This window comes from Streptomyces sp. NBC_00704 (assembly GCF_036226605.1).
GTDB lineage: Bacteria > Actinomycetota > Actinomycetes > Streptomycetales > Streptomycetaceae > Streptomyces.
This window is the reverse complement of the sequence record NZ_CP109000.1, coordinates 6,270,881-6,328,551: the sequence shown is the minus strand read 5'-3', so window position 1 is coordinate 6,328,551 and position 57,671 is coordinate 6,270,881. Positions and strand designations below refer to the sequence as shown.

Below are 57,671 nucleotides of genomic sequence, written 5' to 3'. Positions count from 1 at the left end.
CACTACGCGGCCGTGCCCCGCGAGTTGATGCATCATCAGCTCCCGCAGCTGGTGCCGACCGGGGAGGTGCGCGGCGCCGGCTGCCAACTGGCCCCGCCGGACTACGTCAAGACGCCCGCGCTGAGCGTGTTCACCGCGATGTTCCTGCACGGGGGCTGGCTGCACCTGCTGGGCAACATGCTGTTCCTGCTGATCTTCGGCAACAACATCGAGGACCGCATGGGGCATGTGCGCTTCGCGCTGTTCTACGTGGTCTGCGGCTACGCGGCCTCGTACGGTTTCGCGGTGTTCAACGCCGAGTCCACCGATCCGCTGATCGGCGCGTCCGGCGCGATCGCGGGGGTGCTGGGGGCCTATCTGGTGCTGTATCCGAAGGCCAGGGTGTGGGTGCTGGTCCCGTTCCTGGTGTTCCTGCCGCTGCGGCTGCCGGCGTGGCTGGTGCTGGGCTTCTGGTTCGCGCTCCAGGCGGTGTACTCCTCCGGCGAGGGCGTCTCGGGCGCGGGCACCGTGGCGTACGCCGCGCACGTGGTCGGCTTCCTCGCGGGCATGCTGCTCGCCTGGCCGCTCAAGGCGGGCACGCCCCCGCCGCCGGAGCCGCGCGGCCTGCTGTTCGGCAGGCGGGCGCGCCCCCGTCAGACCTGGTGACGGCGGCGCGCCCGGCGGATCAGCGGGCCGTCCGGGTGTGGACGTAGTCCACCAGGCGGGTCAGCGCGTCGGGGTCGGTGGACGGCATGACGCCGTGGCCGAGGTTGAAGACATGGCCCTCCAGCCCGGCCGCCGCGTCGAGGACCTCGCGGGCCTTGGCCTCGACGGCCTCCGTGCCGGCGAACAGCACGGTCGGGTCGAGGTTGCCCTGGAGCGTCTTGCCGGGGCCGATCCGGCGCACGGCCTCGTCGAGCGGGACGCGCCAGTCGACGCCGACGACGTCCGCGCCGGCCTCGCCCATGAGCTTCAGCAGCTCACCGGTGCCGACGCCGAAGTGGATGCGCGGGACGCCGTAGCCCTCGACCGCGCGGAAGACCTTCGCGGAGGCGGGCAGCACCGAGCGGCGGTAGTCGGCCGGTGCGAGGGCGCCGGCCCAGGAGTCGAAGAGCTGGACGGCGCTCGCGCCCGCCTCGATCTGCACCTTCAGGAAGGCGGCCGTGATCTCCGCGAGGCGGTCGAGCAGGTCGGCCCACAGCTCGGGGTCGCCGTACATCATCGCCTTGGCGTTCTCGTACGTGCGCGACGGGCCGCCCTCGACGAGGTAGCTCGCGAGGGTGAACGGGGCGCCCGCGAAGCCGATGAGGGGGGTGGCGCCCAGCTCGGCCGTCAGCAGGCCGATGGCCTCGGTGACGTAGGAGACGTCCTCGGGGGTGAGGTCGCGCAGCTGGGCGAGGTCGGCGCGGCTGCGGATCGGGCGTTCGACGACGGGGCCGACGCCCGGCTTGATGTCGAGGTCGACGCCGATGGCCTTGAGCGGGACGACGATGTCGCTGAAGTAGATCGCCGCGTCCACGTCGTGCCGGCGCACCGGTTGCAGGGTGATCTCGGTGACCAGGTCGGGCCGCATGCAGGACTCGAGCATCCCGACGCCCTCGCGGACCTTGCGGTACTCCGGCAGCGAGCGACCCGCCTGCCGCATGAACCACACGGGCGTGTGCGGCACGGGCTCGCGCCTGCACGCCTTCAGGAAGGCACTGTCGTACGTCGCTGTCGGCTGCCGGCCCGCGGGGCTCTCGTTCGCGCTCACGACGGCAAGTCTCGCACGGCGCCGCGGACGGCCGGGCCGCCCCCCGCACCGCCGCGACCCGGCCCCCGCACCGGCCCCCGCCTCCCCGGCACCACCCCGGTCCCCCACCGGACGCCCCTCTCCGCTCCCTCCTCCCACGCCCCTTCCCCCGCACCTTCTCCGCCCCGTCCGCGCCGCTCCCGCGCATGTCCCGCGCCTGCTCGGTGCCGCTACCGAGCCGCCCCCGTGCTTCTTCCGAGCTTCATCAGTGCCTCTTCAGTGCCTCTTCAGTGCCTCTTCCGGGCTCTTCTCGCGGTCCCGCGCGTCCCCCCGCGGTCCCCCTCGCCCCGGACCGTGGTGGGCCGTACGGGTCCTCGCGGGGCCCGCGCGTCCCTCTTCCGTGGCGTCGCGGACGCGTCGGTCCGTGCGCCTGTTCGCCCAGCGCGCACCCGTCCGTGAGCCGTGCGCGGGTGTCTTGCCCCGCGTGGAGGCCCGGTTCCCCTTAATCTTCCCCGCATGGCTGCGGCTCAGGGACGACTGTCGGACGACGCTGGCGGGATGGATGACGCGAACGAGGGGGACCGGGACGGGAGCGCATCGACTCCGCTGCCCTTCCGGGCCGCCGTCGACGCGCTGAGAGCGGCCCGGCTGCGGCCGCAGATCGAGGTCGAGCAGACGCCGGCCCCGAAGCGGCTCGCCCCCTACGCCCACGCGCTGGAGGCGACGGTCGTGGACGGCGACCAGGACCTGGCCGACGGCCGGCTGGTGCTGCTGCACGACCCGGCCGGGCACGACGCCTGGCGCGGAACGTTCCGGCTGGTCACGCTCGTGCGTGCCGAGCTGGAGCCGGAGATGGCCGCGGACCCGCTGCTGCCGGAGGTGTGCTGGTCGTGGCTGACCGGCGCGCTCCAGGCGCGCGGACTGACGTACGGGGAGCCGAGCGGGACCGTCACGCGCGCCAGTTCGCACTACTTCGGCGGGCTGGCGGAGCGCCCCGCGGCCTCGCAGATCGAGATCCGGGCCTCCTGGACGCCGCGCGAGGGGCTCGGCGGGGTTCCGGACACCGGGGCGCACCTGGCGTCGTGGTGCGATCTGCTGGCGCAGGTGGCGGGGCTGCCGCCGGCCGGGCCGGGCGACGCGTCGGTGGTGACGCTCCCGCAGCGCAGGGGGCCCCAGTCACGTTGACCATCTCTTTGTCGATACGACCATTTTCGGTCCCGTAAGACACCCACTTAAACCGACTCGATCTTCGGATGATCGATCGCGTGTCCGAATTGCACGTATTGTTACTCACTAGATCGTGATCATTCTCTAAAGGACCCCGGGTTCGCTGCCGAAGACGACTGTGACCTTGAAAGCACGGTTCGTCCCGGCTTCCTCCCCACAAGCCCCCACGAGCCGGCCCCCCGTCCCCCATCCAGGAGGCCTGGTGTCCGTTCTCCTCGAGCAGCCCGCAAGCCTGGTCGCCTACCGCCCGAACAAGCCCACCGCCATGGTGGTCGTGGCCGACCCGCGCGTCCGCTCCACCGTCACCCGCCATCTCTGGGCGCTCGGTGTGCGCGACGTCATCGAGGCCTCGTCCATCGCGGAGGCTCGTCCCCGCATCGGCAACCCCCGCGACATCTGCGTCGCCGACGTCCACCTGCCCGACGGCTCCGGCCTCACCCTCCTGTCGGAGACCCGCGCCGCCGGCTGGCCCAACGGGCTCGCCCTGTCCGCCGCGGACGACATCGGCGCCGTGCGCAACGCCCTCGCGGGCGGCGTCAAGGGCTACGTCGTCACCGGCACCCGCACCAACCTCGGCCTCCCCAGCCGGCCCGGTGCGGCCCCCCTCGGCGCCGCCGCCCGCATGCACCGCCGCCCCCCGGGCGCCCCGAGCCACCCGGGCGGCTACCGCGAGCTCTCCGGCCGCGAGGTCGAGGTCCTGCGGCTGGTCGCCGAGGGCCAGTCGAACAAGGCCATCGGCGTCTCGATGGGCCTGTCCGCGCTGACCGTCAAGAGCCACCTCGCCCGCATCGCCCGCAAGCTGGGCACCGGCGACCGCGCCGGGATGGTCGCGGTGGCCCTGCGGACCGGCATCATCCACTGACCACGCCCCCCGTCGCCCCTCGCCCCTCTCCCCCGCCCTTCCCCTCCCCTCGTCCCCCTCGTCCCCCTCGTCCGTCTCTCCCCCTCTCCCCCCTGCTCCCTCTCCCCGTGAGCTGCGCCGCCGGCCGTCGCCGGCCGGCCCCCGGCTCCGGACCCGCGGCACGGCCCCCCGACCCCCTGCCGGTCGGCCGTCCGCCCCGGTCATTCACCGGCCTGACCGGTTTACGACCCCCCGGCACCCGCCGACGGAACGTTCCGTCGGCGGGTGCCGTCGATACACGGATACCCTTGACAGGTGACCGACGCCCAAGAAACCGCAGCAGCCAGTTCACTGCGAACCACCGGAGGCGCCCCTCCGGACGACGGCGGATCTACTGCTTCCGGGGCGCCGACACCTCTGCTGGAACCGCGCGAGGGCATTCCGCCCGTGATCGCCGACGAGGAAGCCCTCGCCGAGGTGATCGCCGCCTTCGCCGCCGGTTCCGGCCCCGTCGCCGTCGACGCCGAGCGCGCCTCCGGCTACCGCTACGGCCAGCGCGCCTATCTCGTGCAGCTGCGCCGCGAGGGCGCGGGGAGCGCGCTGATCGACCCGGCGGCCTGCCCCGACCTGTCCGCGCTCGGCGACGCGCTGTCCGACGCGGAGTGGGTGCTGCACGCGGCCACCCAGGACCTGCCCTGTCTGCGCGAGATAGGCATGACGCCGACGCGGCTGTTCGACACCGAGCTGGCCGGACGGCTGGCCGGTTTCCCGCGGGTCGGCCTCGGCGCGATGGTCGAGGGCGTGCTGGGCTTCGTGCTGGAGAAGGGCCATTCCGCGGTGGACTGGTCGACCCGCCCGCTGCCCGATCCCTGGCTGCGCTACGCGGCCCTGGACGTCGAGCTGCTGGTCGACCTGCGCGACGCCCTGGAGAAGGAGCTGGACCGGCAGGGCAAGCTGGAGTGGGCCCGCCAGGAGTTCGACGCGATCGCCTCCGCCCCGCCGGCCGAGCCCCGCAAGGACCCCTGGCGGCGCACCTCCGGCATGCACAAGGTGCGCCGCAGGCGGCAGCTGGGCGTGGTGCGGGAGCTGTGGCAGACACGGGACCAGATCGCCCGGCGACGGGACGTCTCCCCCGGCAAGGTCCTGTCGGACGCGGCCATCGTGGAGGCGGCCCTCGCCCTCCCGGTGAACGTGCAGGCGCTGGCCGCGCTGAACGGGTACGGGCACCGGATGGGCCGGCGGCAGCTGGAGCAGTGGCAGGCCGCCGTCGACCGGGCCAGGGCGATGAGCGAGTCGCAGCTGCCCCAGCCGGGGCAGCCGGTCGCCGGGCCTCCGCCGCCCCGCGCCTGGGCCGACAAGGACCCGGCGGCGGCGGCCCGGCTGTCCGCGGCGCGCTCCGCGGTGTCCGCGCTGGCCGAGGAGCTGAACATGCCGCAGGAGAACCTGGTCGCCCCGGACGCGGTGCGGCGCGTGTGCTGGGAGCCGCCGGCCGCCGACCGGGACGCGGTCGCCTCCGCGCTGACCGGGTACGGGGCCCGGCCCTGGCAGGTCGAGCAGGTCGCGCCGGTCCTCGCCGCCGCCCTGGCCGAGCCGGCCGCCTAGGCGTTCCGTCCCGGGCGGCCGGGCCGTCCCGGCGTCCGGCACACGGGCCGCTCGGCCTCCCCGGCGGGCTCCGGCGTGAGCCGGTCGCCCGGGGGGCGTCGCCTGCCGGCGGTCACCTCGTCGCTCCTCTCATGAAGCCGTTGTAGATGTACTTCTGGAGGGCGAGGAAGACGATCAGCGTCGGCAGGATGACCAGGACGGCTCCTGCCGAGATCGTCTCCCAGTGGGCGGAGTAGGGCCCCTTGAAGCGGAACAGCGACGTCGAGATCACGCCAAGATCCTGAGAGGGCATGTAGAGGAACGGGATGTAGAAGTCGTTGTAGACGGCTATGCCCTTCACGATCACGACCGTCGCGATCGCCGGTTTCAGCAGCGGGAAGATGATCTTCCGGTAGATCGTGAAGGCGTTGGCGCCGTCGAGCCGGGCGGCCTCGTCCAGGGAGAGCGGTATCGATCGCACGAACTGCAGGAAGATGTAGATCGAGACGATGTCCGTGCCCGTGTACAGGGCGATCGGGGCCCAGCGGGTGTCGAACATGCCGAGGCTGTGGACGATCTGGAAGGTGGCCACCTGGGTGGTCACCCCGGGGACCAGCGCGGCGACCAGGAACAGGGCCACCACCAGCCTGCGGAACCGGAAGGTGAACCGGTCGATCGCGTAGGCCGTCATCGAGCCGATGAGAACGGTCCCGCCGACGGAGACGACCAGGATGACGGCGGTGTTGCCGAACGCCGTGAGCATCCCGCCGTCCCGGAACGCCGTCACGTAGTTGTGGAAGTTGAACGGATGGCGCGGCAGCGTCAGCGCTCCGCTGCCGTCGGCCGTCTCCCGTTCGGTCTTCAGGGACGTCAGCAGGACGACGCCCAGCGGGAGGAGGACGACCAGCGTCGCGCCGATCAGCGACAGGTACACGAGGGCGCGGGCAACGGCTCGGCGTGTCATACGAGGTCCACCCTGTCGTCGGGGACGAGGCGTCGCTGCACCCAGGTGACCAGCAGGATGATCAGCAGCAGCACGACGGCCGCCGCGGAGGCGAGCCCCGTCTTGTTGAACTGGAAGGCCAGCTTCACGGTCTGGATCACGAAGGTCTCGGTGCCGGTGGCGCCGCCGGTCATGATGTACGGGATCTCGAAGGCCGACAGGGAGCCGGACACGGACAGGATCACCGTCAGCGTCAGCACCGGTCTGATGCCGGGCAGGATGATGTGGCGGAACTGGTGCCACCGTGCGGCGCCGTCCAGCTCGGCCGCCTCGTACAGCTCCGCCGGGACGGACTGGATCGCGCCGAGGAACAGCACGAAGTTCATGCCGAGGTAGCGCCAGACGGAGACGCCGGCGAGCGAGACGTTCGCCGAGACCGGGGTGCCGAGCCAGGCGTGGTCCGTGTGGTGGCCGAACAGGCCGAGGACCGTGTCCAGGGTGCCGCCGTCCTGGAAGAAGTAGAGGAAGACGAAGCCGATCGCCACGCCGTTCACCAGGGACGGGAAGAACAGCACGCCTTTGAAGAAGTTCCGGAACCGGACGCTGAAGCTCAGGATCGTCGCGAAGTAGAGCGCGGCGACGATCTGGATCACGGAGGCGGCCAGGTAGTAGCCGCTCACCCAGAACACCTGGAAGAGGTCCTCCCGGGTGAAGATCTCCGCGTAGTTCTCCGCGCCCGTGTAGTGCAGCTCGGGGCTCACGCCGTCCCAGTCGGTGAAGCTGTAGGCGACCATGTTCGCGATCGGCGCGTACGTGAAGGTGATCAGCAGGGCCAGCGGCGCGAGCAGGAACAGCCAGGGCGTCAGCAGCCGCCAGGCGCGCGTCCGCCGGGGTGCCGGTTCGGGCCCCGCGCGCCGGGAGGCGTGCTGCACGGCCCGTTCCCGGACGGCCGCGTTCCCGGCTTCCTGTCCGGGGGTGCGCGGGTGGGCGTGCGCCATCAGCGACCCACGTTCTTCCGCGCCTCGGTCCACTTCTCGCCGAGCCCGCCGAGGAAGTCGTCCAGGCTGCCCTTCCTGGCGCCGCGGGCCAGGTCGACCAGGTCCTGGCGGTAGTCCGGCTTGTAGATGCCGACCTCGGAGCGGTCGTCGATCGACTTGACCTTCGCGCCCGCGGAGTCGTCCAGCTCGACGAGCCTGACGCCGGCCTCCTCGTACGGCTTGAGCACCTCGGGCATGGGAGCGCTCTTGAGCGGCGAGATGGCCAGATTGTCCTTGTCGTAGCCCGACTTGTCGGTGAACCAGTCGATCCAGGCGCGCGCCGCCTCCTTGTGCGGGGAGTGGACGTTCACGGCCTGGTGGTAGTCGGGGCCGACGGTGGCGCAGAACGCGCCGTCGGTCTTGGCGGGGAACGGCATGAATCCGATGTCGTCGGGGTTCACACCGGCCTTCCTCGCCGCGTCCTGGAACTGGATGATCGCCCAGGTGCCGAGCCACTGCGTGGCGATCTCGCCCTTGGCCGTGCGGGGCTTGGACTGCTCCCAGTTGCTGGTGGTGGGGTCCTTCTCGGCGAGCCCCTGTTCGACGATGTCGTACAGCAGCGTGTCCCCGACGCGCAGGTCGGCGCCCTTCGCCCAGGGGTCGCCCTCGGCGAGTCGTGTCGTCGCCTTCGGATCGCAGTGGACGGAGCCGTCGACGTACGTCCACGAGGTGAGCGGCCACTGGGCGGCGAAGTTGGTGTAGTAGGGGATCGCGTCGGTCTTCGCCTTGATCGCCTTCAGGCCGGCGAGGAACTCGGCCGGGGTGGCGGGCCAGGCGGTGACGCCGGCCTCCTTCCAGACCCGCTTGTTGTAGACGAAGCCGGGCATCACGCCGACCGGGCTCTGGCCGTAGACCTTGCCGCCGACGGTCGTGAAGTCGGTGAACCGGTATTTCCGGCTGCGTTCGGCCCGGGTGCCGAGGGACGCGAAGAACTTCGGGTAGTCGTCCTTCTTGATGACCGCCGGGATCAGCAGGACGTCGCCGTAGTCGTCCGTGTTCATGCGGATCTTGATCTCGGCCTCGTAGTTGGTGAGGGCCTGGAACTCCACCTTGACCTTGGGATAGGTCTTGTTGAACTCGGCGGCGTACTTCTTCATCGTGCCGTCCTGCACGAGGTCGGTCCGCACGGTGAGGACCGTGATGGTTCCGCTGACCTTCGCGGGGTCGTCGGGCGCCTTGGCGTCCGCTCCCTCGCTGCTGCCTCCGGTGCCGGTGCAGCCGGGGAGCAGCAGGGCGGCTCCCGCGACCGTGGCGAGGAGCTGGGCTGTTCGACGGTTCATGTGCGTCACTTCCGTTCTCGGGGAGTTCTCGGGACGGACGAGCACGTACGGGGTGGTCGGGCGCCGGTGGGCCGGCCGGGCACAAGCGGGCCGGTCGGGCGTGATGAGCGGGGCGGTCCGGCGTCAGCGGTTCGGTCGGGCAGGGAGGGGATGGCTGATTCGGCACTCTGACAGCGCTTTCTCAACCGGTAAAGTCAGATTCCCGCCAACGATGCGGTATTGGCGTTCAGTTGTGGGCTTGACCGGTTTAGGGAGTGCGCATGCTGGAGGCCTCACCGCTCGACGACGGATGGACGCTGCGGCACGAGGGGAAGGCGCTCCCCGCGGTGGTGCCGGGCTGTGTGCACACCGATCTGCTCGCCGCGGGGGTGATCCCGGACCCGTTCGTCGGCCTGGGCGAGAACGAGGTCGCGTGGGTGGGGCGGCGCGAGTGGACGTACGAGACGCGGCTGCCGGCCGTGCCGTCCGGGCACGAGCAGACCGACCTGGTCTTCGACGGCCTCGACACGGTCGCGGAGATCTCGCTGGACGGGCGGCTCCTGGGCGGGGTGCGGAACATGCACCGCTCGTACCGTTTCGACGTGACGGGGCTCGACGGGCCGCTGTCGGTGCGGTTCGTCCCGGCCCACGCGGAGGCGGAGGCGGTGCGCGGGAGGACCGGGGACCGGCCGGGGGCCTACACCGAGCCGTACCAGTACCTGCGCAAGATGGCCTGCTCCTTCGGCTGGGACTGGGGGCCGACGCTGGTGACGGCCGGGATCTGGCGTCCGGTGCGGATCGAGCGCTGGTCGACGGCCCGGCTGGCCCGGGTGCGCCCGCTGGTGACGGTCGAACAGGGCGTGGGCGTGGTCGAGTTGCACGTCGACGTGGAGCGGACGCGGGTGGAGGCGGGTCTCACGCTGGAGGTCCGGGTGGGTGACCGGCGCACGCGCGCCGACGTCGTGGGCACGGCCGGCGTCGTACGCGTGGAGGTGCCGGACCCGGAGCTGTGGTGGCCGCAAGGGTACGGCGGACAGGCCTTGTACGACGTGGAGTTGACGCTGAGTCACGACACTGTTCCGCTCGACGTCTGGCGGCGGCGGGTCGGCTTCCGCCGGGTCGAGCTGGACGACTCCGCCGACGGGCGGGGAGCCGGGTTCACGCTCGTCGTCAACGGTGAGCGGCTCTTCGCCCGCGGCGTGAACTGGATCCCGGACGACGTCTTCCCGTCCCGGGTGACCCGGGAGCGCTACCGTACGCGGCTGCGCCAGGCGGCCGACGCGGGCGTCGACCTGGTCCGGGTGTGGGGCGGCGGGCTCTACGAGAGCGAGGACTTCTACGACGCCTGCGACGAACTGGGCCTGCTGGTGTGGCAGGACTTCCCGTTCGCCTGCGCCGCCTATCCCGAGGAGCAGCCGCTGCGGGGCGAGGTGGAGGCGGAGGCACGGGAGAACGTCGTACGGCTGATGCCGCATCCGTCGCTCGTGCTGTGGAACGGCAACAACGAGAACCTGTGGGGCTTCCGGGACTGGGGGTGGGAGAAGCGGCTCGGCGGGGACTCCTGGGGCGAGGGATACTACCTGGGCCTCCTGCCCCGTGTCGTCGCCGAGCTGGATCCGACGCGTCCGTACACGCCGGGCAGCCCCTGGTCGGGCTCCTGGCTGCGGCACCCCAACGACCCGGCGCACGGGACGCACCACTCGTGGGAGGTGTGGAACCGGCTGGACTACGGCGCCTACTGCGACGAAGTCCCGCGGTTCGTCGCCGAGTTCGGCTGGCAGGCGCCGCCCGCCCACGCGACCCTGCGGCGGGCCCTGCCGGGCGAGGACCTCGCGCCGGACTCCCCCGGCATGCTGCACCACCAGAAGGCGGAGGACGGCAACGGCAAGCTGGAGCGCGGGCTCGCCCGCCACTTCGCCGTGCCGGACGCGGACTTCGACCGCTGGCACTACCTCACCCAGGTCAACCAGGCGCGCGCCGTGGCCACCGGGATCGAGCACTGGCGGTCCCACTGGCCGGAGTGCGCGGGGACGGTCGTCTGGCAGCTCAACGACTGCTGGCCGGTGACGTCGTGGTCGGCGATCGACGGCGACGGCCGGGAGAAGCCGCTCTACCACGAGCTGCGCCGCCTGTACGCGGACCGGCTGCTCACCGTGCAGCGGCGGGACGGGGGGCTGGTGGTGGCCGCCGTCAACCAGTGCGCCGAGCGGTGGGCGGGCACGCTGACCCTGCGCCGGATGTCCGTCGACGGGTACGTGACCGGCTCCACCGAGACGCGTCTCGCGGTCCGCGCGCGCGAGGTGGGTCTGGTGCGGGTGCCGGCCGGGCTGGAGCCGGACGGGGCGAAGGAGTTCCTGGTGGCCGACGCGTCCGTGCCGCTGCGCACGGGCGGGGGCCCGAGGAGCCGCGAGGGCAGGGGCGGACTGCGGGCCCTGCACTTCCCCGCGCCGGACCGGGAGATCCCCTACCCGCGGCCCGAGTTCGAGGTCGAGGCGACCCCGGGGGCCGTCACCGTCACCGCGCGCACCCTGGTCCGGGACCTGCTGTTGCAGGCCGACCGGCTGGACCCGGCCGCCCGGGCCGACCGGGGCCTGGTGACGCTGCTGCCCGGCGAACGGGTGACCATCGGCGTCGAGGGCTGGGAGAATCCCGACGCCGCCGCCGCCCGGGCCGCGCTCTACTGCCAGGAGCCACCGCGATGACCGCCTCCCCGACGTCCCGGGTCACCATCAAGGACGTCGCCGCGCGCGCCGGGGTGTCCAAGGGAGCCGTGTCCCTCGCCTTCAACCGCAAGCCGGGGCTGTCGGAGGCGACGCGGGACCGGATCTTCGCCGCCGCGCGCGAGCTGGGCTGGGAGCCCAACCTGACGGCCCGTTCACTGTCGAGTTCACGGGTGGACGTGGTGGGGCTCGCGATCTGCCGTCCGGCGCGGATGCTGGGTCTGGAGCCCTTCTACATGGAGTTCGTCTCCGGGGTGGAGAGCGTGCTGACCGAGCACTCGTGCTCGCTGCTGCTGCGGCTGGTGCGGCATGTGGAGGAGGAGGCCGCGCTTCAGGAGTCGTGGTGGCGGGGCCGGCAGGTCGGCGGGTCGATCCTGGTGGACTTCCGGGCCGACGATCCCCGGGTGGCGGCGGCCGAGCGGCTGGGGATGCCGGTGGTGGCGGTGGGGCACCCCTCGCTCACCGGGAGCCTGACGTCGGTGTGGACCGACGACGCGACGGCGGTCACGGAGGCCGTGCGCTATCTCGCCGCGCTCGGGCACCGGCGCGTCGCCCGCGTGGGGGGGGCGGCCGCGCTCGGCCACACGGTGATACGGACGGCCGCCTTCGACGCGGCGGCGCGCACTCTCGGGCTGGCCGGCGCGTGGCAGGTGGCCACGGACTACTCCGGGGAGGCGGGCGCCCGTGCCACCCGGTCGATGCTGACGGCCGGCCCGGCGGACCGGCCCACCGCCATCGTGTACGACAACGACATCATGGCGGTGGCCGGGCTGGCGGTGGCGGCCGAGATGGGGCTCGCCGTCCCAGGCGACGTGTCCCTGCTCGCGTGGGACGACTCCCAGCTGTGCCGGCTCACCCACCCGACGCTCTCCGCGATGAGCCACGACGTGCACGGCTTCGGGGCGGAGGCCGCCCGCACGCTGTTCGGGGTGATCACCGGCGCGGGCCCGGGGTCGCATCCGGTGCCGACGCCGGTGCTCACGCCGAGGGGATCCACCGCGCCGCCGCGGTCCTGAGCCAGGATGGTCGTCGAGCGCCGCCGGTGTGACGTTCGCCGCTCCTTCCGACAGGGGTGTGCAGCTACGTTACCCACAAGTAGCATGGGTTCTGAGCGCGCGCTCAGCGCTTGCGTGCCGCAGCAGTGCCACCCCGCACCCTGGAGGAGAGCCATCGTGCCTCGTACCGTCAGGGACGTCGTCTTCGTAGACGGCGTCCGTACCCCGTTCGGCAAGGCGGGCCCGAAGGGCATCTACCACGAGACCCGGGCCGACGACCTCGTCGTGAAGGCGATCCGGGAGCTGCTGCGCCGCAACCCCGGTCTCGACCCGAAGAAGATCGACGAGGTCGCCATCGCCGCGACCACGCAGATCGGCGACCAGGGCCTGACCCTCGGCCGCACCGCCGGCATCCTGGCCGGCCTGCCGACCTCCGTGCCCGGCTACTCCATCGACCGCATGTGCGCGGGCGCCCTGACGGCGGTCACCGCCGTCGCCGGCTCCGTCGCCTTCGGCGCGTACGACGTCGCCGTCGCGGGCGGTGTCGAGCACATGGGCCGCCACCCGATGGGCGAGGGCGTGGACCCCAACCCGCGGTTCGTCAGCGAGAAGCTGGTCGACGAGTCCGCCCTGTTCATGGGCATGACGGCGGAGAACCTGCACGACCGCTACCCGCAGATCACCAAGCAGCGCGCCGACGAGTACGCCGTGCGCTCCCAGGAGAAGGCCGCCAAGGCGTACGCCAACGGCAAGATCCAGGCCGACCTGGTCCCGATCTCGGTGCGCCGCACCAACGCCGAGGCCGGTGAGACGGGCTGGGGCCTGGTCACCGCCGACGAGCCGATGCGCCCGGGGACCACGCTGGAGAACCTCTCCGGCCTCAAGACCCCGTTCCGCGTCCACGGCCGGGTCACCGCCGGAAACGCGGCCGGTCTGAACGACGGCGCGACCGCCTCCCTCATCGCGTCCGAGGACTTCGCGCGCGAGAACGACCTGCCGGTCAAGATGCGCCTGGTGTCGTACGCCTTCGCGGGCGTCGAGCCGGAGGTCATGGGCTACGGCCCGATCCCGGCGACGGAGAAGGCCCTGGCCCAGGCGGGGCTGTCCATCTCCGACATCGGCCTGTTCGAGATCAACGAGGCCTTCGCCGTCCAGGTCCTGGCCTTCCTCGACCACTACGGCATCGCCGACGACGACGAGCGCGTCAACCAGTACGGCGGCGCGATCGCCTTCGGCCACCCGCTCGCCTCCTCCGGCGTCCGTCTCATGACGCAGCTGGCCCGCCAGTTCGAGGAGCAGCCGGAGGTCCGCTACGGCCTGACCACGATGTGCGTCGGCTTCGGCATGGGCGCGACGGTCGTCTGGGAGAACCCCCACTTCGAGTCCGCCGGAGGCGACAAGTGAGCACCACCACCGCTGAGCTTCTGAAGGGCGCGGCCGAGCTGTTCCCGGACGAGGTCGTCACCCAGGCGCACGTACGCCACCTGGACCTGCCGTTCGGCGCGGGGCGTTTCGCCCTGATCACGCTGGACAACGGGTTCGACCACACCAAGCCGACCACCTTCGGCCCGCAGTCGCTGGCCAACCTCGACCTGGCGATCGACCAAGTCGAGAAGGAGGCCGCGGCGGGCGAGATCGTCGGCGTCGGCGTCACCGGCAAGCCGTTCATCTTCGCCGTCGGCGCGGACCTCAAGGGCGTCGAGCTGCTCAAGGACCACAAGGACGCGCTCGCCATCGGCAAGGGCGGCCACGAGGTCTTCAAGCGCCTCGCGGGCCTCGCGGTCCCGACGTTCGCCTACTACAACGGCGCCGCCATGGGCGGCGGCGTCGAGGTCGGTCTGCACTGCCGGTACCGCACGGTGTCCGCGGCGCTGCCCGCGTTCTCGCTGCCCGAGGTCTTCCTCGGCCTGGTTCCCGGCTGGGGCGGCTGCACCCTGCTGCCGAACCTGATCGGCGCGGACAAGGCCGTCTCGGTCATCATCGAGAACTCGCTCAACCAGAACAAGCAGCTCAAGGGCGTGCAGGTCTACGAACTGGGCATCGCCGACGCCCTGTTCGAGGGCGCCGACTTCCTGGAGCAGTCGCTGATCTGGACGGCGTCCGTCCTCAAGGGCGAGATCGTCGTCGACCGTCCGGTGATCGACCGCGGCGAGGCCTGGGACCAGGCCGTCGCCCGCGGCCGGTTCATCGCCGACAGCAAGGTGCACGGCGCGGCCCCGGCCGCCTACCGCGCCCTCGACATCATCGCCGCCGCCAAGAACGGCGACCTCCAGCAGGGCTACGACGCCGAGGACGTGGCGCTCGCCGACCTGATCATGGGCGGTGAACTGCGCTCCGGCATCTACGCGTTCAACCTGGTGCAGAAGCGCGCCAAGCGCCCGGCCGGCGCCCCGGACAAGTCCCTGGCCCGTCCGGTCACCAAGGTCGGCGTGGTGGGCGCGGGCCTGATGGCCTCGCAGCTCGCCCTGCTGTTCCTGCGCCGCCTGGAGGTGCCGGTCGTGCTGACCGACATCGACCAGGAGCGCGTCGACAAGGGCGTGGGCTACGTCCACGCCGAGATCGACAAGCTGCTCGGCAAGGGCCGTGTCAACCAGGACAAGGCCAACCGTCTCAAGGCGCTGGTCTCCGGCGTCCTGGACAAGGCCGAGGGCTTCTCCGACGCGGACTTCGTCATCGAGGCCGTGTTCGAGGAGATCGGCGTCAAGCAGCAGGTGTTCGCGGAGGTCGAGGCGGTCGCCCCGGCGCACGCCGTCTTCGCCACCAACACCTCCTCGCTGTCGGTCTCCGAGATGGCGTCGAAGCTGAAGCACCCCGAGCGGGTCGTGGGCTTCCACTTCTTCAACCCGGTCGCGATCCTGCCGCTGCTGGAGATCGTGCGCGGCGAGCAGACCGACGACGCCTCGCTGGCCACGGCCTTCGCCGTCGCCAAGAAGCTGAAGAAGACGGCGGTCCTGGTCAAGGACGCCCCGGCGTTCGTCGTGAACCGCATCCTGACCCGTTTCATGGGCGAGGTGCAGAACGTCATCGACGAGGGCACCCCGGTCGCGGTGGCGGAGAAGGCGGTGGAGCCGCTCGGCCTGCCGATGTCGCCGCTGGTGCTGCTGGAGCTGGTCGGCCCGGCGATCGGCCTGCACGTCTCGGAGACGCTGAACCGCGCGTTCCCGGACCGCTTCACGGTCTCCCCGAACCTCGCGGCCGTCGTCAAGGCGGGCAAGCGCGGCTTCTACGTCTACGACAGCGGCAAGCCCGAGCTGGACCCCGAGGTCTCGGCGCTCCTGAACCAGGGCGACACCGTCCTGACCGAGGAGCAGGTGCGGGCGCGCGTGCTGGACGCGGTGGCGCAGGAGATCGGGCTCATGCTCGACGAGGGCGTCGTCGCCGAGGCGCAGGACATCGACCTGTGCCTGATCACGGGCGCGGGCTGGCCCTTCCACCTGGGCGGCATCACGCCGTACCTGGACCGCGAGGGCGTCTCCGAGCGCGTCAACGGCAAGAAGTTCCTGGCGCCGGGCGTGGCGTCGGTGCCGGCGTAACGCCGGTGACCGGGTGCACGTCGTGCACCTGAAGAGGGCCTCCGCCTACGGGCGGAGGCCCTCTGTGCATGACCGGGCGGGCGGGGTGCACGGCCGTCCGCCCACCGCCCGGAACGGCACGCCACGCCACGCCACGCCACGCCACGGCACGGCACGGCACGCCACGGCACGGGTGACGCGCCCGCACGGCGTCCTGCCTCGGACGGCCGTGCGGGTCGGACGCGTCAGACGGGCTGCCAGGCCGTCAGGGCGAGGCCCGGTTCGTCCTTGCGGCGGGTGAGCAGCAAGTCCCCGGTGGACGGGGACAGGGCCGCCGCGACCACCCGGTCCTGGTGGTCCTTGGCCAGCGCGACCACGGCGTCGGCGGGCAGCTGCGGCCCGGACTCGGTCCACCAGGCGCCCGCCGACTCGCGCTCGGTGGGGTACGCGGTGAAGGCGACCCGGCCGCTCGCGGAGCGCTGGGCGAGCAGCGTGCAGTCGTGGCCGTCGAGTTCGGTGCGGACGGCGGCGACCGGTCCGGGGCCCGCGGCCGCCAGCAGTCGGACGGCCTTCGCGCCGGAGCGCCAGGCCCACAGGTCGCCCGACTCGTCGGTGTAGAAGACGGTGGTGTGCTCCGCGGAGGTGGCCAGCGCCCGCAGGGTCCCGGCCCGCACCGGCGCGTCGAGGGACCCGGTCAGCTCGGGCTCGGCGTCCTGCGCCGGACGGCTCCAGTGCAGGATCCCGCCGGGCACGGCCGCGTACGCCTCGACGCGGCCCGTGGCGGCCGCGACCGCCACGGGCGGCTCCTCGACGCCCTGTCCCTCCAGGTCCCGCCAGGGCTCCCAGCCGCCCTTCTCCTTCTGGACGATCAGGCCCACCCCGCCCCCGCCCTTGCGGACGAAGACGTGCGCGCGTCCCTCGGCGTCGACGGCGACGGCGGGCGTGCCGGTGCGGCCGCCCTTCCGGTCGGGGTGTCCGAGGGGCGCCCAGTCCAGGGCGGCGAGCAGCGGCCGGAAGTGCGTGGAGTGCACCAGGCCGGTCACGCCCTTGCGCGTGGTCCACCAGGTGGCCAGGTGCGCGTACTCGTCCGCGCCCTGGCCGAGGCCCAGGACGGGATGGACCTGCTGGTCGCCGCCGATCCTGCGCGGGGCCTCCCAGGGCCCTCCCGGGAAGCGCTCCGCCCGGCACAGGACGGCGTCGTCCGACATGAGATAGACAGCGAGCCGCCCGTCGCGGCCGCGTATGAGCCAGTCGCCGTTCACCCGGTCACCTTATGACGCGGGCGGCGGGACGCCCGCGCGCGGGTCACGCTCGGGGGCCGTCCGTGCGACCGTGGGCCGCATGGACGACGACGACGGCACCGACGGCACCGACAAGGGCGACGGCGGCCCCGGTCACGGCGACGGCGGCAGGGCGCTGCTGGTGATCGTGGACGGCGCGAACGTCGTCGGGTCGGTGCCCGACGGCTGGTGGCGGGACCGGCGCGGGGCCGCGGAGCGGCTGCGCGACCGGCTGGCCGCGGACGGGCTGCCGGGGAGCACCGGGCCCGTGGAGATCGTCCTCGTGGTCGAGGGCGCGGCACGCGGGGTGGAGCCGGTGCCGGGGGTGCGGGTGGAGGCGGCGTCCGGCAGCGGTGACGACCGCATCGTGGAACTGGTCGCCGAGGCCGGAGCGCGTGGCCGTCTGGTCGTGACGGCCGACCGCGAGCTGCGCCGCCGGGTCGCCGAGCTGGGCGCGGACGTCACCGGGCCGCGCGCGGTGCGGGGCTGAGCCGCGGCGGGGCGGACCCGCGCGGGGCGTCCGGGCACGACAGGCGGCCGGCCCCGCACGCCGTGTGCGGGGCCGGCCGGGAGATGCGCGCGGGAAGCTCCCCGCGGGCCGCCCGCGGGAGCCCGTGGGGCAGGCCCGGGAGCGGCCGCAGGAGCGGCTGTGAGGCCGTCAGACGGTGTCGTCGCGGGAAGGCCCGGCGGAGGCCGCGGAAGCCTCCTGAGGGGCCGCGAGACGGCTGTGGGAGCGGCCGTAGAGGAAGTACACGGCGAAGCCGATGACCATCCAGATGCCGAACCGCAGCCAGGTCTCGGCGGGCAGGTTCAGCATCAGCCACAGCGAGGCGCACACCGACACGATCGGCAGGGCCGGCACCCAGGGGGTGCGGAAGGACCGCGGCAGGTCGGGGCGGGACCGGCGCAGGATGATCACGCCGATGGCGACGACGATGAACGCGAACAGGGTGCCGATGTTCACCAGCTCGGCGAGTTCGCTCAGGCTGGTGAAGCCGGCCAGGATCGCGATGAGCACGCCGAGCAGCATGGTCGGCCGGTGCGGGGTCCTGAACCGCGGGTGGACGTGGGAGAAGAAGCGCGGCAGCAGGCCGTCGCGGCTCATGGCGAAGAAGACGCGGGTCTGTCCCAGGAGCAGGATCATGCAGACCGTGGTCAGGCCGACGGCGGCGCCGAAGCTGATGAAGCCCGCGAACCAGGGGTGCCCGGTGGCCTTGAAGGCGTCGGCGAGCGGGGCGCTCACGGAGAGCTTGGTGTAGTGCTCCATCCCGGTGACGACGATCGAGACGGCGACGTAGAGGACCGTGCAGATGATCAGCGAGCCGATGATGCCCCGGGGCATGTCGCGCTGCGGGTTCCTGGTCTCCTCGGCGGCGGTGGCGACGACGTCGAAGCCGATGAAGGCGAAGAAGACCACGGAGGCGGCGGTGAAGATGCCCATGACGCCGAAGTTGGACGGCGCCCAGCCGAACATCAGCTGGATCAGCGGGGCCTTGAGGCCGCCGCCCGCGTCCACGGGCTGCGCCTTGGGGATGAACGGGTCGTAGTTCTCGCCGTGGATCAGGAAGGCGCCGGCGACGATCACGGTCAGGACGACGGTGACCTTGATGGCGACCACGACGGAGGTGACGCGCGCGGAGAGCTTCGTGCCGACCACGAGGATGGCGGTCAGCACCAGGACGAGCGCGGCGGCCAGGACGTCGAAGCCGAAGCCGTCGGCGCCCTCCCGGCCGCTGAGCGCCGCCGGCAGGTGCCAGCCCGCGTTGTCCAGCAGCGAGGCGATGTACCCGGACCAGCCGACGGCCACCACCGCCGTGCCGAGCGCGAACTCCAGGACCAGGTCCCAGCCGATGATCCAGGCGGGCAGTTCCCCGAGGGAGGCGTAGCTGAAGGTGTACGCGGAGCCGGCCACCGGGACGGTGGAGGCGAACTCGGCGTAGCAGAGCGCGGCGAGCGCGCAGACGACCCCGGCCACCACGAAGGCGAGGGCGACGGCGGGGCCGGCGTTGTTCTTGGCGACCGTGCCGGTGAGGACGAAGATGCCGGTGCCGATGATGACGCCGACGCCGAAGACGGTCAGATCGAGCGCGGACAAGGACTTCTTGAGCGCGTGCTCTGGCTCCTCGGTATCGAGGATGGACTGCTCGACCTTCTTCGTCCGGAAGAGGGTGCTGCTCACGGGGTACCTCCCACGCTGTGTCGTCCTCGACATGATCGAGAGGGGGCGTAGACCGTATGCCCCGGCGCGGGCCGGTTAACGCGAACGGACCGCTTCCACCACTCTTCACAGTGGCGGAACCGGTCCGTTCGGACGTGTAGGCGCTCTGCGGCGGCGTCAGTCGCGGGCGCTCTCCACGGAGTCGACGTCGGAGGCCGCGGCGCCGTAGCGGCCGTAGCGGCCGTCGAGCTTCGAGACGAGGCCGGTGACCTGGCGGGCGATGTCGGGCGCGGTGAGCCCGATCTCCGCCATGACCTCCGCGCGCGAGGCGTGGTCGAGGAAGCGCGGCGGGATGCCGAAGTCGCGCAGCGGGACGTCGACGCCGGCGTCGCGCAGGGCCTGGGCGATCGTCGAGCCGACGCCGCCCACGCGCGAGTTGTCCTCGACGGTGACGACCACCCGGTGCCGCTCGGCGAGCGGCGCCATGGCCTCGTCGACGGGCTTGACCCAGCGCGGGTCGACGACGGTGGTGGTGATGCCCTGGCGGTCGAGGAGCGTCGCGATCTCCAGGCACATCGGGGCCAGGGCGCCCACCGAGACCAGCAGGACGTCGGGGGTGTCGGTGCCGCTCTCGCGCAGCACGTCCATGCCGCCGACGCGTCCCACGGCGGCCACGGCGGGGCCGACGGCGCCCTTGGAGAAGCGGACGACGGTCGGGGCGTCCTCGACCTGGACGGCCTCGCGCAGCTGGGCGCGGACCTGGTCGGCGTCGCGCGGGGCGGCGAGCCGCAGGCCGGGCACGACCTGGAGGATCGACATGTCCCACATGCCGTTGTGGGAGGCGCCGTCGGTGCCGGTGACGCCCGCCCGGTCCAGGACGAAGGTCACCCCGCACTTGTGCAGGGCGACGTCCATCAGGACCTGGTCGAAGGCCCGGTTGAGGAAGGTGGCGTACACCGCGAAGACCGGGTGCACCCCGCCCGCGGCCAGGCCGGCGGCGGAGACGGCGGCGTGCTGCTCGGCGATGCCGACGTCGTAGATGCGCTCGGGGAAGGCGTCCGCGAACTTCTTCAGCCCGACCGGCTGGAGCATGGCCGCCGTGATCGCGACGATGTCCTCGCGCTCCTTGCCGAGCCGCACCATCTCGTCGCCGAAGACGGAGGTCCAGTCGGCGCCCGAGGCCTTGATCGGCAGACCGGTGTCGGGGTGGATGGGGCCGATGCCGTGGAAGCGGTCGGCCTCGTCCTGGAGGGCGGGCTGGTAGCCGCGGCCCTTCTCGGTGAGGCAGTGCACGATGACCGGGCCGCCGAACCGCTTGGCGCGGGCCAGCGCGGACTCCAGGGCCTCGATGTCGTGGCCGTCGATCGGGCCGACGTACTTCAGGCCCAGGTCCTCGAACATGCCCTGGGGGGCGATGAAGTCCTTCAGGCCCTTCTTGGCGCCGTGCAGGGTCTCGTAGAGGGGCTTGCCGACGACCGGCGTGCGCTCCAGGAGGTCCTTGCCGCGGGCCAGGAAGCGCTCGTAGCCGTCGGTGGTGCGCAGGGTGGCGAGGTGGTTGGCGAGGCCGCCGATGGTCGGCGCGTAGGAGCGCTCGTTGTCGTTGACGACGATGACCAGCGGGCGGTCGCCGTCGGCGATGTTGTTCAGCGCCTCCCAGGCCATGCCGCCGGTGAGCGCCCCGTCTCCGATGACGGCGACGACGTGGTCGTCGCGGTCCAGGATCTGGTTGGCCTTGGCGAGGCCGTCGGCCCAGCCGAGCACCGTGGAGGCGTGGCTGTTCTCGATGACGTCGTGCTCGGACTCCGCCTGCGAGGGGTAGCCGGACAGGCCGCCCTTCATCTTCAGCCGGGAGAAGTCCTGCCGGCCCGTGAGCAGCTTGTGGACGTAGGACTGGTGGCCGGTGTCCCACAGCACCTTGTCCTTGGGCGACTCGAACACCCGGTGCAGGGCGATGGTGAGCTCGACCACGCCGAGGTTGGGGCCGAGGTGGCCGCCGGTCTTGGAGACGGCGTCGACGAGGAAGGTCCGGATCTCCCCTGCCAGCTGGTCCAGCTCCTCCAGGCTGAGCCGGTCCAGATCGCGCGGTCCCCTGATGCGGGTCAGCAGCGGCACCCGTGCCTCCTTGCACTAAAAGCTGATCGAGCTGTTGCCGGGCTTGTCGAGTCTAATGTTCCGTCCGGGCGGCCGGTGTCCGGCCCGTGCGTCATACGTCACGCGAACGGGCGTACCCGGGATCGGCCCCTCCCATGACACGACCGTGCCCGGCATCCACCGGGATGCCGGGCACGGGGTGCTGCGAGAAGAAGACCTGGGTCGCGGACCGGACTAGCCGCGGCCGGCGGCCTTCTGGCTCTTGCGGGACACCGAGTCGATGACGACGGCGCCGAGCAGAACACCACCGGTGATCATGTACTGGATCGAGGTGTTCATGTTCAGCAGGTCCAGACCGGTCTGGATGGACTGGATGACCAGCATGCCCAGGAGCGCGGACCACACGGTGCCGCGGCCGCCGAAGAGGCTGGTGCCGCCGATGACGGCCGCCGCGATGGCGAGCATCAGGGTGTTGCCGCCGCCGGCGCTCAGCGAGGCGCCCGCGGTCTGACCGGCGAAGAACATGCCGCCGACCGCCGCGAAGCCGCCGGAGATGGCGAACACGGTGATGCGGATCATCGGCACGTTGATGCCGGCGCGGCGGGCGGCCTCGATGCCGCCGCCGACCGCGAAGACCTTGCGGCCGTACGTCGTGCGGCGCAGCACGAAGTCCACGATCACCAGCGCCGCCAGGAAGATCACCAGCGCGTTGGAGACACCCGAGGCGTTGTTCAGCACGGCGGCGGAGACGAACGCGGCGAGCGCGAGCAGACCCACGCGCAGCAGGATCTCGCCGGTCGGGCGGAACGGCACCCCGGCGGCCCGGCGGCGGCGCTGCTCACCGAAGTTGCCGACCAGGGACAGCACGACGGCGAGACCGGCCAGGATGTAGGCGCCGATGATCGCCTGGTCCATGAAGAAGGAGTTCTGGCCGAGCAGGTGGACCGGGCCGGAGTCCGACGGGAGGTTGATCGTGCCGCTGGAGCCCAGCAGCCACAGCATCAGACCGTTCCAGCCGAGGAAGCCGGCCAGGGTCACCACGAACGCCGGTACGCCGATCTTCGCGAAGAACCAGCCCTGGAGGGCGCCGACGGCGATGCCGACGAGGATCGCCAGGACCAGCGACAGCCATGGATTCACGCCGTGGTCGGTCACGAACACGGCGAACAGCGCGGACGCCAGGCCGCTGACGGAACCGACCGACAGGTCGATCTCGCCGAGCAGCAGCACGAACACCAGGCCGATGGCGAGCATGCCGGTGGCCGAGAGGAAGTAGCTGATGTTGGAGAGGTTGGCGGCGCTCAGGAAGCGGTCGTTCTGCAGCTGGAAGATCGTCCAGATGACGATCAGGCCGATGACGACCGGGATCTGCCCCAGCTCGCCGCCCTTGACCTTGCGCTTGAACTCGGTGAGGTAGCCCTTGAGGCCCTCCTCGCGGATCAGCAGACGCGGGTCGACGACGGTGACGGGCGCCGCCGTCGGGTCGTCCGCGGGGGCCACGGTCTCCTGGCCGGCGACCATGCCCCCGGTCTTGCCGACCCCGGTCGCCGTCGCGGCCTTCTCGGTCTTCGTGCCCTTCACGGGCTCCGAGGAGTCGCTCTTGACGGGCTTCGACGTGTCGCTCACTTTGCCGCCTCCGCGGTGCGACGCCCCGCACGACGGGTCACGGCGTTGTCCGTGGCACCCGTGATCGCGGCGATGATCTCTTCGTGGCTGGTGTCCTTCACGGGGAAGGAGCCGTTGTTCTTGCCCAGACGCAGGACGGCGACGGTGTCGGCGACCGCCTTGACGTCGGCCATGTTGTGGCTGATGAGGATGACGCCGAGGTTGCGCTCGCGCAGCCGTTCGACCAGGTCGAGGACCTGCGCGGTCTGCTCGACGCCGAGGGCGGCCGTGGGCTCGTCGAGGATGACGACCTTCGGGTCGCCGATCAGCGCGCGGGCGATGGCGACGACCTGGCGCTGACCGCCCGAGAGGCTCGCGATCGGGATGCGCACGCTCGGGATGCGGATGGAGAGCGTGGACAGCAGTTCCCGCGCGTTCTTCTCCATCGTCACCTCGTCGATGACGCCGCGGTGCAGCAGCTCACGTCCGAGGTAGAGGTTGCCGACCACGTCGAGGTTGTCGCACAGGGCGAGGTCCTGGTAGACGGTCGCGACGCCGAGTCCCTGGGCGTCGTGCGGCTTGGTGATGCTGACGGGCCTGCCTTCCCACTCGATGACGCCCTCATCGATGGGATGGACACCCGCGATCGTCTTGACCAGGGTGGACTTTCCTGCGCCGTTGTCGCCCACCAGGGCGACCACTTCTCCGGCGTGGACCTCCAGCTCGACCTCGGTGAGGGCCTGGACCGCACCGAATCGCTTGGAGACCCCGCGCAACGCCAACACGGGCGTAGCGGACACGTGAACCATCTCCTTCGCCGCCTGACCGGCGGGGATGCCGCGCGCAACGAACAGGCGCGGAGGGATGTGCGCGACGCGCGGGTGACGCGGCGCCGACGCACGAGGTTTACAAGATGAACATGCGCGAATCCGCTGCTCCTGGCAACGGTTCCGTCCGACGCCCGCCCCGGCAGCGGGGTGTGAAGGTGGGGCGGGCGTCGGACAGGTCTCGCGGGACCGCCGGGGGCGGTCGACGGGTCCCGGGGAACGGACCGCGTCCGGCTCACGCCGGCCGGGACGGTTCCCCGGGAGGGGGGCCGCTACTGGAGGCCGGCGGCCTTGCAGGCGGCGGCGTACTCGGGCGTGCAGATCTGGGCGACCGTGAAGAGCCCGTCCTTGACGACCGTGTCCTTGATGTTGGCCTTGGTGACCGACACCGGGGTCAGCAGCTGCGAGGGCACCTTGTCGCCGGAGCCGCTGGTCAGCGTCTGGGTGGCCAGGGACTTGATGTCCTTGCCCTCCAGCAGGTTGACGGCGAGCTGGGCGGCGGTCTCGGCCTCGGGCTTGTAGGCCTTGTAGACCGTGGCGGACTGGGTGCCGGCGACGATCCGCTGGATGGCCGCGAGCTCCGCGTCCTGACCGGTCAGCGGGATGTTGCTGATCTTCGCACCCTTGAGGGTGTTGGCGATGCCGCCGGCCATGCCGTCGTTGGCGGCGTAGACGCCCGCGATGTTCTTCGCGCCCAGCTGGGTGATGGCCGCGGACATCTTCTGCGCGGCGACGGTGTCCTTCCACAGGCCGGACTGCTCGTAGGCGATGTCGACCTTGCCGTCGAGGATCTTGTGCGCGCCCTGCTTGAACTGGGCGGCGTTCGGGTCGGCGTCGTCACCGTTGATCATGACGATCTTCGACTTCGGGGTGGCCTTGGCGCCGAGGGCGTCGAGCAGGGCCTGGCCCTGGAGCTCGCCGACCTTGACGTTGTCGAAGGACACGTAGGCGCTGACCGGGCCCTGGGCGAGACGGTCGTACGCGACGACCTTGACGCCCTTGTCCACCGCGGACTTGATGGACGACTTGATCGCGGCCGAGTCCTGGGCGGAGATCACGATGACCTTCACGCCCTTGGTGACCATGTTGCTGACCTGCTGGGCCTGCTTGGCCGGGTCGGCCGCGGCGTTCGCGTACTCCAGCTTGCAGTCGGAGCAGAGCGCCTTGACCTTGGCGTCGAAGTACGGCTTGTCGAACTTCTCGTACCGCGCGGTGACGCTGTCGGGGAGCAGCAGGCCGATGGACTTGTCGCCCGAGCTGCTGCTGCCGGAGTCGCTGTCCTTGTCGCCGGCCTTGCCGCACGCGGCAATCGACAGTGCCATGGAGACGGCGGTGGCGCCGATCACGACTCTACGCATCGTTGCGTTCATTTGGGGTGTGCCTCCCTGACAGGGCCGCAACGCTGCGGCCGAGGTGGCTGGAAGTCAACTCGGCCACACGTGCGACGTCAAGAAGTAAATACTTAACGAGATGGCAACGGCGTCATTCGTTCTCTAAGTGAAGGCAGGTGTCGCGGCGGTCAGCGTGCCGTCCAAAAGGGTCGAATCACCCATCTCGCTGAGTGCGAGGGCGAGCGCTCCGAGCACTTCGGCACGACCCCCAAGTGCCCCTGGGAGAACGGAGAGTTGACGCGCGGCGCTCGGGATCGCATAGCGGCCGACGGACTCTCTTATCGGCCCGAGCACCAGTTCACCGGCCTCGGCGAGATCGCCGCCGAGGACCACCCGGCTCGGGTTCAGCAGGTTGCACAGATTGGCGACTCCACTGCCGATGTGTCGGCCGACGTCGGCGATCACCCGACGGCAGCCCGGGTCTCCGTCCCTGGCCAGCCGCACGACGCCTTCCATCGTCAGATCCGTGCCGTGGCTGGACTGGAGGAGCGGCAGCACATAGCGCGCGGCCGCGAAGGTCTCCAGGCAGCCCCGGTTCCCGCAGCGGCAGACGGGGCCGGATTCATCGAGTGTAATATGCCCGATTTCTCCCGCGGTGCCGCCGGGGCCGCGGTAGATCTTCCCCTCGATCACCAGACCGGCGCCCACACCGCTCGCCACCTTGATGTACGCGAGGTCGCGCACGCCCCTGCCGCTGCCCCAGACCATCTCGCCGAGGGCGCCGAGGTTGGCGTCGTTGTCCACGTGCACGGTGACGCCCAGCCGGCCCTTCATCTCCTCGGCGGGGCGGGTGCCGATCCAGCCGGGCAGGATCGCGGAGGAGCCGAGGGTGCCGGACTCCAGATCGATCGGCCCGGGCACGCCCAAACCCACTCCGGCGACCTTCGCGCGGTCCACCCCGGTGGCCTCGATCAACCGGCTGACCAGCTGTTCCGCCCGGTCGAAGCCCTGGGTGGACGAGGCGTCCACGTCCAGCGGCTCGGACTCCTCGGCGAGCACCTGGTGGGCCAGGTTCCCGACCGCGACCCGGAGATGGGTATGCCCGAAATCGACGCCGATGACGATGCCCGCGTCCCCGCTCAGACTGACGCTGCGGGCCCTGCGGCCGCCGGCCGAGGTGGGCGTGACCTCGACGGTTCCGCCGTCCTTGAGTTCGCGCACGATGTTGGAGACGGTCGCGGCCGACAGCCCGGTCGTCCGGGCGATCTCCGCCTGGGTGAGGGACCCGGCCAGGCGCACGGCGCGTACGACTCGCTCCAGGTTGGCTCGGTGCAGCGACGACTGCGACCCCGGAGTCTCCACGACGACCTCCTGCGCGCGGGACCGCTTCGATGAGGCCCCTATGTCCAACTAGTGAACTCTAAGCTGAGCTGTTCGGGTCGCCTCCCGTCAAGAGGTTGAACAGTATCCGCATGCGTGCGAAGAAACACGGAGGGTGGCGGAGCCCTCGGTCGCGGGGCGTACGGGGCCGGGTGCGGGGCGTTGCGGGCACCACCCCGCGGGAACGTGTCGCCCACGGTCACCGCTTCGGCCCAGCGCCGCTCACCCACTCGCCGCACGGCGCCCGGCACGGCGACGCGAAGGCCCCGCGCACCCGCGGACGCGCAGGACGGGCGGGACGCCGGGCGCGGACGGCGCGAGCGTCGCCGAGAGCTGCGGGGCGGGCGGCGGCGGAGCGCCGGACGGGCGGCGAGCGGGCGGACGGGCCTGTTCAGACGCCGGATGCGCGCCGGGTGCGGGCCGTGCGTGAGCCGGGGCGCGGGCCGGGGTGCGGGTGGCGGTGCGGGTGGCGTCCGGTGCGCCCCCGCGCCCCCTTGCGCCCCCGCGCCGGCGTCGTTACTTCAACGCGCCCGCCGTCAGGCCCTGGACCACCTGTCGCTGGAAGACGATGTACGCGGCCAGCACGGGCAGCATCGCCATCACCAGTCCCGCGAACAGTCCCGACCAGTCGCCCTTGTATCCCTGGCTGACGGCCAGTTGGACCAGCCCCTGGGTGAGGACGCGCTTGTCGGGGTCGGTGTTGAGCACCGTCGGGAGCATGTACTGGTTCCACTGCCCCAGGAAGTTGAAGATGCCGACGCTGATCAGACCGGGCTTCGCCATCGGCAGCATGATCTGGAAGAAGGTACGGCTGTGCGAGGCGCCGTCGACGAAGGCGGCCTCCGCCACCGAGGTGGGAAGGGTGCGGAAGAAGGCCGTCAGGAAGAACACCGTGAACGGCAGCGAGTAGGCGATGTAGACCAGGATCAGGCCGTGGATGGTGTTGAGCAGCCCCATGTTGTTCACGACGTAGAAGAGCGGCACCAGGGCCAGCATGATCGGGAAGCCCATGCCGGCGATGAAGAGGTAGTAGACGAAGCGGTTGCCCGGGAAGTCGAAGCGGGCCAGGACGTAGGCCGCCATCGAGCCGAGGGCGAGCGTGCCGATGAGCGAACCGCCGACCACCAGCACGGTGTTGAGGAAGTAGTCGCCCATGTCGGCCTCGGTCCAGGCCCGCGACCAGTTGTCGAAGTGCAGGGTGCCGGGCAGCGACCAGGGCGAGCCGAAGATGGAGCTGTCGTCCTTGAAGGAGGTCATCACCGCCCAGAGCAGCGGCAGGACGACCATCACCGCCCAGAGGGCCAGAACGCCGTGGGAGAAGGCGTTGAGCACCTTTCCTTCGCTTTTCTCCCTCGTCGGCCGCTCCTTCGCGGGCGGGCCGGCCTTGCTGACGGACGCGCCGGATCCGGGGTCGGCCGGCAGGGGCGCGGAGGTCTCGGTCGTCTTCATCGTCAGTACTCCAGCCGCTCGCGCCGGCCCAGTCGCAGCACGACCGCGGCGAAGGCCAGCGTCACGACGAGCAGGGCGACGCCGATGGTGGTGGCGTAGGCGGCCTGACCGTCGCGGAAGGCCTTCTGGTAGACGTACAGCACCATGACGGTGGTCGAGTAGTCGGGGCCGCCCGGCCCGGTCGTCATGATCTGCACGACCGCGAACGACTCGGCGCCCAGCGCGAGAATGCCCATGTAGACCCAGCCCGACTGCACCGTGTCCCAGAGCAGCGGGAGGGTGAGGCGGAAGAACGTCGTGGACCGGTTCGCGCCGTCGAGCAGCGCGGCCTCGTAGAGGTCGGCCGGGATGGAGGCCATGCCGGCCGAGAACAGGACCACGAAGAATCCGACCGTCGACCAGACGAGCACCGCCATGACGCACCACAGGGCGAGGTCGGGATCGCCGAGCCAGAGGGGCTGTACGCCGTCCAGGCCGATCCCGCGCAGGAACGAGTTGACGGCGCCGCTGTCCGGGTTGTACGCGAAGGCGAACAGCAGGGCGACGATGGCGATGGAGAGGACCTGCGGGAAGAAATACACGATCTTGTAGAAGGAGGAGCCGCGGACGCCGGACACCACCGGACCGCCTCTTCGTCGCCGCCCGCCGACATTGATCATGAAGGCGAAGAACAGCGCCAGTCCGATCGTCACCAGCGGCAGCACGGCCGCGAACACCAGGCTGTGCCGGAGGGACTTCCAGAAGATGTCGTCGTCCAGCATCCTGCGGTAATTGGCCAGGCCGACCATCGTGAATTCGGGGCTGAGGCCGGTCCAGTCCGTGAACGAGTAGTAGATGGACTGGATGAACGGCCACACCACGAAGAGCGCGTACAGCCCCAGGGGCGGCGCCAGGAACCCCACGATGAACCGGTATTTGCCGTGCTGCATCGCCACTCCGGTGCTTCTGCGGACGCTTCGCGGTGATTCCGTCGTCACTGGTGCTTGTAATGCTTGACCGAGGCGTCCTTGGCGGTCGCGTCGGCGTAGTCCTGGATTTTCTTGATCGCCTCGGCGGGAGTGATCCGGCCGGCCATCATCTCGCCCAGCCCGGACACCCCGATCTTCTCCTTCTGCAACTGGACGTACCAGTCCTGAAGTCGTGGATTCACCACGTTGGAGCCCGCCTTGTCCAGTGCGGCGACGCCCGACTTCAGCCCCGGTGTCAGCGTGATGCCGTCGGTGCCGCCGTTGTACGCGGTGAGCGACTTGACCTTGGAGGTGAAGTTCTTCGACGACGCCTCGCTGAGCATGACGCGCAGTTGCTCCATGCCGCCGGCGGTGTTGTCCGCCTTGGCCGGCACGATGAACGGTTCGCCGCCGGAGGCCCAGATGGTGCCGAAGGGCATCTTGTCGGAGGAGTCGATGCCGGTGGGCGCGGACACCGCCAGGTCGAAGTCCGGCGGGATGACGTTCGCCGACTCGTTCTCCACCCAGGACCCGTTGGGGAGGAACAGCGCCTTGCCCTTGGCCCACGCGGTCTGCGACTGGATGTGGTCGAGCCCCGGAGTGCCCCTCAGGACGTAGCCCTTCTTGTAGAGCTCGTAGTACGCCTCGAAGCACGCCTTCACGGCCGGGTGCCGCCAGGCGTTCGGCTCCAGGTTGTCGATGGCGTCGAGGACCTCGCGGCCGCCCACCTTGCCGATCATCGGGTACAGCGAGAAGGGGAGGTAATAGGGGTACTTGCCCGCGTACGTCCAGCCGGCGATGCCCTTCTTCTTGGCCTTCGCGCAGACCGCGAGCATCTCGTCCCAGGTCTGCGGGTACTCGGCGTCGAGCGAGCCGAGCGCCTTCCGCGAGTACCAGACGCCGTAGACGGTGTAGGCGTAGTACATGATCCACACCGGCGCGCCGTCGAACTGGCCCATCTCGACGATGCCGGGGCGCAGGGTGTCGCGGACCTTCTTGGCCGGGTCGTCGAAGGACGGGGCGTCGAGGAGCGGCGTGAGGTCGGCGAGCTGGTTCTTGCCCACCAGGACGCCCATGTCCATCTGCTCGGCGCCGGAGTTGTCGATGAGGTCGGGCGGGGTGCCCTGGTTGAAACGGGGCTGGAGCGTCGACTGGATCTTCTGCGTGGCCGAGAACTTCACCTTCGCCCCGGGGAAGTTCTTCTCGTAGATCTTCACCGCGTCCTCGGCGTACTCCTTGCCGAATCCGCCGTCGAACAGGACGAATTCCAGCTGGGCTGTCTCGTTGACGGCGAGCGGGTTCTTCGCGGTCTTCTTTCCCGCCTTGGCCTTGTCCTCGCCGCTCCCGCCGCCGCTGGCGCAGGCGGCCAGGAATCCCGTCGCCGGGACGGAGATCAGGCCGAGGGCCGCCGATCTCCTGATCAGATCTCTGCGCCCGACGCCCGGGGCGCCCTTTCTCTCGAAACCGCGCCGGCCGGCGTCGCGCTTCTCGAAGCCCTCGTGCTCAGGACCGTTGTACTCGGAGGGGGATCCCATGCTCAAGTCCTCGCCTTCTCCGGAACTCGGGCGGTGCGCCGGATCCTTCCCGGCGCCGCGGTCGGGTCAAGCAGGGTCGTACGGAGCGCGTGGTGCGGAGGTCTCACGGGACGGAGGGTGAATCGCCGACAGGTATAGTCCATTCCCGGTCGAATGGGCAAGATCGAATACAAGGTTGGCCGCGGGTCTTTTCCGAGTTGAGACCTCCTGGAAATATGACCGGCGGATGGGCGCCTTGCCGGAGAATTGCATGAAATGACCCCTCGCCGGCGCCATCAACGTTCTTGACATCCCTGTCCACTTGCCCACCTACTGATTCCTGCGCAACCAGGAGGACAACGTTGTCCGGGGCGTGGTCCGGTGCTGGGGAGGGTGCTCACGCATGCAAAGGTCTGGGCGGTGGTGGGCGGTCGTGATCGCGGCCGTTCTGGTCGTGACGGCCGGCGGCGCACCGGGAACGGCGGCCACGCTGCCGTCCCGGGACCCGCTGCCCGAGCGGGAGTTCGCCTCGTCGTTCGAGGCGGGCGAGCGCGCCCCGGACTGGCTGAGCACCGTCGAGTCCGCGCCCGACGGCGGCAAGCGCGCCTCGGGCGTCGACGGCGGCTACGGCGGCGGCCTTCCCGGCGACGTGACCGACCGGGTCACCGACGTCCGGGCCGGCGCCGAGAACACGGCGGGCGGCGAGGTGAAGGAGAACCTCGTCGACGGCGAGGCGAGCACCAAGTGGCTGACCTTCGCCGCCGAAGGCTGGGTCGAGTTCGACCTCGACCGGCCCGCCCGGGTGAGCGCCTACGCGCTGACGTCCGCGAACGACGCCGCCGAGCGCGACCCCGCCGACTGGACCCTCTCCGGCTCGGCGGACGGCACGGCCTGGACGCGGCTCGACAGCCGCACCGGGGAGTCCTTCGCCGAGCGGTTGCAGACCCGCGCCTACGGCCTCGCGGCCCCGGCCGAGTACCGGCACTTCCGGCTCGACGTCTCCCGCAACCACGGCGCCCCGATCCTGCAACTCGCCGACGTGCGGTTCGGCACCGGCGGGGACGACGGGCCCGTCCCGCCGGACATGCTCACCACCGTGGACCGCGGACCCGCCGGATCGCCGACGGCCAAGGCCGCAGCCGGGTTCACGGGCCGCCGGGCCCTGCGCTACGCGGGCCGGCACACCGCCGCAGGCCGCGCGTACTCGTACAACAAGGTCTTCGACGTCGACGTGCGGGTCGGCCCGCGCACCCGGCTCGCCTACCGGATCTTCCCCGCGATGGCGGACGGCGACCTGGACTACGCCGCCACCCACGTCTCGGTCGACCTGGCCTTCACGGACGGGACGTATCTGAGCGCGCTCGGCGCGCGCGACCAGTACGGGTTCCCGTTGTCGCCCCGCGGTCAGGGCGCGGCGAAGGTGCTCTACGTCAACCAGTGGAACGATGTGGTGTCGGGGATCGGCGCGGTGGCGGCCGGGAAGACCGTCGACCGGATCCTGCTCGCCTACGACTCCCCCGCCGGGCCCGCCCGGTTCCGCGGCTGGGTGGACGACGTCGCGCTGCGCACCGCCGCCCCGGAGCCGAGGAAGGCCCATCTGTCGGACTACGCGCTGACGACGCGCGGCACCCAGTCCAGCGGCGGCTTCTCCCGTGGGAACACGTTCCCCGCCACGGCGGTGCCCCATGGCTTCAACTTCTGGACGCCGGTGACGAACGCGTCCTCGCTCGGCTGGCTGTACGACTACGCACGCGGCAACAACGCCGACAACTTGCCCACGATCCAGGCGTTCGGCGCGAGTCACGAGCCGAGTCCCTGGATGGGCGACCGGCAGACGTTCCAGGTGATGCCGTCCGCCGCGGCCGGCGTCCCGGACACCGGACGGACGGCCCGGGCACTGGCGTTCCGGCACACGAACGAGACGGCCCGCCCCTACTACTACGGCGTGCGTTTCGAGAACGGCCTCAGGGCCGAACTGGCCCCCACCGACCACGCGGCCGCCCTGCGCTTCACCTACCCGGGCCCAGACGCGAGCGTCGTCTTCGACAACGTCACCGAACAGGCCGGGCTCACGCTGGACGAGGACGCCGGCGTCGTCACCGGCTACTCGGACGTGAAGTCGGGGCTGTCGGCGGGAGCGACCCGGCTCTTCGTCTACGGCGAGTTCGACGCTCCGGTGACGGACGGCTCGTCGAACGGGGTGAAGGGCTACCTGCGGTTCGACGCGGGCGCCGACCACACCGTCACCCTGCGCCTGGCGACCTCGCTCATCGGCGTCGACCAGGCCCGGGACAACCTGCGGCGGGAGATCCCGGCGGGCACCGACTTCGCGACCGTCGAGGCGCGGGCCCAGCGGCAGTGGGACGACCTCCTGGGCAGGGTGGAGGTCGAGGGCGCGAGCCAGGACCAGCTGACGACGCTGTACTCCAGCCTGTACCGGCTGTACCTGTACCCCAACTCCGGTTTCGAGCGGGTGGGCGCTGCGTACCGGTACGCCTCGCCCTTCTCGCCGATGCCGGGCCCCGACACGCCCACGCACACCGGCGCGCGGATCGTGGACGGCAAGGTCTACGTCAACAACGGCTTCTGGGACACCTACCGGACGACCTGGCCCGCCTACGCGCTGCTCACCCCGACGCAGGCCGGTGTGCTGGCCGACGGTTTCGTGCAGCAGTACAAGGACGGCGGCTGGACCTCGCGCTGGTCCTCCCCCGGCTACGCCGACCTGATGACCGGCACGTCCTCGGACGTGGCCTTCGCCGACGCCTACGTCAAGGGGGTGCGCTTCGACGCCGCGGCGGCCTACGAGGCGGCCCTGAAGAACGCGACGGTCGTCCCGCCCGCATCAGGGGTGGGCCGCAAGGGCATGTCGACCTCCCCCTTCCTCGGTTACACCAGCACGGCCACCCACGAGGGGCTGTCCTGGGCGCTGGAGGGCTACCTCAACGACTACGGCATCGCCCGCATGGGACAGGCCCTGTACCGGCGGACGGGCCTGGAGCGCTACCGGGAGGAGTCCGAGTACTTCCTGAACCGCGCCCAGGGCTATGTGCACCTCTTCGACCCCGGCGCCGGCTTCTTCCAGGGCAAGGACGACAAGGGCGCCTGGCGGGTGCCGTCCGGCGACTACGACCCGAGGGTGTGGGGCTACGACTACACCGAGACCAACGGCTGGGGCTACGCCTTCACCGCGCCGCAGGACAGCCGCGGCCTGGCCGCCCTGTACGGCGGCCGCGGCGGACTGGCGAAGAAGCTCGACGCCTATTTCGCCACCCCGGAGACCGCCTCCCCCCGGTTCGCGGGCTCGTACGGCGGGGTGATCCACGAGATGACCGAGGCCAGGGACGTGCGGATGGGCATGTACGGGCACTCCAACCAGGTCGCCCACCACGCCGTCTACATGTACGACGCGGCCGGGCAGCCGTGGAAGGCGCAGGCGAAGGCGCGCGAGGTGCTCTCCCGGCTCTACACGGGCAGCTCGATCGGACAGGGCTACCACGGCGACGAGGACAACGGCGAGCAGTCGGCCTGGTACCTGTTCTCCGCGCTCGGCTTCTACCCGCTGGTGATGGGCGGCGGCGAGTACGCGGTCGGCTCCCCCCTGTTCACCAAGGCGACCGTGCACCTGGAGAACGGCAGGGATCTGGTGGTCCGGGCGCCGGGGAACAGCGCGCGCAACGTCTATGTGCAGGGCCTGAAGGTCGACGGCCGTCCCTGGACGTCCACCGCGCTGCCCCACGCCCTCCTCGCCAAGGGCGCGGTCCTGGACTTCGCCATGGGTCCGCGGCCCTCGGCCTGGGGGACCGGCGAGAACGCGGGGCCGGTCTCGATCAGCCGTGACGGCAAGGTCCCGACGCCCCGGACGGACGCGCTGAAGGGCGGCGCGGGCCCGCTGTTCGACGACACGTCGGCGACGCGGGCAGCCGTGCCGGACACGGTCGTCCTGCCGGTCACGGCACCGACCGGGGCGCGGCAGTACACCCTGACGTGCGCCGACCACGCGCGCGCCCCCGGCGGTTGGACGCTACAGGGATCCGCGGACGGCCGCGCGTGGACGGACCTGGACCGGCGGTCCGCGCAGGCCTTCCGGTGGGACCGCCAGACGCGGGCCTTCACGATCGCGCGGCCCGGCCGGTACGGCCACTACCGGCTGGTCTTCGACGGGACGGACGGCACAGGCACCCCGGCGGACGAACTGCGCCTGGCGGAGGTCGAGTTGCTGTCCTGAAACCGGCGCCCGGCCGTCGTCGCCCGCTGTACCGGCGGCCACGCGTGTCCCAGAATGGGATCACGGCCTCGTCGGCGCCGCGCCGGTCCGCATCACCCGAGGGGGAGCATGCCGAACACCGTGCCCGTCCTGTCCGAGGGGGTCGACCCCGCCTGGCTGCCGCCCGAGGCGTTCCGGGCGCTGGGCGTCCGACGGACCCGGGTCGACGGCTCGGGCCCGCCGGCGGAGACCGTGCACGGCGAAGTGGCCGCCGCCTGCGCGCGGTTCGGCGGGGAGACGGCGCGGGGCGCGTCGGACGCCTCGGACGCCTCGTACGACCTCGTCCTGCGCGTGGCCGACGACGACGGGACCGGCAACGGTGACGGCGGCGAGGGGTTCGTCCTCGAACGTGCCGCGGGGACGACCACCGTCACGGCGGCCGGTCAACGCGGGCTGCTGTACGGGCTGTTCCACGTCGTACGGCTGGGCGAGGACGCCTTCCGCGGCACACGGCCGCGGAAGGAGCACCGGCCGGCGACGGCCCTGCGGATGCTGGACCACTGGGACAACGTGGCCGTGCATCCGGTCATGGGACAGGTGGAGCGCGGATACGCCGGCGGCTCGCTGTTCTGGCGGGACGGCCGGGCCCGCGACGACCTCGAGCGCGTCCGGGCGTACGGCAGGCTGCTGGCGTCCTGCGGCGTCAACGCCGTGGCGGTCAACAACGTCAACGTGCACGACGCCGAGGCCCGTCTGCTCACCGACCGGATCGGCGACGTGGCGCGGATCGCCGGGGCGCTGCGGCCGTACGGCGTCCGGACGCATCTGTCGGTGACCTTCGCCGCGCCGGTGGTGCTCGGCCGGCTGCCCACCGCCGACCCCCTGGACGGAGCCGTGCGCGACTGGTGGGCGAAGGCCGTGCACGACGTGTACGAGGCGATCCCGGACTTCGGCGGGTTCGTGGTGAAGGCCGACTCGGAGGGCCGGCCCGGCCCGTTCACCTACGGCCGTACGCACGCGGACGGCGCGAACATGCTGGCCGCGGCCCTCGCGCCGTACGGCGGCACGGTCCACTGGCGGGCCTTCGTGTACGACCACCGCCAGGACTGGCGGGACCGCTCGACCGACCGGGCGCGGGCCGCGTACGACCATTTCGCGCCGCTGGACGGGGAGTTCGCCCCCAACGCCGTGCTCCAGGTCAAGCACGGGCCGATGGACTTCCAGGTCCGCGAGCCGGTCTCGCCCGTGTTCGGCGCGCTGCCGCGCACCCGGGTCGCCGTGGAGGTGCAGGTCACCCAGGAGTACACCGGGCAGCAGCGGCACGTGTGCTGGCTCGGGCCGATGTGGAGCGAGGTGCTGCGCTTCCGTCCGGGCGGCGACCAGGGCCCGACCGTCGCCGCGCTGGCGGGCGCTGGGGCGGTGGCGGTGTCCAACGCCGGCGACGACCCGTTCTGGACGGGGCACCCGCTGGCCCAGGCCAACCTCTACACCTTCGGCCGGCTCGCCTGGCGGCCGGACGCCGACCCGCTGCGGATCCTGGACGAGTGGATCGCGCTCACCTTCCCGTCCGCTCCCGGGCGGCTGGCGGACGGTCTGCGCGCGGTGCTGCGGGACTCCTGGCGGACCTACGAGAAGTACACGGCCCCGCTGGGCGTGGGCTTCATGGTGCAGCCCGGACATCACTACGGGCCCGCCGTCGACGGCTACGAGTACAGCCCCTGGGGGACGTACCACTTCGCCGACCGGGACGGGATCGGCGTCGACCGCAGCGTGGCGACCGGCACCGGTTTCGCGGGCCAGTACGGCGGCCCCTGGTCCGCGCGGTACGAGTCGGCGGCCTCGTGCCCGGACGAGTTGCTGCTGTTCTTCCACCACGTGCCCTACGGACATGTCCTGAGCAGCGGGAAGACGGTCGTGCAGCACATCTACGACACGCACTTCGAGGGGGTCGAGGAGGCGGAGGAGGCCCGCCGGGTGTGGGCGGGCCTCGCGGATCTGGTGGACCCGGCGCGGCACGCGCGGGTCGCGGAACGCTATGACGAGCAGGTGCGCGGCGCCCGTGAGTGGCGGGACCAGGTGAACAGCTACTTCCTGCGCAAGTCGGGCGTCCCCGACGAGCACGGGCGCACCATCCACTGACGCGGGGGCCGGTCCCCGTCGCGGGGTCGTACTCGCTCATGCGGTGAACTCCTCCCGGGTCTCGGCGATCAGCGGGCGGCTCGACCGCAGCAGGGAGAGCAGCAGGGGTGCGGCGAGGAGGGCGGTCAGGGCCTCCGTGAACGCGGCGGTCACGGCGGCCGCCAGGACCAGCAGCGAGGCCGCGGCCAGGGTGACGCTCCGCCGCCGGAGCAGGAAGTAGGCGGCCAGGCGCGCGGTGTCCCGGGCGCGGAACGTGAACAGCGAGGTGAGGACGAGCGCGTGGGCGCCCCAGAGCAGACAGGCGGCGCCGACGGCTCCGAGGAGGACCGCCCACCAGACGGGCAGTCCGGTGGCGTTGAAGTGGGTGAGGGTGAAGGCGATCACGGTGAGCCAGACCGACAGCGGCGTCCACAGTCTCAGCGCGGGCAGTGCGTTCAGGCGCAGTCCGCGTCCGAACGCCCGGGCCGGGTGCAGGTCGGTGAGGTCCCGGCCGCGGTGGTGCAGGGCGTACAGCGCGGCGGAGGCGGCCGGGGCGAGCGGTGTCAGGCAGACGGCGGCCAGGGGCAGGTTGGCCGGGTCGGGGCCCAGGGCGAGCAGGCCGGCCAGGCCCGGCGCGGCGGTCGCGAGGAACAGGGCCTCGACCGTGAGGAGGGTGTGCAGCAGGGCGGCGGCGCGGGAGAGCGGCCCGGCGCCGAAGTCGACGGTGTTCACGGTGCTCATGGGTCCCCCTGGCAGGCGTTCGGCGACGGAAGCGGTCCCGGGCCGGGCCCGGACGGGGTGCGCGGGCGGGGGCGCCGGGCAGGGCGGGGCTCATGGCGCGGGCCGGCCCAGGATGCGCCGCTCGTCCCACCAGGGCGGCGTCTCGTCGGTCACCGGCGTCAGCTCCACGAGGGTGATCTCGTGGCGGGCCAGGGTCAGGTCCAGCACGGCGCGGCCCTCGTGGACGGGGAGCCGCCGGTGGCTGCGCGCGGGTTCGGCGGCTTCGTGGAGGACGTCCAGCTGCGCGAGGCGCGGCGAGCGCGGGCTGCCCATGTGCCGCCAGGCGGTGTACGCGTTGCCCCGCTCCTCGTCGACGCTGGACCGGCGGACGAAGACCTCCCGGCCGGTGCCGGGCAGCGACAGCCGCAGCGTGTGCCGGTCGGGGCCGGGGGTGCGCCCCGTCGGGTCGACGGGCGCCCAGGCCAGCACGGCGATCCGGCCGTCCGCGTGGCGGGTGACGAGGTGGTCGTCGCCGCGGGCCAGCAGGTCGGGGCCCGTGCGGGCCATGAACGCGTACAGGTGGTAGGCCGGTTTCCTGATCTGCCGGTGGGTGAGCAGTCCGAAGCCGCCGTGGAAGAGGGCGGTGGGGACGCCGGCCTCCTCGAACGTGTCGCTGAACGTCCAGTAGGAGAAGGAGTCCGCGAGATCGCCGCCGTGGGCGAGCACGGGGGCGAGGTAGGCGGCGTGGAACGCGGTGTCGTGGACGGGGTTGTCGGGGCGGTAGGAGGAGTTGAACTCCGTGATGTGCACGGGCAGTCCGGCCAGCGCGGTGCCCTTGAGCCGTTCACGGGGGGTGGCGAACTGGTCGAGGAGGTCGGAGGCGGGGGCGAGGGTCTGGTGGACGCCGAAGGGGACGTGCTGGGCGGGTCCGGAGGTGTAGGCGTGCTTCGACACGAAGTCGACGGGGACGGACCGGCGTTCGGCGAACTCGGCGAACCTGTCGAGCCATTCGTCGGCGCCGGGCGAGATCGCCGGGCCTCCCACCTGGAGGCCGGCGTCCACGTCCTTGACCGTGTGCGCGGTGACCTCGTACAGCCGGTGGTAGGCGTCCTCGTCGGCGTTCTGCCAGAAGTCGCGCAGGTTGGGTTCGTTCCACACCTCGATCGGCCAGGTCCGCACCTCGTCCGGGCCGTAGCGGTCGACGAGGTGGGCGAGCGTCGCGCGCACCAGGTCGGCCCACTCGCGCAGGGAGCGGGGCGGGGTGACGTTGCCCCGCCACCAGAAGACCGTCTGCTCGCCGGAGGCCAGTCCGGCGGGCATGAACCCGAGTTCCAGGAACGGCCGGACGCCCGCGTCCAGGTAGGCGTCGAGCACCTGGTCGACGTAGGTGAAGCTGTGGTGGACGCGGCGGACGCCCTCGTGCTCGTAGGGGCGGTGGACTCCCATGCCGTCGCTGAACAGGCCGTGGCCGCGGATGTGCCGGAAGCCGATGTCGCGCCGCAGCAGCCTGAGGGAGTCCTGGTGGTCGCGGCGCAGGGCGAGTTCGGCCCGGCCGGTGCCGACGCAGGTCCGCCAGGCGTCGGGGAAGCGGCCCGTCGGTTCGGCCGGGACGCGGATCACCCGTTCTCCTTCGTGAAGCGTTCGCGCGCCGTGTTGTGCAGGTCGACGAGCCGGTCCATGTTCTTGGCCTTCAGCTCGGTCACGTAGTCGCCCCATTCGGTCAACGGGCGCTTGCCGAGGGCGAACTTGAGCATGTTCTGGGTGACGTGGTCCCTCAGCGGGGTGTCCCAGAGCGAGGCCTGCTCCTGCTCCTCGGACCGCAGCGGGTGGGCCGGGTCGATGGGCAGTTGCTCGCGCGGGGCCATCGCGTCCTGGAACCTCTTCTCGTCAGGGCCGAAGGACGAGGACACCAGCTCCCAGCTGCCGCCGTAGGTGAACACGCCGTTGAAGAATCCGTAGTCCTTCTGGAGGTCCTTCGGCGCGTCCGGGTCCGAGCCCATCAGGCTGATGCCGGGTTCGAGCCGGTAGCGGCCGCCCGAGCGGGTGTAGGTGGTGCCCCGCACCCCCCACTTGGCGAACTGCTGCCCCTCGTCGGAGTACCAGAGCCAGTCGACGAACTGCATCATCGCGACGAAGGTGTCGCTCTTGAGGGCCCTGGTGGAGATCATGACGCCGTTCTCCAGCCGTGCGCCGCCCAGCACCACGGGGCCGGCCGGGCCGAGCGGCACCGGCACCATCTCGATCTTCGCGCCCTTGACCTGCTTCTCCAGGTTGTAGCGGTAGTTCTGGACCAGCTCCTGTGGATTGGCGCTGATCGCGAAGGACTTCTGGCCCAGCAGCTTCTGCACCGCGTCGTCGTCGGTCTGGGTGAAGCTCTCCGGGTCCATGAGCTTCTCGGCGACCAGTCCGCGCAGGTACTCGACCACCTGGCGGTAGCCGTCCGTGGCGCCGGTGAAGACGAACTCGCCCGCCTTCGTGTCGAAGCTGATGTTGTCGTAGGTCCAGCCGGCCTTCACCCCGTGCGCCTGGCCGAGGTAGCTGAGCAACGCGGCCGCCGGGAAAGGCGTGTTGGTGCTCCAGCGGTCGGAGAGGGGGTAGTGGTCCGGGTGTTCGGCCCTGATCGCCTCGAGAACGTCGTGGACCTGGTCCCAGGTCGTGGGCAGGGCGAGACCGAGCTTGTCCAGGACGTCCGTGCGCAGGGCCAGCGAGTACTGGGACCTGACCTTCTCGTGCATGCCGGGCAGCAGGTAGTACTTGCCGTCGGACTGGCGGATGGAATCCAGCTCGGGCTCCAGCTTCCACTTTCTGACCTTGTCGCGGAAGTTGGGCATGAGGTGCACGTAGTCGCTCACCGGGAGGATCGCTCCCGAGGACACGAAGGCGACCTCCGAGGGGTGGTAGGTCTTGGGGATGAGGAACGGGGCGTCGCCCGCTCCGATGAGGACGCTGCGCTTCTTCTCGTAGTCGCTCAGCGGGACGGCGACCGGCTTGAGGGTGATTCCGGTGCGCCGGGTGACCTCCTTCCAGAAGAGCCAGTCGTTCTTCATCGGATAGACCGGGTTGTTGTTGTGCAGCACGGAGAACGACAGCGGCTCCGACGCCTTGAACGGCTCTCCGGCGCGGTACTCCTTCATGGCGCCGTCGCGCTTCTTGGAGAGGTCCTTGGCGTCGCCGCCGTCCTCTCCGCCTCCACAGCCGGTGAGCGCCGCCAGGCCGACGAAACCGGCGGCGGACAGCATCTGACGTCGTGACAGCTGGCCTGCGTTCTTCACGGGGACTCCCTTGTTCCGTCGGAGGTACGGCTCTCAGCCCTTGACCGCGCCGAGCGTGACGCCGGAGACGAAGTAGCGCTGGACGAACGGGTACACGCAGAGGATGGGCAGCGCCGTCAGCACGATGGTGACGGCCTGGATGTTCGCCCCGACCTGGCTGAGCTGGTCGGTTCCCGCGCCGGCGTTCCCGCCGGTGGTGGCCCCCGAGATCAGGTTGCGCAGATAGACCGTGGCCGGCATGAGTTCGCTGCGGTCCATGTAGAGGTACGCCGAGAACCAGGAGTTCCAGAAGGACACCGAGTAGAAGAGGACCATGGTCGCGATGACCGCCTTGGACAGCGGCAGCACGATCCTGAGCAGGATTCCGTAGGTGCTCAGGCCGTCGATCTCTGCGGCCTCCTCCAGTTCGCCCGGCAGGCTCTCGAAGAACGCCTTCATCACCAGCAGGTTGAACACGCTGACCGCGTTGGGCAGAGCGATCGCCCACACCGAGTTCTTCAGGCCGAGGCTGGTGACCAGGACGTAGTTCGGGATCAGCCCGCCGGTGAAGAACATGGTGAACACGGCGATCCCGACCAGCACCCCCCGCCCCCTGAGCCGGCTCTTCGACAGCACGTAGGCGTAGCAGGTCGTCAGGACCATGGCGACGACGGTGGAGACGACCGTGTACAGAACCGTGTTGCCGTAGTTGCGCCAGAACATCGAGTCGTGGAAGACGATCCGGTAGGTGGTGAGGTTGAACCCCTTCGGCCACAGCGTCACTTCGCCGGCCCGGATCTGGCGCTCCCCGCTGAAGGACCGCGCGACGATGTTGACGAAGGGATACAGGGTCACCAGCACGACGAGGGTGAGGACGACGCCGTTGGCGGCCTGGAAGACGCGGTAGCCGCGCGTGGGCTGGTGCACGGAGGTGCGCGAGCGCGGAGCGCGGCCGGCCGGCCGGCTCACCACAGGCTCGTCCCCACGGTGCGCCGCGACAGCAGGTTCGCGCCGGTGATCAGCACGAGTCCGACGACCGCCTCGAACAGCCCGATCGCGGCGGCGTAGCTGAAGCTGTTGGACTCGACGCCGGTCCGGTACAGGTAGGTGGACACCACGTCGGCCGTCGGATAGGTCAGCGGGTTGTACAGCAGGAGGACCTTCTCGAACCCGACCGCCATGAACGTGCCGATGTTGAGGACCAGCAGCGTGATCATGGTGGGGCGGATGCCCGGCAGCGTGACGTGCCAGATCTGCCGCCAGCGGTTCGCACCGTCGATCCGGGCGGCCTCGTAGAGGTCCTCGTCGATGGTCGTGAGCGCCGCGAGGTAGAGGATCGTGCCCCAGCCGACGGTCTGCCAGATCTCCGAGCCCACGTAGACGGCGCGGAACCAGCCGGGTTCCTGGATGAAGCGGACCGGATCGTGGCCGAACCAGCCCAGGACGTGGTTGACGGGACCGTCCGTGGCCAGCATCTGCAAGGTGATGCCGGCGACGATCACCATCGACAGGAAGTGGGGAAGGTACGAGACCGACTGCACGAACCGCTTCAGCGACCGCCGCCGCACTTCGTTGAGCAGCAGGGCGAGGACGATCGGCAGGGGGAAGCAGAACACGAGCGTGAGCCCGCCGAGCCACAGGGTGTTGCGGAAGACCTGCCAGAAGGTGGGGTCGGTGAGGAACATCCGCACGTACCGGAGCCCCACCCACCGCTCCCCCAGGATCGAACCGCCCGGTTCGAAGCGGCGGAAGGCGATCACGTTGCCGATCATCGGCAGATAGCGGAAGACGAGGAAGAAGACGAGCGGCAGCACGGCCAGCGAGTACAGCTGCCAGTCCCGGCGCAGCGAGCGCCGGCGCCCCCGGCGCGCGGCCGGACGCGCCGGCCCGTGCCGGGGCCTCGCAAGCGGGCGCCGGGTTCCCGGCGACGGGACCGATCTGGTGGAGGTGCTCATGCTCGGGCCTCCCGGGGCATCCTTCGAAACGCTCGATTCGCCGTGCGTGATCTCGAAACTTTCGTGCCCTTACCGGTAACTCTGCGGAAACGTAGAGGCTTACGGAAAGCGCTGTCAATGGGTGCTGCACGGTGGACGGTTGGGGCGTCGTGCGGCGTTGTGCAATCCGCCCTGGCGGGGTAGAACCGGGAGGCCGACTGCTACCGTTCCCCGCAAATTTCCGGCCGGACCACGCAACGATCGCTCCCCCACGACCCCGCGAGGTGGCACTGTGCCCGCGTTCGACCTGCCGCTGCCCGAACTGGAACGCCATCGTCCACAGCTCGACGAACCTGCCGACTTCGACGCGTTCTGGGCCGAGACCCTGCACCGGGAGGGACAGCGGGAGCCCCTGCTGTCCGTGCGTCCCGTCGGGACCGGGCTGCGTCTCGTCCGGACCTGGGACGTCACCTTCCGCGGCTTCGCGGGCGACCCGGTCCGGGCCTGGTTCAGCCGCCCGGCCGGCGCGCGGGAGCCGCTGCCCGCCGTCGTCGAGTACATCGGCTACGGACGCGGTCGCGGCTTTCCGCACGAGCGGCTGACCTGGGTGAACGCCGGCTACGCGCATCTGCTGATGGACAACCGCGGCCAGGGCGACCAGTACGGCGACGGAGGCGGCACCCCCGACCCGCACGCCACCGCGCCGGGCGGTCCGGTCCCGGCCGCCCGTGGCCTGCTCTCCCACCGGGACCACCACTACCGGCGGCTCATCACGGACGCGGTGCGCGCCGCGACCGCGGTCCGCGCGCTGCCCGGAGTCGACCCGGCCCACGTCGTCGCCGTCGGCAACAGCCAGGGCGGCGGCCTCGCGCTGGCCGTCGCGGGCCTGGTCCCCGATCTCGCCGCCGCACTCGTCACGGCGCCTTTCCTGTGCGGCGTCCGGCGCGCCCTGGAACTCACCGACGAGGGCCCGTACGGGGAGATCGCCGCCTACCTCGCCGTTCACCGCGGCGCGGAAGAGGCGGCCCACCGCACGCTCGCCTACACGGAAGGCGTCTCCTTCGCCCGGCGGGCCCGCGCCCCGGTCCACTTCGGCACCGGCCTGCGCGACACCGTCTGCCCGCCGAGCGGCACGTACGCCGCGTTCAACCGCTACGGCGAGCTGAGCGGCCGCCCGCGCCCCGACAGGGAGATCCACGCCTACCCGTACAACGGGCACGAGGGGGGCGGGGGCCGGCACGTGAGACGCCAACTCGACTGGCTGGCAGACCGGTTGGCCCGACGTGGGGTCCGCGGCGCACCGCTGCCGGACGCGGCGGACGGGGCGGACAGGGCGGACAGGGCGGGGTGAGAGCGTCGGGGCGGTCCGCGGCGGCGTAGGGGGTGGGAGGAACGGCTCGGACTGGCCCCCGTTCGCGTCGGGTGGCGTCGGGCCGCGGCTGACGCGCTTGCGGCCCGGCGGGCCCGGTGGGCGTCGACCGCCCACCGGGCCCGCTGTCGCGTCAGCCGCTCAGCCGACTCGGCTCATCGGACGGTGCCGACTCCGCTCAGCCGACTCGGCAGGGCAGGCTCGTGGCGGTGTCTCCTCCCGAGCCGGACGTGACATACCCGAAGGTCGTGCTCTGCCCCGGACTCAGCGAGCCGTTCCAGTCGGCGTTGTGGACCATGACCGACTGCCCGGTGTACGTGGGGTTGCCGCTCCACAGGCTGTCGACCGACTGCCCCGAGGGGAGCGTCCAGTCGACCATCCAGCCGAGCATCGGCACGTCGCCGGAGTTGGTGACGGTCACCTCGGACTGGTAGCCGCCGTTCCAGGTGTTCGTGGTCTTGCGGGTGGCGGTGCAGGCGCCCGGAACCGGCTCGGTGGGGTTGCCCGGTTCGTGGATGCCCGTCACCTCGCCGTTTCCGCCGTCGAAGACGACGTCGGAGCAGGAGTAGAAGGTCTCCGCGCTGTCCGAGCGCTGCCAGACCATGTAGACGATGTGGCGACCGGACTTGCCGGCCGGAAGCTGTCCGGTCCAGGAGTAGTTGGCCTCGACCGTGCCGGGACTGCCGTGCAGCGGCGGGTGGTCGACGGAGAGGAAGGGCCGGCTCTCCAGGTCGTCCCAGGTGAGGGCGCGAGTCGGGTCGAATCCGTCCTTCGTCACGTAGACGTAGAACCAGCCCGGGTGGGCCGCCCAGGCATTGTAGGAGAAGTCGACGGTCGCGCCCGCGGTGAGATGGGTCAGCGGCCAGTCGTTGCGCGGCGCGTTGAACCCGGTGAAGTTGGGATTGCCGCCGCTGCACAGCTGACCGTCCGGCACGAAGCCGCGGGTGCGGCCCGCGCCGTCGGAGCGCAGCACCGAGAACCAGTTGTAGAACGGCGTGGTCCCGCTCACCTGCTGGGCGTTCTTGCAGGCCGGGTTGACCGGCTTGATCTCACCGGTGTCGGTCAGCGCGTCCTGCCAGCACAGGAAGGTGCGGCTGCCGGGTTTCATGGGGGTGCCGTGCGCCTCGGCCCTGCCGCCCGCGGAGACGATCAGGCCGAGGGCGGGAACGGTGGCCAGCAGGGCCAGGAGGACGAGGAGGAGGGCTCGGGTGCGTAACTTCGACTTCTTTTTTGGCGTGATCATGACAGTTTGCATGGCAGATGAGTCCGCCTTCCGTGTACGGACCGGGCGTGCAGGGAGTGCACTGCGGATGCGGGTCGGTGCGCTGCGCTCGCCGGACGGTCGCGGCGCGCGCAGATGGCTCGCGATGCGCGAAGCGGGAGCGTCCCGCTCGCGCCCGGCGGGTTCCGGTCCGTCGGGCGCGAGCACATGGGAGCGCTCCCACTTCGCCTGTGGCGGAAGGTAGCGCCGTACGGCCGACTTGTAAACGGGTCGCGCGTGCTCTGTGGCGTTCCGCCGCTCCGGGCGGGGGCGGAGGAGCGCGCGCCATCGGGCGTGGCGGGGAGGGTGCGCGCCACCGGACGGGGCGGGGAGGGGTGCGCGCGACCGGACGGGGCGGGGCGGGTGCGCGCGACCGGGCGAGGAGGGAGGGGTGCGCGCGACCGGGCGAGGCGGGGAGGGGTGCGCGCGACCGGGCGAGGCGGGGAGGGGTGCGCGCGACCGGGCGAGGCAGGGAGGGGTGCGCGCGACCGGACGGCGCGCACGTGGCGCCGGACGGGAGCGGGAGGTGCCCCGTGGCGTCCGCGGACGGGGGCGGGGACGGCGGAGGGCCGCACCCCCGTCACCGGGGATGCGGCCCTGAACCGCTCGGCTGCCGCCGCTCGACCGCTTACTTGCGGATCAGGCTGCGGAGCACGTACTGCATGATGCCGCCGTTGCGGTAGTAGTCGGCCTCGCCCGGCGTGTCGATGCGGACGACCGCGTCGAACTCGACGCCCGTGTCGGTGGTGACCTTGACGGTGCGCGGGGTGCTGCCGTTGTTCAGCTCCTCGACGCCGGTGAAGGAGAAGGTCTCCTCGCCGGTCAGGCCGAAGGACTCGGCGTTGGTGCCCTCCGGGAACTGCAGGGGGAGGACGCCCATGCCGATCAGGTTGGAGCGGTGGATGCGCTCGTACGACTCGGCGATGACGGCCTTGACGCCGAGCAGCGCGGTGCCCTTGGCGGCCCAGTCGCGGGACGAGCCCGAGCCGTACTCCTTGCCGGCCAGGATGGCCAGCGGGACGCCCTGCTCGATGTAGTTGCGGGAGGCGTCGTAGATGAACGCCACCGGACCGCCGTCCTGGGTGAAGTCGCGGGTGTAGCCGCCTTCCGTCCCCGGCGCGATCTGGTTGCGCAGGCGGATGTTGGCGAACGTGCCGCGGATCATGACCTCGTGGTTGCCGCGGCGGGAGCCGTAGCTGTTGAAGTCACGACGCTCGACGCCGTGCTCGGTGAGGTACTTGCCGGCCGGGGTGTCGGCCTTGATGGCGCCGGCGGGCGAGATGTGGTCCGTGGTCACGGAGTCGCCGAGCTTGGCCAGCACACGGGCGCCGGTGATGTCGGAGACCGGGGTGGTCTCCATCGTCATGCCCTCGAAGTACGGGGGCTTGCGGACGTAGGTCGACTCGGTGTCCCACTCGAAGGTGTCGCCGGTCGGGATCGGCAGCGCCTGCCACTGGGCGTCGCCCGCGAAGACGTCCTGGTAGGACTTGTTGAACATGTCCTCGCCGATGGCGTTGGCCACGACGTCGTTGACCTCGGCCTCGGAGGGCCAGATGTCCTTGAGGAAGACCGGGTTGCCGTCCTGGTCGGCGCCCAGGGCGTCCTTGGTGATGTCCACCTTCATCGAGCCGGCGAGGGCGTACGCGACGACCAGCGGCGGGGAGGCCAGGTAGTTCATCTTGACGTCGGGGTTGATCCGGCCCTCGAAGTTGCGGTTGCCGGAGAGCACCGAGGTGACGGCGAGGTCGTGGTCGTTGACGGCCTTGGAGACCTCCTCCGGCAGCGGGCCGGAGTTGCCGATGCAGGTGGTGCAGCCGTAGCCGACGAGGTTGAAGCCGACCTTGTCGAGGTACGGGGTGAGGCCCGCCTTGTCGAAGTAGTCGGTGACGACCTTCGAGCCCGGGGCGAGGGTGGTCTTGACCCACGGCTTGCGGGTCAGGCCCTTCTCCACGGCCTTCTTCGCGACCAGCGCGGCGGCGACCATGACGTACGGGTTGGACGTGTTGGTGCAGGAGGTGATGGCCGCGACCGTCACCGCGCCGTGGTCGATCTCGTACGTCGAGCCGTCGGGGGCGGTCACGGTGACCGGGTTGGACGGAGCGCCGTTCGGGGCGACGGCCGGGGCGTCGGAGGCCGGGAAGGACTCCTTGCCCGCCTCGTCGACGTCGTCCACGTAGTTGCGGACGTCCTGCTTGAACTGCTCGGCGGCGTTCGCGAGGACGATGCGGTCCTGCGGGCGCTTCGGGCCGGCGATGGAGGGGACGACCGTCGAGAGGTCGAGCTCCAGCTTCTCGGAGAAGTCCGGCTCGGCCTTCGGGTCCAGCCAGAGGCCCTGCTCCTTGGCGTACGTCTCGACGAGCGCGACCTGCTGCTCGGAGCGGCCGGTGAGCTTGAGGTACTTCAGGGTCTCGTCGTCGATCGGGAAGATCGCGGCGGTGGAGCCGAACTCCGGCGACATGTTGCCGATGGTGGCGCGGTTCGCGAGGGAGGTGGCGGCGACGCCCTCACCGTAGAACTCGACGAACTTGCCGACGACGCCGTGCTTGCGCAGCATCTCGGTGATCGTGAGGACGAGGTCCGTGGCGGTGGTGCCGGTGGGCAGCTCGCCGGTGAGCTTGAAGCCGACGACGCGCGGGATCAGCATGGAGACCGGCTGGCCGAGCATCGCGGCCTCGGCCTCGATGCCGCCGACGCCCCAGCCGAGGACGCCGAGGCCGTTGACCATGGTGGTGTGCGAGTCGGTGCCGACCAGGGTGTCGGGGTAGGCCTGACCGTTACGGACCATGACCGTGCGGGCCAGGTGCTCGATGTTCACCTGGTGGACGATGCCGGTGCCCGGCGGGACGACCTTGAAGTCGTCGAACGCGGTCTGGCCCCAGCGCAGGAACTGGTAGCGCTCCCGGTTGCGGCCGTACTCCAGCTCGACGTTCTGCGCGAAGGCCTCGTTGGTGCCGAACTTGTCGGCGATGACGGAGTGGTCGATGACCAGCTCGGCCGGGGAGAGCGGGTTGACCTTGGCGGGGTCGCCGCCCAGCTCCTTGACGGCCTCGCGCATGGTGGCGAGGTCGACGACGCAGGGCACGCCGGTGAAGTCCTGCATGATCACGCGCGCCGGCGTGAACTGGATCTCCTGCGACGGCTGGGCCTGGGAGTCCCAGGTGCCGAGCGCACGGATGTGGTCGGCGGTGATGTTCGCGCCGTCCTCGGTACGGAGCAGGTTCTCCAGCAGCACCTTCAGGCTGTACGGAAGGCGAGCCGAGCCTTCCACCTTGTCCAGCCGGAAGATCTCGTACGACTCGTCGCCCACCTGCAGCGTGCTGCGGGCGTCGAAGCTGTTCGCCGACACGACAGTCTCCTTCATTGATGTGCGCGTACCACCGCATCCTGCCGTCACGCGGACTTGGCCGAACCGCTCAGGTCAGGCTAAGTTAGGTAACCCTTACCGGGTGGCGGCTGCGGTGCGCCTTCGGCAGATATCTCGATGTCGAGATAACTCTAGTACATGGGGGCTGAATGGTCATGCCCGGGCTCGCTGTCCGCTGTCCGCTCCGTCATCCAATCGAGGCGTCTGACAACGAACCCGGTCGTTCCGCCTTCACTGCCGGCGAACCCAGTCGTGTGGGGTGGGGGATCCAGTAGCCGTCAATGAGGATGGCGGTTGCTGGAGACAGGCCGGTGTTCCGAGGTCTGCGCTATTCGGGGATGGTGAGCAGGACGCGGCCGTGGCCACCGCCGTCGTCGACGTGGTCGTGGGCCTTGGCGATGTCGTCCAGCGGGTGGCGGTCACGGACGTCGACGGTGAGGGCGCCGACGGCGGCGGCGGAGGTGAGGTCGCGGGCGGCCTGGCGCTTGGCCTCGGCGGGGAAGTCGTCGCTGCCGAGCAGCCGCAGGGTGACGTTGTTGAACAGAAGGGGCCAGAAGGGGATCTCGGTGCGGTCCGCACGGGTGGCGTAGGCGGCGATGACGGCCCCCTGGGCGGCGACGGCGTTGTCGAGGTCGGCGTTGTCGGACAGTGCGACCTCGATGATCCGGTCGACGCCCCGCGGCGCGTACGCGCGGATGGCGGCGGCGGGCTCGCCCGTGTCCAGGGCGATGGCGTGGGAGACGACGGCCGGGTCGACGCGGTCGAGGTCCGCGGTTCGGCGGACGGTGGCGATCACGGTGGCGCCGGCCCAGTGGGCGAGCTGGGCGGCCAGAGAGCCGACGGCGCCGAGGACTCCGTGGACCAGGACCAGTCGGCCGTCGACCGGGCCGTCGGCGAAGACGGTGCGGTGGGCGGTGATGCCGGGGATGCCGAGGCTCGCGCCCAGCTCGTCGCCGAGGTGGTCGGGCAGGGGCGCGGCCTGGTGGTCGGGTACGACGGTGTACTGGGCGGCGGTGCCGAAGGGGCGGTAGGACTGGGCGCCGTACACCCAGACCCGCTGTCCGACGCGGCGGGCGTCGATCCCGTCGCCCACGGCGTCGATGACGCCGGCGCCGTCGCTGTGCGGGACCACCCGCGGGTAGGGCATGGACGAGCCGAGCCAGCCGCGCCGCTTCTTGGTGTCGCCGGGGTTGACGCCCGAGACGGTGACCCGGACGCGGACCTCACCGGGGCCGGGGACGGGATCGGGGAGTTCACCGACGTGCAGGACATCGGCGGCGGGGCCCTGGTCGTCGTACCAGGAAGCAAGCATGGGGGTACCTCCGTGGGCGGTCAGTTCGCGGGAGCGGCGGGCGCGGCGGGCGCGGCGGGAGCAGCGGGCGCATGGGGGTCGCTGCCGGTGCCTGCGGTGTCGAATGCGGGCGGGTTCTCCCCGAGGGCTTCGCGCAGCCAGGTCCGTTCGGCGCGGCTGGTGGCGCGGGCGGTCAGCAGCATGCCGCGCCGGTAGGGGTCGGCGATCTCCTCGGCACGCAGGGGCCGGTCACTGTCGTAGAAGAAACTCGCCGGTTCTTCCAGGAACTCCAGCCGCCTGCGCAGCACCGCGTGCTGTTCGGCCACGTCAGGCAAGTGAGAGAGGAATGCCAGAACGACGTAGAACCGGGTGAAGTCGGTGATTTCGTGGTCGGCGGGCTTGCGTAGACGCTGAAGCATCTCGGCCCGCCCCGGCCCGGTCAGACTGAGCACGTACCGGGCCGCTCCCGCGGCCGGGTCGGCACGCCGCTCGATCAAGCCCGCCTTGGTCAGACGATTGATCGCCGGATACAGGCTGCCATCGCTGACCGGCCGCCGGTAACCGGTCAGCTGTGAGACGCGGCGGCGCAGCTCGTGTCCGGACAGAGAGCCCTCGGCCAGGAAGCCGAGTATCGCGAGTTCCAGCATGAGTCCATCTTCGCACGCTGACATCGAATCGATGTTCACATCGATTCGATGTTACGTTTTCAGGTGTCCACCCACCGTCTTCGGAAAGGCACAGCCAGATGCCATCGCGGTCCACCGAGTCAGTGATGAACCGTTTCGTCGAGTTCATCAACACGGGCGATGAGGATCTCGCCCGCGAGGTCATCTCTCCGGACGCGGTGTTCCACGCACCGAGTCACCCGGAACCACTGCGGGGGCCCGACGGATACATGGAAGTCCTCGGGATGATGCGCGGCGCTTTCCCGGACGTCCGGTGGACGCTGGAGGAGACGGTCGCCGAAGGCGACACGGTGGCCGCGCGGTTCACCATGCGGGGAACCCACGACGGTGAGTTCTTCGGGGTCCCGGCGAGCGGCAACAAGATCTCGGTGCAGGCCATGAACTTCTACTACCTGGCCGACGGCCGGATCGTCGGCGAACGGGCTCAGCCCGACCTGCTCGGGGTGATGCAACAGATCGGTGCCGTACCGGCGCCGTGAAGCCGGTCGTGCCGGGTGCGGTCTTTCGCGCGGAACCATGCCCCTCGGGAGGGGCTCGTTCCGTGCCGTCCAACCCGGTCGCCGTAGGCCAGAGGGTTCGGGCCGAAGCAAGCGTCACGCGACTGCGTTGACAGCGAAGGACACCCGCCGCCGCTTTCCGGAGACGGTCGCCGCCGGTTTCCGGAGGCGGGCGGATTCCGCCCTCCGAGCCGGGGTCCGCTGCCCGCGCGACGCCCGGCACCCGGCACCCGGCGGGCCCGCATCCGGCAATCCCGCAGCCGGCGGACCCACGCCCGGCCACCCCGCGGACCCGCGTCCGGGCGGGTGACGGACCCCGTTCGGCCGACCGGCGGACCCACCCCGAGGCGAGCGGCGCGCGTGGCGGCGGGACCGGCTTCTGAAAGGGCGTCATGGGCGCGTCGCGCCGGGGTAAACGGGAGCGGACAGGCACTCCCGACGAAGGAGGCTCCGATGCCCCTGACCTTCCGCAAGAGTTTCCGCATCCTCCCCGGCGTGCGGCTGAACATCAACCGGCGGTCGTGGTCGATCACCACCGGCGGCGGGCAGCACGGCCCGCGTCACACCCACAGCAGCACCGGACGTCGTACGACATCGATGGATTTGCCCGGACCTTTCGGATGGCGTCACACGCGTAGCCGCAAGCGGCGTTGACGAGCCGTCACCCGAACGGACCCCCCGAGAGGCGCCATCTCATATCTGAGATAACCTCAGCCTCATGGCAGACGACTACCTCGTACGCATCGGCAAGCTCATCCGCGACGCCCGTCAGCACCGGGGCTGGACACAGGCACAGCTGGCCGAAGCGCTCGGAACCAGCCAGAGCGCCGTGAACCGCATCGAGCGGGGCAACCAAAACATCAGCCTTGAGATGATCGCCCGGATCGGTGAAGCCCTGGACAGTGAGATCGTCTCTCTGGGCTACGCGGGACCCATGCACCTGCGGGTCGTGGGCGGCCGCCGGCTGTCGGGCGCGATCGACGTCAAGACCAGCAAGAACGCGTGTGTGGCCCTGCTGTGCGCCTCCCTGCTCAACCGGGGGCGCACAGTGCTGCGCCGGGTCGCCCGCATCGAGGAGGTCTACCGTCTGCTCGAGGTCCTCAACTCCATCGGTGTGCGGACGCGGTGGGTCAATGACGGCGTCGACCTGGAGATCGTGCCGCCGGCCGAGCTGGACATGGCGGCGATCGACGCCGAGGCCGCCGTGCGCACCCGTTCCATCATCATGTTCCTCGGCCCGCTGCTGCACCGAGTGGACCAGTTCAAGCTGCCGTACGCGGGCGGCTGCGACCTCGGCACACGGACCATCGAGCCGCACATGATCGCGCTGCGCCGGTTCGGGCTGGAGGTCGCGGCGACGGAGGGGCAGTACCACGCTGTCGTCGACCGCGCCGTCCGCCCGGACCGGCCGATCGTGCTGACCGAGCGCGGAGACACGGTCACCGAGAACGCGCTGCTGGCGGCCGCCCGGCACCACGGCGTGACCGTCATCCGCAACGCCTCCTCGAACTACATGGTCCAGGATCTGTGCTTCTTCCTGGAGGCGCTCGGCGTCCGGGTCGAGGGCATCGGCTCCACGACGCTCACCGTGCACGGCGTGGCGAACATCGACATCGACGTGGACTACTCCCCCTCCGAGGACCCGGTCGAGGCGATGAGCCTGCTGGCCGCCGCGGTCGTCACCGAGTCGGAGCTGACGGTGCGCCGGGTGCCGATCGAGTTCCTGGAGATCGAGCTCGCGGTCCTGGAGGAGATGGGCCTCGACCACGACAGGACACCCGAGTACCCGGCCGACAACGGCCGCACCCGGCTCGTGGACCTCACGGTCCGGCCCTCCAAACTGGAAGCGCCGATCGACAAGATCCACCCGATGCCGTTCCCCGGCCTGAACATCGACAACGTCCCCTTCTTCGCCGCCATCGCGGCCGTCGCCCAGGGCAAGACCCTCATCCACGACTGGGTCTACGACAACCGCGCGATCTACCTGACGGACCTCAACAGGCTCGGCGGACGCCTCCAACTCCTGGACCCGCACCGGGTGCTGGTCGAGGGACCGACCCGCTGGCGGGCCGCCGAGATGATGTGCCCGCCCGCCCTGCGCCCGGCGGTGGTCGTACTGCTGGCGATGATGGCGGCCGAGGGGACCTCGGTACTGCGCAACGTCTACGTGATCAACCGCGGCTACGAGGACCTCGCCGAGCGGCTGAACTCGATCGGCGCCCAGATCGAGATCTTCCGGGACATCTGACGGCCCCGGCAGAAGCGCCGCCCCGCTCTGCGCGCGAGTCCGAACTGCCCCTCGATCGCGGGCGGGTCGCAGAGACCGTGGGTGCGGTCTCTGCGACGTCCGGTCGTGGCGGCCGGAGCCCGGTCGGGGGCGGGGCCTCGGGTCAGATCTGGGTCAGGGTGACGTCCTGCTGGTGCACGGCGTGGAAGCGGGGCAGGGGGAGGCCGGTGTCGGGGCGGAGTTCCATCAGGGTGGCCTCGACGTGGGCGATGCCGGGCGCCAGGTCGTTCGGGGTGGCCTTGCCGGTGTTCTGCCAGCTGTGCTCGGCGCCGTCGCACACCGCGCGGGTGCCGCCGATGCCGTGCCGGGCACCGTCGGAGCTCTGGCCGACGGAGGAGCTGACGAAGACCGGGCCGCTGCTGTCGGCGCAGCGGTAGGTGCCGGAGAGGGTGACGGTGCCGTCGGCGGCGAGTCGGCCCGTCGGGTCGACGGTGACAGACTCCGAGGGGGCCGCGTGCGCGGTGACCGCCGGTCCGGACAGCATGAGCAGGGCGGCGGCGCCGGCTGCCGCGTACAGTGCGGGGCGCTTCGACATGAGAGAACCTCCTGTTGTGGGGCCTCCACTGGTACCCGGCGGACCGCCCCGGCGCGGTGATCGTCACTCCTTCGGTGGCGAGCCGCGCCTGCCGCCGACGAGCCGCACGGGCCGTCGACGGGTCGCGCCGGGTCCTCGACGAGCCGCACCCGTCGCCGACGAGCCGCACATGCCGCCGATGATGCGCATCGGTCGTCGGTGATTCGCGGCGGTCGTCGGTGAACGGTCCTGGAGTTGTCCTGGTGCTGTCACGCTTGTGGGTGGGCTCTGGCGGTGGCTTTCGGCCGGGCGCATGGTCGAGGCATACGGACCGGCCGGACGGCCGACCGTCGACGTGGAGGTGCGCAATGTGTTCCCACCTGACTCCCGGCGCCGCTGCCCACACCCGGCCCTCCTCCGACGCCCGCCCCGGGCATGTCGTCGCCGCCCACCCCGAGCAGGGGTGGAACCTGCTGTGCGACGGCACGATCGTCTTCGACGACTCGGGCGAGCTGCTGCCCGACGGCCGGGTCGTGGACCCGCACCGGGTGGCCTCGCCGGGCCTCGCGGTCGCGGCCTGACCCGGCGACCGGGCGCTCGTCCGGGTCAGTGCGGGGTGGACGGCGGCGGGCCCAGGACGGCGATTCCGTCCAGTTCGACGAGCGCTTCCTCGTCCCAGAGCCGGACGACCTCGACGACGGCCATGGCCGGATAGTCCCGGCCCGCCAGGTCACGCCAGATGCGGCCGAGCCGCGGGGCGTGCGCGCGGTAGTCGGCGACGTCGGTGGCGTGCACGGTGACGCGGGCGAGGTCGGCCGGAGTGCCGCCGCAGTGGCGCAGCGCGGTGAGGAGATTGGTAAGGGCCCGCTCGAACTGCTCCGGGAGCCCCTCGCCGACGATCTTCCCCTCGGTGTCCAGCGCGGTCTGTCCGGCCAGGAAGACCACGCGCTCGCCGGTGGCGACGACGGCGTGCGAGAAGCCGGCCGGCGGGGAGAGTTCGGGCGGGTTGACGCGCTCGGCGCTCACCTGGCCGCCTCCTCGGTCCCGGAACCGGCTCTCTCGCCGTGGCCGTCCAGCCTCGCTCCCGCCTCCGCCGTCCCCTCCTCTGCTGCCGCCGTCCCAGCCTCCGCCGCCGCCCCCGCCTCCGCCGTCCCCGCCTCCGCCGCCGCCGTCCGTGCCTTCCCCGCCTCCGCCTGCTCGGCGTACAACTCCCTTGCGATGATGTCCCGTTGGACCTCGCTGGCCCCTTCGTAGATACGCGGTGCGCGCACCTCGCGGTAGAGGTGTTCGAGCAGGTGGCCGCGGCGCAGTGCGCGGGCGCCGTGGAGTTGGACGGCGGCGTCGACGACGTACTGTGCGGTCTCGGTGGCGAGCAGCTTGGCCATCGCGACCCGTTTGCGGACGTCCGGTTCCCCGGCGTCGTAGGCCGTCGCCGCGGCGTGGACCATCAGGCGGGCCGCTTCCGTGCGCAGGGCCATCTCGGCGACCTGGTGGGCGACGGTCTGGAGGTCTCTCAGCTTGCCGCCGAAGGCGTCCCGCCGGGCGGTGTGGGAGAGGGCGGCGTCGAGTGCGGCGCCGGCCATGCCGACGGCGAAGGCGCCGACGCTGGCGCGGAACAGGTCGAGCGTGCCCATGGCGACCCGGAAGCCGCGGTCCGGCTCGCCGAGGACGTCGTCCGCGGTGACGGGGACGGCGTCGAAGCGGAGGGCGCCGATGGGGTGCGGGGAGAGCATGTCGAGGGCGGAGCCGGTGAGGCCCGGACGGTCGGCGGGGACGAGGAAGGCGGTCACGCCGCGGGCCCCGGCGCCGGGGGTCGTGCGGGCGAACACCGTGTAGAAGTCGGCCTCCGGGGCGTTGGAGATCCAGCACTTCTCCCCGGTGAGGCGCCAGGCTCCGGGACCGTCCGGCTCCGCGGCGAGCGACAGGGCCGCGGCGTCGGAGCCCGCCCCCGGCTCGCTCAGGGCGAAGGCGGCGACCGCGGTGCCGTCGGCGACGCGGGGCAGCCAGCGCCGACGTTGGGCGGGGGTGCCGTGGGCGTGCACGGGACGGGCGCCGAGTCCCTGGAGCGCGAGTGCGGTCTCCGCCTCCGTGCAGGCGTGGGCCAGGGACTCGCGCATCAGGCAGAGGTCGACGGCGCCGGAGGTGAACAGCCGTGCCAGCAGGCCGAGTCGGCCGAGTTCGGCGAGGAGCGGTCTGTTGACGCGGCCCGGCTCGCCCTTCTCGGCGAGGGGGCGCAGCCGGTCGGCGGCCAGGGCCCGGAGTTCGGCGCACCAGGCGGTCTGTGCCGGTTCGAGCGAGAATGCGGGCATCGCCGCTCCCCTCTGTCGTGTCGGCCGGCGGCCGGTCCACCGCTTCTCACGACGGTATCGCGTACCGTTGACTGTCGTCACCAACGCGATACGCTCCTTGCGCGACCCCTCACGACGAAGCCGGCCCGGACAGGGCGGCCGGAAGTCCATCGAGGCACATCGAGGCAAGGGGACGAACGCTGATGAACGTCTCGGCCCATGTCGACACCTTCGCGCGCGACCATCTGCCGCCGCCCGCGCAGTGGCCCGAGCTGTGCTTCGACCTGCCCGGGCTGGACTATCCCGCCCGGCTGAACTGCGCCGACGAGCTGCTCGCCGGTCCGCCGTCGGACCGGGTGGCGTTCCGGACGCCGTCGGGGCTCTCCTGGACGTACGGGGAACTGCGCGCCCATGTCGACCGGATCGCCCATCTGCTCAGCGGGGAGCTGGGGGTGGCGCCGGGCAACCGTGTGCTGCTGCGCGGTCCCACCACGCCCTGGCTCGCGGCCTGCTGGCTGGCGGTGCTGAAGGCGGGCGCGATCGCGGTGACCGTGCTGGCCCAGCACCGTCCACCCGAGCTGCGCACCCTGTGCGGGATCGCCCGGGTGGAGCACGCGCTGTGCGACGTCAGGGCGGTGGACGACCTCGTCGCGGCGCGGATACCCGGGCTGCGGATCACGACGTACGGCGGGGACTCCCCCGGCGATCTGCTGAACCGGCCGGCGCCGGCCGGGCCGTACCGGGCCGTCGGGACGGCGTGCGACGACGTCGCGCTGATCGCGTTCACGTCCGGCACCACCGGTCGCCCCAAGGGCTGTATGCACTTCCACCGGGATGTGCTGGCGATCGCCGACACCTTCTCGCGGCATGTGCTGAGACCGCTGCCCGACGACGTCTTCGCCGGCAGCCCGCCGCTCGGCTTCACCTTCGGCCTCGGCGGGCTCGTCGTCTTCCCGCTGCGGGCGGGCGCCAGTGCGCTGCTGCTCGAACAGGCCGGGCCCAGGCAGCTGTTGCCCGCCGTCGCCGAGCACGGGGTGAGCGTGCTGTTCACCGCCCCCACCGCGTACCGCGCGATGCTCGACGAACTCGACGGGCTCGACGGGCTCGATCTCTCCTCGCTGCGGCGCTGCGTCTCGGCCGGCGAGAACCTGCCCGCCGCGACCTGGCGGGCCTGGCACGAGCGGACCGGGCTGCGGCTCATCAACGGCATCGGCGCCACCGAGCTGCTGCACATCTTCATCTCCGCCGCCGACGACGACGTCCGGCCTGGAACGACCGGTGTGCCGGTGCCGGGCTGGCAGGCGCGCGTGCAGGACGCCGACGGCGCGCCCGTGCCCGACGGCGAGCCCGGACTGCTCGCCGTGCGCGGGCCGGTGGGGTGCCGCTATCTCGCCGATCCACGGCAGGAGCAGTACGTGCGCGACGGCTGGAACGTCACGGGAGACACCTACGTCCGTGAGGCCGACGGCTACTTCC

Annotated in this window: 43 protein-coding genes (2 of these 43 running past the window's edge); 17 read left to right on the top strand and 26 right to left on the bottom strand. The window is 71.3% G+C overall.

The genetic code is table 11. The annotated features are described in order from the left end of the window. Positions 1-645, top strand: the 3' portion of a protein-coding gene (locus OG802_RS27505) for a rhomboid family intramembrane serine protease (protein WP_329414667.1). 168 nt of this gene lie to the left of the window's left edge; only the last 645 of its 813 coding nucleotides appear in the window; the start codon falls outside the window, past its left edge; it ends in the stop codon at positions 643-645. 19 nt (positions 646-664) lie between these two features. Here the strand turns inward: OG802_RS27505 and hemE are convergent, their stop codons facing one another. Next, on the bottom strand, positions 665-1,732 hold the full coding sequence (gene hemE, locus OG802_RS27500) for a uroporphyrinogen decarboxylase (protein ID WP_329414666.1): 1,068 nt from the start codon (positions 1,730-1,732) through the stop codon (positions 665-667). A 537-nt stretch (positions 1,733-2,269) separates the two neighbouring features. On the opposite strand from hemE, the gene OG802_RS27495 reads away from it, so the two are divergent. The 3 genes from OG802_RS27495 (at position 2,270) to OG802_RS27485 (ending at position 5,381) form a co-directional block, all read left to right on the top strand. Continuing rightward, positions 2,270-2,896, top strand: coding sequence for a DUF3000 domain-containing protein (locus tag OG802_RS27495; RefSeq protein WP_329414664.1), 627 nt, complete (start codon positions 2,270-2,272; stop codon positions 2,894-2,896). 244 nt (positions 2,897-3,140) lie between these two features. After that, on the top strand, positions 3,141-3,800 hold the full coding sequence (locus tag OG802_RS27490; RefSeq protein ID WP_329414662.1) for a response regulator transcription factor: 660 nt from the start codon (positions 3,141-3,143) through the stop codon (positions 3,798-3,800). Between the two features lie 294 nt (positions 3,801-4,094). Further along, positions 4,095-5,381: a ribonuclease D gene (locus OG802_RS27485; RefSeq protein WP_329414660.1), complete on the top strand. Its 1,287-nt coding sequence runs from the start codon at positions 4,095-4,097 to the stop codon at positions 5,379-5,381. Positions 5,382-5,493: 112 nt separating this feature from the next. Here the strand turns inward: OG802_RS27485 and OG802_RS27480 are convergent, their stop codons facing one another. Genes OG802_RS27480 through OG802_RS27470 form a run of 3 tightly spaced genes read right to left on the bottom strand, consistent with a single transcriptional unit; the run spans position 5,494 to position 8,620 of the window. Further along, positions 5,494-6,324, bottom strand: coding sequence for a carbohydrate ABC transporter permease (locus OG802_RS27480; RefSeq protein WP_329414658.1), 831 nt, complete (start codon positions 6,322-6,324; stop codon positions 5,494-5,496). Further along, positions 6,321-7,301, bottom strand: a complete 981-nt coding sequence (locus OG802_RS27475; protein WP_329414656.1) for a carbohydrate ABC transporter permease — start codon at positions 7,299-7,301, stop codon at positions 6,321-6,323. Before OG802_RS27475 ends, OG802_RS27480 begins: the two co-directional genes overlap by 4 nt. After that, positions 7,301-8,620 (bottom strand): ABC transporter substrate-binding protein, encoded by a 1,320-nt coding sequence (locus tag OG802_RS27470; RefSeq protein WP_329414654.1) that lies wholly within the window; start codon positions 8,618-8,620, stop codon positions 7,301-7,303. Before OG802_RS27470 ends, OG802_RS27475 begins: the two co-directional genes overlap by 1 nt. Before the next feature lie 260 nt (positions 8,621-8,880). Here OG802_RS27470 and OG802_RS27465 point away from each other — a divergent pair, with 260 nt between their 5' ends. The 4 genes from OG802_RS27465 to OG802_RS27450 all read left to right on the top strand — a co-directional run bounded on the left by OG802_RS27465 (position 8,881) and on the right by OG802_RS27450 (position 15,847). After that, entirely contained in the window at positions 8,881-11,301 is a 2,421-nt protein-coding gene (locus OG802_RS27465) for a glycoside hydrolase family 2 protein (protein WP_329414652.1), read from the top strand. Beyond that, positions 11,298-12,335 (top strand): LacI family DNA-binding transcriptional regulator, encoded by a 1,038-nt coding sequence (locus OG802_RS27460; protein ID WP_329414650.1) that lies wholly within the window; start codon positions 11,298-11,300, stop codon positions 12,333-12,335. The genes OG802_RS27465 and OG802_RS27460 overlap by 4 nt, the downstream gene beginning before the upstream one ends. Before the next feature lie 156 nt (positions 12,336-12,491). Then, positions 12,492-13,718, top strand: coding sequence for a thiolase family protein (locus OG802_RS27455; RefSeq protein ID WP_329414648.1), 1,227 nt, complete (start codon positions 12,492-12,494; stop codon positions 13,716-13,718). Further along, complete coding sequence (locus OG802_RS27450; RefSeq protein ID WP_329414645.1) at positions 13,715-15,847, top strand: 3-hydroxyacyl-CoA dehydrogenase NAD-binding domain-containing protein; 2,133 nt, start codon at positions 13,715-13,717, stop codon at positions 15,845-15,847. Before OG802_RS27455 ends, OG802_RS27450 begins: the two co-directional genes overlap by 4 nt. A gap of 224 nt (positions 15,848-16,071) precedes the next feature. Here OG802_RS27450 and OG802_RS27445 read toward each other — a convergent pair whose 3' ends face one another. Continuing rightward, positions 16,072-17,088, bottom strand: coding sequence for a hypothetical protein (locus OG802_RS27445; protein ID WP_329414643.1), 1,017 nt, complete (start codon positions 17,086-17,088; stop codon positions 16,072-16,074). 79 nt (positions 17,089-17,167) lie between these two features. Here OG802_RS27445 and OG802_RS27440 point away from each other — a divergent pair, with 79 nt between their 5' ends. Then, positions 17,168-17,596 carry an NTP pyrophosphohydrolase gene (locus OG802_RS27440; protein ID WP_329414641.1) on the top strand — a complete coding sequence of 143 codons (429 nt, stop codon included), beginning with the start codon at positions 17,168-17,170 and terminating at the stop codon, positions 17,594-17,596. Between the two features lie 168 nt (positions 17,597-17,764). Here the strand turns inward: OG802_RS27440 and OG802_RS27435 are convergent, their stop codons facing one another. From OG802_RS27435 to ngcE, 9 genes are all read right to left on the bottom strand, one after another. Next, entirely contained in the window at positions 17,765-19,285 is a 1,521-nt protein-coding gene (locus OG802_RS27435) for an amino acid permease (RefSeq protein WP_329414639.1), read from the bottom strand. Between the two features lie 156 nt (positions 19,286-19,441). After that, positions 19,442-21,376, bottom strand: a complete 1,935-nt coding sequence (gene dxs / locus OG802_RS27430; RefSeq protein WP_329414637.1) for a 1-deoxy-D-xylulose-5-phosphate synthase — start codon at positions 21,374-21,376, stop codon at positions 19,442-19,444. Between the two features lie 213 nt (positions 21,377-21,589). Beyond that, on the bottom strand, positions 21,590-22,981 hold the full coding sequence (locus tag OG802_RS27425) for a sugar ABC transporter permease (RefSeq protein ID WP_443055367.1): 1,392 nt from the start codon (positions 22,979-22,981) through the stop codon (positions 21,590-21,592). Further along, positions 22,978-23,769 (bottom strand): ATP-binding cassette domain-containing protein, encoded by a 792-nt coding sequence (locus OG802_RS27420; RefSeq protein ID WP_329414635.1) that lies wholly within the window; start codon positions 23,767-23,769, stop codon positions 22,978-22,980. Before OG802_RS27420 ends, OG802_RS27425 begins: the two co-directional genes overlap by 4 nt. A 290-nt stretch (positions 23,770-24,059) precedes the next feature. Then, positions 24,060-25,145: a sugar ABC transporter substrate-binding protein gene (locus OG802_RS27415; RefSeq protein WP_329414634.1), complete on the bottom strand. Its 1,086-nt coding sequence runs from the start codon at positions 25,143-25,145 to the stop codon at positions 24,060-24,062. A 135-nt stretch (positions 25,146-25,280) separates the two neighbouring features. Further along, positions 25,281-26,480, bottom strand: coding sequence for an ROK family transcriptional regulator (locus tag OG802_RS27410; RefSeq protein WP_329414632.1), 1,200 nt, complete (start codon positions 26,478-26,480; stop codon positions 25,281-25,283). Positions 26,481-27,014: 534 nt separating this feature from the next. Continuing rightward, positions 27,015-27,947, bottom strand: coding sequence for a carbohydrate ABC transporter permease (locus OG802_RS27405; RefSeq protein WP_329414630.1), 933 nt, complete (start codon positions 27,945-27,947; stop codon positions 27,015-27,017). A 2-nt stretch (positions 27,948-27,949) separates the two neighbouring features. Beyond that, positions 27,950-28,876 (bottom strand): carbohydrate ABC transporter permease, encoded by a 927-nt coding sequence (locus tag OG802_RS27400; RefSeq protein WP_329414628.1) that lies wholly within the window; start codon positions 28,874-28,876, stop codon positions 27,950-27,952. A 44-nt stretch (positions 28,877-28,920) separates the two neighbouring features. After that, entirely contained in the window at positions 28,921-30,429 is a 1,509-nt protein-coding gene (ngcE, locus tag OG802_RS27395) for an N-acetylglucosamine/diacetylchitobiose ABC transporter substrate-binding protein (RefSeq protein WP_329414626.1), read from the bottom strand. Positions 30,430-30,811: 382 nt separating this feature from the next. Between ngcE and OG802_RS27390 the strand changes: the two genes are divergently transcribed. Then, positions 30,812-34,636, top strand: coding sequence for a GH92 family glycosyl hydrolase (locus tag OG802_RS27390; RefSeq protein ID WP_329414624.1), 3,825 nt, complete (start codon positions 30,812-30,814; stop codon positions 34,634-34,636). A gap of 108 nt (positions 34,637-34,744) precedes the next feature. Continuing rightward, on the top strand, positions 34,745-36,754 hold the full coding sequence (locus OG802_RS27385) for an alpha-glucuronidase (protein WP_329414622.1): 2,010 nt from the start codon (positions 34,745-34,747) through the stop codon (positions 36,752-36,754). Between the two features lie 36 nt (positions 36,755-36,790). On the opposite strand, the gene OG802_RS27380 is transcribed toward OG802_RS27385, so the two are convergent. The 5 genes from OG802_RS27380 to OG802_RS27360 form a co-directional block, all read right to left on the bottom strand. Next, positions 36,791-37,474, bottom strand: coding sequence for a hypothetical protein (locus OG802_RS27380; protein WP_329414621.1), 684 nt, complete (start codon positions 37,472-37,474; stop codon positions 36,791-36,793). A 90-nt stretch (positions 37,475-37,564) separates the two neighbouring features. After that, a complete protein-coding gene (locus OG802_RS27375) occupies positions 37,565-39,073 on the bottom strand; it encodes a GH39 family glycosyl hydrolase (protein WP_329414619.1) in 1,509 nt (502 codons plus the stop codon). Then, on the bottom strand, positions 39,070-40,725 hold the full coding sequence (locus OG802_RS27370) for an ABC transporter substrate-binding protein (RefSeq protein WP_329414617.1): 1,656 nt from the start codon (positions 40,723-40,725) through the stop codon (positions 39,070-39,072). The genes OG802_RS27375 and OG802_RS27370 overlap by 4 nt, the downstream gene beginning before the upstream one ends. Positions 40,726-40,758: 33 nt before the next feature. Further along, positions 40,759-41,673 (bottom strand): carbohydrate ABC transporter permease, encoded by a 915-nt coding sequence (locus OG802_RS27365; RefSeq protein WP_443055364.1) that lies wholly within the window; start codon positions 41,671-41,673, stop codon positions 40,759-40,761. Next, the gene (locus OG802_RS27360; RefSeq protein WP_329414614.1) at positions 41,670-42,659 is read right to left on the bottom strand and encodes an ABC transporter permease; all 990 of its coding nucleotides are present in this window, start codon (positions 42,657-42,659) and stop codon (positions 41,670-41,672) included. The genes OG802_RS27365 and OG802_RS27360 overlap by 4 nt, the downstream gene beginning before the upstream one ends. A gap of 271 nt (positions 42,660-42,930) precedes the next feature. On the opposite strand from OG802_RS27360, the gene OG802_RS27355 reads away from it, so the two are divergent. Further along, positions 42,931-43,989, top strand: a complete 1,059-nt coding sequence (locus OG802_RS27355) for an acetylxylan esterase (protein WP_329414611.1) — start codon at positions 42,931-42,933, stop codon at positions 43,987-43,989. Between the two features lie 196 nt (positions 43,990-44,185). Here the strand turns inward: OG802_RS27355 and OG802_RS27350 are convergent, their stop codons facing one another. The 4 genes from OG802_RS27350 to OG802_RS27335 form a co-directional block, all read right to left on the bottom strand. Beyond that, entirely contained in the window at positions 44,186-45,250 is a 1,065-nt protein-coding gene (locus tag OG802_RS27350; protein WP_329414609.1) for a lytic polysaccharide monooxygenase auxiliary activity family 9 protein, read from the bottom strand. A 646-nt stretch (positions 45,251-45,896) separates the two neighbouring features. After that, on the bottom strand, positions 45,897-48,614 hold the full coding sequence (gene acnA, locus OG802_RS27345; RefSeq protein WP_329414606.1) for an aconitate hydratase AcnA: 2,718 nt from the start codon (positions 48,612-48,614) through the stop codon (positions 45,897-45,899). 346 nt (positions 48,615-48,960) lie between these two features. Beyond that, positions 48,961-49,944: an NADPH:quinone reductase gene (locus OG802_RS27340; RefSeq protein WP_329414603.1), complete on the bottom strand. Its 984-nt coding sequence runs from the start codon at positions 49,942-49,944 to the stop codon at positions 48,961-48,963. A 20-nt stretch (positions 49,945-49,964) separates the two neighbouring features. Further along, complete coding sequence (locus tag OG802_RS27335; protein ID WP_329414601.1) at positions 49,965-50,570, bottom strand: PadR family transcriptional regulator; 606 nt, start codon at positions 50,568-50,570, stop codon at positions 49,965-49,967. 125 nt (positions 50,571-50,695) lie between these two features. Here OG802_RS27335 and OG802_RS27330 point away from each other — a divergent pair, with 125 nt between their 5' ends. From OG802_RS27330 to OG802_RS27320, 3 genes are all read left to right on the top strand, one after another. Further along, entirely contained in the window at positions 50,696-51,088 is a 393-nt protein-coding gene (locus tag OG802_RS27330) for an ester cyclase (RefSeq protein ID WP_329414598.1), read from the top strand. A gap of 471 nt (positions 51,089-51,559) precedes the next feature. Continuing rightward, positions 51,560-51,760, top strand: coding sequence for a DUF4236 domain-containing protein (locus OG802_RS27325; RefSeq protein ID WP_329414596.1), 201 nt, complete (start codon positions 51,560-51,562; stop codon positions 51,758-51,760). A gap of 64 nt (positions 51,761-51,824) precedes the next feature. Beyond that, positions 51,825-53,354 (top strand): helix-turn-helix domain-containing protein, encoded by a 1,530-nt coding sequence (locus OG802_RS27320; RefSeq protein WP_329414594.1) that lies wholly within the window; start codon positions 51,825-51,827, stop codon positions 53,352-53,354. A 142-nt stretch (positions 53,355-53,496) separates the two neighbouring features. On the opposite strand, the gene OG802_RS27315 is transcribed toward OG802_RS27320, so the two are convergent. Then, a complete protein-coding gene (locus tag OG802_RS27315) occupies positions 53,497-53,928 on the bottom strand; it encodes a DUF6299 family protein (protein WP_329414592.1) in 432 nt (143 codons plus the stop codon). 347 nt (positions 53,929-54,275) lie between these two features. On the opposite strand from OG802_RS27315, the gene OG802_RS27310 reads away from it, so the two are divergent. After that, positions 54,276-54,488 carry a DUF5999 family protein gene (locus OG802_RS27310; RefSeq protein WP_329414590.1) on the top strand — a complete coding sequence of 71 codons (213 nt, stop codon included), beginning with the start codon at positions 54,276-54,278 and terminating at the stop codon, positions 54,486-54,488. Between the two features lie 25 nt (positions 54,489-54,513). Here OG802_RS27310 and OG802_RS27305 read toward each other — a convergent pair whose 3' ends face one another. Then, on the bottom strand, positions 54,514-54,933 hold the full coding sequence (locus tag OG802_RS27305) for a RidA family protein (protein WP_329414588.1): 420 nt from the start codon (positions 54,931-54,933) through the stop codon (positions 54,514-54,516). Continuing rightward, entirely contained in the window at positions 54,930-56,216 is a 1,287-nt protein-coding gene (locus OG802_RS27300; RefSeq protein WP_443055362.1) for an acyl-CoA dehydrogenase family protein, read from the bottom strand. The genes OG802_RS27305 and OG802_RS27300 overlap by 4 nt, the downstream gene beginning before the upstream one ends. Before the next feature lie 182 nt (positions 56,217-56,398). Between OG802_RS27300 and OG802_RS27295 the strand changes: the two genes are divergently transcribed. Next, positions 56,399-57,671 carry the 5' portion of an AMP-binding protein gene (locus OG802_RS27295; RefSeq protein WP_329414586.1) on the top strand. It continues 341 nt past the right edge of the window, so only the first 1,273 of its 1,614 coding nucleotides appear in the window; it begins with the start codon at positions 56,399-56,401; its stop codon lies beyond the right edge, outside the window.

Coding starts and splice junctions, on each gene's coding strand:
- OG802_RS27310 (WP_329414590.1), top strand. CDS start 54,276: ATGTGTTCCCACCTGACTCCCGGCGCCGCTGCCCACACCCGGCCCTCC.
- OG802_RS27460 (WP_329414650.1), top strand. CDS start 11,298: ATGACCGCCTCCCCGACGTCCCGGGTCACCATCAAGGACGTCGCCGCG.
- OG802_RS27405 (WP_329414630.1), bottom strand. CDS start 27,947: ATGAAGACGACCGAGACCTCCGCGCCCCTGCCGGCCGACCCCGGATCC.
- OG802_RS27385 (WP_329414622.1), top strand. CDS start 34,745: ATGCCGAACACCGTGCCCGTCCTGTCCGAGGGGGTCGACCCCGCCTGG.
- OG802_RS27390 (WP_329414624.1), top strand. CDS start 30,812: ATGCAAAGGTCTGGGCGGTGGTGGGCGGTCGTGATCGCGGCCGTTCTG.
- OG802_RS27300 (WP_443055362.1), bottom strand. CDS start 56,216: ATGCCCGCATTCTCGCTCGAACCGGCACAGACCGCCTGGTGCGCCGAA.
- OG802_RS27440 (WP_329414641.1), top strand. CDS start 17,168: ATGGACGACGACGACGGCACCGACGGCACCGACAAGGGCGACGGCGGC.
- OG802_RS27340 (WP_329414603.1), bottom strand. CDS start 49,944: ATGCTTGCTTCCTGGTACGACGACCAGGGCCCCGCCGCCGATGTCCTG.
- OG802_RS27360 (WP_329414614.1), bottom strand. CDS start 42,659: ATGAGCACCTCCACCAGATCGGTCCCGTCGCCGGGAACCCGGCGCCCG.
- OG802_RS27350 (WP_329414609.1), bottom strand. CDS start 45,250: ATGATCACGCCAAAAAAGAAGTCGAAGTTACGCACCCGAGCCCTCCTC.
- OG802_RS27415 (WP_329414634.1), bottom strand. CDS start 25,145: ATGCGTAGAGTCGTGATCGGCGCCACCGCCGTCTCCATGGCACTGTCG.
- OG802_RS27335 (WP_329414601.1), bottom strand. CDS start 50,570: ATGCTGGAACTCGCGATACTCGGCTTCCTGGCCGAGGGCTCTCTGTCC.
- OG802_RS27470 (WP_329414654.1), bottom strand. CDS start 8,620: ATGAACCGTCGAACAGCCCAGCTCCTCGCCACGGTCGCGGGAGCCGCC.
- OG802_RS27480 (WP_329414658.1), bottom strand. CDS start 6,324: ATGACACGCCGAGCCGTTGCCCGCGCCCTCGTGTACCTGTCGCTGATC.
- OG802_RS27420 (WP_329414635.1), bottom strand. CDS start 23,769: ATGGTTCACGTGTCCGCTACGCCCGTGTTGGCGTTGCGCGGGGTCTCC.
- OG802_RS27495 (WP_329414664.1), top strand. CDS start 2,270: ATGGATGACGCGAACGAGGGGGACCGGGACGGGAGCGCATCGACTCCG.
- OG802_RS27400 (WP_329414628.1), bottom strand. CDS start 28,876: ATGCAGCACGGCAAATACCGGTTCATCGTGGGGTTCCTGGCGCCGCCC.
- OG802_RS27315 (WP_329414592.1), bottom strand. CDS start 53,928: ATGTCGAAGCGCCCCGCACTGTACGCGGCAGCCGGCGCCGCCGCCCTG.
- OG802_RS27465 (WP_329414652.1), top strand. CDS start 8,881: ATGCTGGAGGCCTCACCGCTCGACGACGGATGGACGCTGCGGCACGAG.
- OG802_RS27330 (WP_329414598.1), top strand. CDS start 50,696: ATGAACCGTTTCGTCGAGTTCATCAACACGGGCGATGAGGATCTCGCC.
- OG802_RS27475 (WP_329414656.1), bottom strand. CDS start 7,301: ATGGCGCACGCCCACCCGCGCACCCCCGGACAGGAAGCCGGGAACGCG.
- OG802_RS27320 (WP_329414594.1), top strand. CDS start 51,825: ATGGCAGACGACTACCTCGTACGCATCGGCAAGCTCATCCGCGACGCC.
- OG802_RS27380 (WP_329414621.1), bottom strand. CDS start 37,474: ATGAGCACCGTGAACACCGTCGACTTCGGCGCCGGGCCGCTCTCCCGC.
- OG802_RS27325 (WP_329414596.1), top strand. CDS start 51,560: ATGCCCCTGACCTTCCGCAAGAGTTTCCGCATCCTCCCCGGCGTGCGG.
- ngcE (WP_329414626.1), bottom strand. CDS start 30,429: ATGGGATCCCCCTCCGAGTACAACGGTCCTGAGCACGAGGGCTTCGAG.